This is a genomic window from Roseivirga seohaensis (assembly GCF_001592945.1).
GTDB classification, from domain to species: domain Bacteria; phylum Bacteroidota; class Bacteroidia; order Cytophagales; family Cyclobacteriaceae; genus Roseivirga; species Roseivirga seohaensis.
Genome location: NZ_LRPB01000047.1, coordinates 1 through 57,671, shown reverse-complemented (window position 1 = coordinate 57,671; position 57,671 = coordinate 1). Strand labels below are relative to the sequence as shown.

The 57,671-nt window shown below is 39.4% G+C and carries 39 protein-coding genes (1 of these 39 running past the window's edge); 20 read left to right on the top strand and 19 right to left on the bottom strand.

The window, feature by feature from the left end:
- Positions 1 to 2,026 carry the 5' portion of a PAS domain S-box protein gene (locus AWW67_RS13690; RefSeq protein ID WP_141655461.1) on the bottom strand. It extends 1,196 nt beyond the left edge of the window, so 2,026 of the gene's 3,222 nt are visible here — the first part of the coding sequence; its start codon is at positions 2,024 to 2,026; its stop codon lies beyond the left edge, outside the window.
- A 195-nt stretch (positions 2,027 to 2,221) separates the two neighbouring features.
- Between AWW67_RS13690 and AWW67_RS13685 the strand changes: the two genes are divergently transcribed.
- On the top strand, positions 2,222 to 4,135 hold the full coding sequence (locus AWW67_RS13685; protein ID WP_062302438.1) for a M14 family metallopeptidase: 1,914 nt from the start codon (positions 2,222 to 2,224) through the stop codon (positions 4,133 to 4,135).
- Positions 4,136 to 4,321: 186 nt separating this feature from the next.
- Here AWW67_RS13685 and AWW67_RS13680 read toward each other — a convergent pair whose 3' ends face one another.
- Positions 4,322 to 4,798 (bottom strand): DUF456 domain-containing protein, encoded by a 477-nt coding sequence (locus tag AWW67_RS13680; protein ID WP_062302437.1) that lies wholly within the window; start codon positions 4,796 to 4,798, stop codon positions 4,322 to 4,324.
- Positions 4,799 to 4,849: 51 nt separating this feature from the next.
- Between AWW67_RS13680 and AWW67_RS13675 the strand changes: the two genes are divergently transcribed.
- Positions 4,850 to 5,374, top strand: coding sequence for a HEAT-like fold family protein (locus AWW67_RS13675; RefSeq protein ID WP_260311459.1), 525 nt, complete (start codon positions 4,850 to 4,852; stop codon positions 5,372 to 5,374).
- A gap of 1,073 nt (positions 5,375 to 6,447) precedes the next feature.
- Here the strand turns inward: AWW67_RS13675 and AWW67_RS13670 are convergent.
- Positions 6,448 to 9,534, bottom strand: a complete 3,087-nt coding sequence (locus AWW67_RS13670; protein WP_062302435.1) for a hypothetical protein — start codon at positions 9,532 to 9,534, stop codon at positions 6,448 to 6,450.
- 195 nt (positions 9,535 to 9,729) lie between these two features.
- Here AWW67_RS13670 and AWW67_RS13665 point away from each other — a divergent pair, with 195 nt between their 5' ends.
- Complete coding sequence (locus tag AWW67_RS13665) at positions 9,730 to 10,113, top strand: hypothetical protein (protein WP_062302434.1); 384 nt, start codon at positions 9,730 to 9,732, stop codon at positions 10,111 to 10,113.
- A gap of 749 nt (positions 10,114 to 10,862) precedes the next feature.
- Here the strand turns inward: AWW67_RS13665 and AWW67_RS13660 are convergent.
- Entirely contained in the window at positions 10,863 to 12,743 is a 1,881-nt protein-coding gene (locus AWW67_RS13660) for a YfbK domain-containing protein (protein WP_062302433.1), read from the bottom strand.
- Between the two features lie 33 nt (positions 12,744 to 12,776).
- Between AWW67_RS13660 and AWW67_RS13655 the strand changes: the two genes are divergently transcribed.
- Together AWW67_RS13655 and AWW67_RS13650 are read left to right on the top strand one after the other, a co-directional pair.
- Entirely contained in the window at positions 12,777 to 13,427 is a 651-nt protein-coding gene (locus tag AWW67_RS13655; RefSeq protein WP_260311458.1) for an RNA polymerase sigma factor, read from the top strand.
- The gene (locus tag AWW67_RS13650; protein ID WP_062302432.1) at positions 13,411 to 14,700 is read left to right on the top strand and encodes a TonB family protein; all 1,290 of its coding nucleotides are present in this window, start codon (positions 13,411 to 13,413) and stop codon (positions 14,698 to 14,700) included. Before AWW67_RS13655 ends, AWW67_RS13650 begins: the two co-directional genes overlap by 17 nt.
- Positions 14,701 to 14,825: 125 nt before the next feature.
- On the opposite strand, the gene AWW67_RS13645 is transcribed toward AWW67_RS13650, so the two are convergent.
- Positions 14,826 to 15,770, bottom strand: a complete 945-nt coding sequence (locus AWW67_RS13645; protein WP_062302430.1) for a hypothetical protein — start codon at positions 15,768 to 15,770, stop codon at positions 14,826 to 14,828.
- A gap of 180 nt (positions 15,771 to 15,950) precedes the next feature.
- On the opposite strand from AWW67_RS13645, the gene AWW67_RS13640 reads away from it, so the two are divergent.
- Positions 15,951 to 19,046 carry a WD40/YVTN/BNR-like repeat-containing protein gene (locus AWW67_RS13640; RefSeq protein ID WP_082794054.1) on the top strand — a complete coding sequence of 1,032 codons (3,096 nt, stop codon included), beginning with the start codon at positions 15,951 to 15,953 and terminating at the stop codon, positions 19,044 to 19,046.
- Between the two features lie 11 nt (positions 19,047 to 19,057).
- On the top strand, positions 19,058 to 20,530 hold the full coding sequence (locus AWW67_RS13635; protein ID WP_062302427.1) for a S10 family peptidase: 1,473 nt from the start codon (positions 19,058 to 19,060) through the stop codon (positions 20,528 to 20,530).
- A gap of 451 nt (positions 20,531 to 20,981) precedes the next feature.
- Here AWW67_RS13635 and AWW67_RS19105 read toward each other — a convergent pair whose 3' ends face one another.
- On the bottom strand, positions 20,982 to 21,341 hold the full coding sequence (locus AWW67_RS19105; RefSeq protein ID WP_062302426.1) for a hypothetical protein: 360 nt from the start codon (positions 21,339 to 21,341) through the stop codon (positions 20,982 to 20,984).
- A gap of 283 nt (positions 21,342 to 21,624) precedes the next feature.
- Between AWW67_RS19105 and AWW67_RS19100 the strand changes: the two genes are divergently transcribed.
- From AWW67_RS19100 to AWW67_RS13615, 3 genes are read left to right on the top strand one after another with little or no spacing between them, the layout of a single operon-like run.
- A complete protein-coding gene (locus AWW67_RS19100; RefSeq protein ID WP_062302425.1) occupies positions 21,625 to 22,746 on the top strand; it encodes a sensor histidine kinase in 1,122 nt (373 codons plus the stop codon).
- Entirely contained in the window at positions 22,743 to 23,153 is a 411-nt protein-coding gene (locus tag AWW67_RS13620) for a response regulator (protein WP_062302423.1), read from the top strand. Before AWW67_RS19100 ends, AWW67_RS13620 begins: the two co-directional genes overlap by 4 nt.
- A 30-nt stretch (positions 23,154 to 23,183) precedes the next feature.
- On the top strand, positions 23,184 to 23,864 hold the full coding sequence (locus AWW67_RS13615; RefSeq protein ID WP_176700059.1) for a hypothetical protein: 681 nt from the start codon (positions 23,184 to 23,186) through the stop codon (positions 23,862 to 23,864).
- A 7-nt stretch (positions 23,865 to 23,871) separates the two neighbouring features.
- Here AWW67_RS13615 and AWW67_RS13610 read toward each other — a convergent pair whose 3' ends face one another.
- A complete protein-coding gene (locus tag AWW67_RS13610) occupies positions 23,872 to 24,471 on the bottom strand; it encodes a DinB family protein (protein ID WP_062302420.1) in 600 nt (199 codons plus the stop codon).
- 110 nt (positions 24,472 to 24,581) lie between these two features.
- Here AWW67_RS13610 and AWW67_RS13605 point away from each other — a divergent pair, with 110 nt between their 5' ends.
- Positions 24,582 to 25,052, top strand: coding sequence for a GNAT family N-acetyltransferase (locus AWW67_RS13605; RefSeq protein ID WP_062302418.1), 471 nt, complete (start codon positions 24,582 to 24,584; stop codon positions 25,050 to 25,052).
- A 52-nt stretch (positions 25,053 to 25,104) separates the two neighbouring features.
- On the opposite strand, the gene AWW67_RS13600 is transcribed toward AWW67_RS13605, so the two are convergent.
- From AWW67_RS13600 to AWW67_RS13565, 7 genes are all read right to left on the bottom strand, one after another.
- Entirely contained in the window at positions 25,105 to 26,199 is a 1,095-nt protein-coding gene (locus AWW67_RS13600) for a phytase (RefSeq protein WP_062302611.1), read from the bottom strand.
- A 115-nt stretch (positions 26,200 to 26,314) separates the two neighbouring features.
- The gene (locus AWW67_RS13595; RefSeq protein ID WP_062302417.1) at positions 26,315 to 29,086 is read right to left on the bottom strand and encodes a TonB-dependent receptor; all 2,772 of its coding nucleotides are present in this window, start codon (positions 29,084 to 29,086) and stop codon (positions 26,315 to 26,317) included.
- A 267-nt stretch (positions 29,087 to 29,353) separates the two neighbouring features.
- Positions 29,354 to 30,736 (bottom strand): DUF5106 domain-containing protein, encoded by a 1,383-nt coding sequence (locus AWW67_RS13590; protein WP_062302415.1) that lies wholly within the window; start codon positions 30,734 to 30,736, stop codon positions 29,354 to 29,356.
- A gap of 658 nt (positions 30,737 to 31,394) precedes the next feature.
- Entirely contained in the window at positions 31,395 to 32,360 is a 966-nt protein-coding gene (locus AWW67_RS13580; RefSeq protein ID WP_062302412.1) for a hypothetical protein, read from the bottom strand.
- Positions 32,361 to 32,435: 75 nt separating this feature from the next.
- On the bottom strand, positions 32,436 to 35,273 hold the full coding sequence (locus AWW67_RS13575; protein WP_062302411.1) for a PD-(D/E)XK nuclease family protein: 2,838 nt from the start codon (positions 35,271 to 35,273) through the stop codon (positions 32,436 to 32,438).
- On the bottom strand, positions 35,270 to 38,413 hold the full coding sequence (locus tag AWW67_RS13570; protein ID WP_062302410.1) for a UvrD-helicase domain-containing protein: 3,144 nt from the start codon (positions 38,411 to 38,413) through the stop codon (positions 35,270 to 35,272). Before AWW67_RS13570 ends, AWW67_RS13575 begins: the two co-directional genes overlap by 4 nt.
- 60 nt (positions 38,414 to 38,473) lie before the next feature.
- Positions 38,474 to 41,578, bottom strand: coding sequence for a T9SS type B sorting domain-containing protein (locus tag AWW67_RS13565; RefSeq protein ID WP_141655460.1), 3,105 nt, complete (start codon positions 41,576 to 41,578; stop codon positions 38,474 to 38,476).
- 202 nt (positions 41,579 to 41,780) lie between these two features.
- Here AWW67_RS13565 and AWW67_RS13560 point away from each other — a divergent pair, with 202 nt between their 5' ends.
- The 4 genes from AWW67_RS13560 to AWW67_RS13545 all read left to right on the top strand — a co-directional run bounded on the left by AWW67_RS13560 (position 41,781) and on the right by AWW67_RS13545 (position 45,111).
- Positions 41,781 to 42,170, top strand: coding sequence for a DUF3127 domain-containing protein (locus tag AWW67_RS13560; protein ID WP_053221924.1), 390 nt, complete (start codon positions 41,781 to 41,783; stop codon positions 42,168 to 42,170).
- A gap of 1 nt (position 42,171) precedes the next feature.
- Positions 42,172 to 43,371 (top strand): L-2-hydroxyglutarate dehydrogenase, encoded by a 1,200-nt coding sequence (gene lhgD / locus AWW67_RS13555; protein WP_062302407.1) that lies wholly within the window; start codon positions 42,172 to 42,174, stop codon positions 43,369 to 43,371.
- A gap of 111 nt (positions 43,372 to 43,482) precedes the next feature.
- Positions 43,483 to 44,595 carry a fatty acid desaturase family protein gene (locus AWW67_RS13550; RefSeq protein ID WP_062302406.1) on the top strand — a complete coding sequence of 371 codons (1,113 nt, stop codon included), beginning with the start codon at positions 43,483 to 43,485 and terminating at the stop codon, positions 44,593 to 44,595.
- 39 nt (positions 44,596 to 44,634) lie between these two features.
- Positions 44,635 to 45,111, top strand: a complete 477-nt coding sequence (locus AWW67_RS13545) for an SRPBCC family protein (protein ID WP_053221921.1) — start codon at positions 44,635 to 44,637, stop codon at positions 45,109 to 45,111.
- On the opposite strand, the gene AWW67_RS13540 is transcribed toward AWW67_RS13545, so the two are convergent.
- Complete coding sequence (locus tag AWW67_RS13540) at positions 45,108 to 46,073, bottom strand: YheT family hydrolase (protein WP_062302404.1); 966 nt, start codon at positions 46,071 to 46,073, stop codon at positions 45,108 to 45,110. The genes AWW67_RS13545 and AWW67_RS13540 overlap by 4 nt on opposite strands.
- 312 nt (positions 46,074 to 46,385) lie before the next feature.
- Between AWW67_RS13540 and AWW67_RS13535 the strand changes: the two genes are divergently transcribed.
- Positions 46,386 to 47,003 (top strand): deoxynucleoside kinase, encoded by a 618-nt coding sequence (locus tag AWW67_RS13535; protein WP_053221918.1) that lies wholly within the window; start codon positions 46,386 to 46,388, stop codon positions 47,001 to 47,003.
- A gap of 142 nt (positions 47,004 to 47,145) precedes the next feature.
- Here AWW67_RS13535 and AWW67_RS13530 read toward each other — a convergent pair whose 3' ends face one another.
- Positions 47,146 to 48,633, bottom strand: a complete 1,488-nt coding sequence (locus tag AWW67_RS13530; protein ID WP_062302403.1) for a YfcC family protein — start codon at positions 48,631 to 48,633, stop codon at positions 47,146 to 47,148.
- Between the two features lie 131 nt (positions 48,634 to 48,764).
- On the opposite strand from AWW67_RS13530, the gene AWW67_RS13525 reads away from it, so the two are divergent.
- The 4 genes from AWW67_RS13525 (at position 48,765) to AWW67_RS13510 (ending at position 51,942) form a co-directional block, all read left to right on the top strand.
- Positions 48,765 to 48,959, top strand: coding sequence for a YwbE family protein (locus tag AWW67_RS13525; protein ID WP_053221916.1), 195 nt, complete (start codon positions 48,765 to 48,767; stop codon positions 48,957 to 48,959).
- Positions 48,956 to 49,489: a GNAT family N-acetyltransferase gene (locus tag AWW67_RS13520; RefSeq protein ID WP_062302401.1), complete on the top strand. Its 534-nt coding sequence runs from the start codon at positions 48,956 to 48,958 to the stop codon at positions 49,487 to 49,489. The genes AWW67_RS13525 and AWW67_RS13520 overlap by 4 nt, the downstream gene beginning before the upstream one ends.
- 43 nt (positions 49,490 to 49,532) lie before the next feature.
- A complete protein-coding gene (locus tag AWW67_RS13515; RefSeq protein WP_311316224.1) occupies positions 49,533 to 50,513 on the top strand; it encodes an NADPH:quinone oxidoreductase family protein in 981 nt (326 codons plus the stop codon).
- Between the two features lie 76 nt (positions 50,514 to 50,589).
- A complete protein-coding gene (locus AWW67_RS13510) occupies positions 50,590 to 51,942 on the top strand; it encodes a DEAD/DEAH box helicase (RefSeq protein WP_062302398.1) in 1,353 nt (450 codons plus the stop codon).
- Positions 51,943 to 52,222: 280 nt separating this feature from the next.
- On the opposite strand, the gene AWW67_RS13505 is transcribed toward AWW67_RS13510, so the two are convergent.
- The 3 genes from AWW67_RS13505 to AWW67_RS13495 form a co-directional block, all read right to left on the bottom strand.
- Positions 52,223 to 53,962: a M14 family metallopeptidase gene (locus AWW67_RS13505; protein ID WP_053221912.1), complete on the bottom strand. Its 1,740-nt coding sequence runs from the start codon at positions 53,960 to 53,962 to the stop codon at positions 52,223 to 52,225.
- Between the two features lie 8 nt (positions 53,963 to 53,970).
- On the bottom strand, positions 53,971 to 55,590 hold the full coding sequence (locus AWW67_RS13500; protein ID WP_053221911.1) for a M14 family metallopeptidase: 1,620 nt from the start codon (positions 55,588 to 55,590) through the stop codon (positions 53,971 to 53,973).
- A 247-nt stretch (positions 55,591 to 55,837) separates the two neighbouring features.
- Positions 55,838 to 57,671 (bottom strand): T9SS type A sorting domain-containing protein (locus AWW67_RS13495; protein WP_141655459.1); only part of this gene is annotated, 1,834 nt, incomplete at its 5' end.

The window sequence follows — 57,671 nt, the reverse complement described above, 5'->3', positions numbered from 1 at the left end:
CTAAGTGCTCATCCTTAAAGAAATTTTTCTGCTTGTGTTCTGAATCAATAATACCAATTACCTTATCGTCAGCAATTATAGGCACCGTAATTTCAGAGAGCCTTAGTCCATCAATATCTTTATATCTGCTATCTTTAGAAGTATCGCTTATAATTTCGGATACCCCAGTTTCAGCAACATGTCCAACTATTCCCTCTCCAAGTTTCACCTGAATTGGGTCTATTATTGTTCTATCTTTCGACATATTTGGCCCATAAAGTGCCAACTGTTCTAAACAGTTATGGTCTTCATTAAAAACGTAGACAACGCAGTCTTCAAAACCAAACTCGTCAATAACATTTTCAGCAATCTCCCAGGCTATTTCTACAATATCTTCTTTTACCAACAGCTTGGTAACGAAACCGTTGATCGCTTTTAGATAGCTTTCATTTTCAGACAGTTTAGCATTTCTTAATCTTAAAGTTTCGCGCTCCTTAGCTAGCTCCTTTTGGTTTTCGTCTTGGCTAATAATAAAGCCAATGTATTTTGCCAGAAGATCGATAAACTCAAGATCGTAAGCATCAAAGGGCTGTTCACGTGCTTCTACACAAGTGAAATTAACTGTACCTCTCCTTTTTCCATTTACCGAATAAGGGGAGGCTATGTATGTTTCAATACCAAACTTACTAAATGCGATATGGTCTGAATAATCAGATTTACTAAAATTATGAATTGCAATTTTTGAATCAAGATTAAAGGTAATGTCACAGTAAGTTTCTTGCAGCTTAAAGTGCTGTTCAGCCGAATCTACCGGCTCTTCATCATTTAAATAGCTATGCTGAACATAATAATCATCGCCTTCAATCCTACTTACAATCCCAAAAGGTAAATTAAGATAGTTAGCAGCAATCTTCATCCCTTCATTGATTTGACAGTTAAGATCTAAACCAATGTTGGAGGTCATTTCGTTTAAAAGCTCTAAACCTACCCTGTATTTATCTAAGCGACTGCGGGTATATATGAGTTCTTCCTCATCTTTCTTTCTACCCGTAATATCCATGTGAATCCCTAAAGACCCTATTCTTTCACCATCAAAATTGTAGTTGGGAGCACCACTAATCAAACACCAAATTGGTCGGCCATCTTTATGTTTCAGCATTACTTCATAAACACTAGCTACACCTTGCGCCCGCTTGTCATGCTCTCTATCAATAATCTCCTTTGTCTGTTTTGGAACTAAAATATCGGAAGCAACATTGCCAATAAGCTCTTCTGGTGTATAGCCAGTAATGCTACACATGGCCTCGTTTACGTAGAGAATTTTTTCATCTAAGTCTACTTCTAAAAGACCAAACTGAAGGTTTTGAATAATACCTCGGTATTTTTCTTCGGATTTCAGTAATAGTTGATCAGATACATGTCGGTCAGTTATATCTCTGGCTACCGACATCATTCCTAAAATACCATGTTCATCTTCAAGAATCTGCACGTTCTGACCAATCCAAATTACTTCACCATTTGCACAAACAATTGGAAACTCCAAGTAAGTGGTTGTTTCACCCTTGGCCATTTGATTTTGGTAAAAATGAATTACTCTTTCCTTGTGGTCATCTCGAATCAAATCGACATATCGCATCCCAATTACTTCGTCCTTGCTGTAACCCACAGCCTTTAATGCTTTGGGGTTTGCATAGGTGAAACAGCCTTGGGTATCTGTTTCATAAATAATGTCATTTGCCGCTTCCACCAACATTTTGTAGCGGTTAATCGACTTTGATCTAGAAGAGTATGATTTTTTATGCTGCAAATCGAAAGAAATATGATATAAACTATCTGAGTACCGAATACTAAGATAATACATTGCATGGTTCATTTCGAATTGTATGTTCTCTTTCTTAGATAAATCTGAAGAAATACAATGCCATAGATTTTCTCCAATCTTTTCTCCTTCTACGAGTCCTAATTGGGAATTCCAGATTGAGGGTACAAACTGTTTACTGACTAAAAGTCCGTTACTGGTAATGGTTATTTGAGGCTGTGTGTTCACTTGGGCTGAGTTGTGCAATACAAATGAATAGAATTAATAGTTGGTACAATGATTCTTTCGATAACTGACAGTATTATTCGATAACTGACCGAAATCATCGATAAATGAATTAAGGTCTTCCCAGCCACTCCAATAATAGCACGCCTACCAATCTGATTTTCTTCCTATCTTCCAATTCAAACAACCATATAGAAAATGAATAGAAAACACATTCTACTATTTTTGTTGCTCTACTCCCCTATGCTTTTTGCTCAAGAAGTAAGAGTACTGAACCCTATAACTTGGCCCGAATCTGATAAAGACACCGCCACATACACCGTAAAAGGCGAAAGGCACGGTGTTAGTTTTTTTAAACAGTATAGACACCCTGAAGTACAATACGAGCCAATGAAGCAGCTCACCTTCGACACTTACCACACCGTAAACGTAATGTATTACTGGTATAAAGTATGGGCCGAAAAGTATCCAGACATTGTAGACTTGTATCAGGTAGGCACCAGCTTTGAAGGTCGACCAATTTTACAGATGACCTTGACCAATAAAAAAACTGGCAAAGACACCGATAAACCAGCCGCTTACTTTGAAGGTGGCCGCCATAGCGGAGAAATTACCAGTAGCGAATCCATTCTCTGGCTCACTCAACACCTATTAGAAAACTATGGTAGCGACCCCGCCATTACCAAACTGATCGACACTAAGGCGATTTACCTGAGACCACAAAACAATCCTGATGGTTCGAACCTGTATTTAAACACTGCCCAAAGAAACCGTTCTACGGTAAGGCCACACGATAATGATAGAGATGGTTTACTAGATGAAGACGATGAAGAAGATTTAGACGGAGACGGAATTATATACCAGATTCGAGTAAAAGCCAAAAAAGGGGAAAAAGGCACACATATTATTGACCCAAGAGACCCGAAAGGACGTTTAATGAAGCGTTCAGAAAATGGTGATTACTTTGTTTATAGCGAAGGAATCGACAATGATGGTGACGGCCGTTTTAATGAAGATGGCATTGGCGGATTAGACCTTCATAGAAACTACCCTGAAAACTGGCGACCTGATACGGGTGAAGATGAAACAGGCAGGGGCTATACACAAAATGGAGCCGGAGCTTTCCCCATGTCCGAACCAGAATCGCGCTCTATTGTAATGTGGATGCTTACTCACCCTAATATTTCAGTAGCCAACTCTATGGACACCCGAGTGCCAATGCACCTAAGAGCTCCTTCTACTTCGAAAAGTGAAGAAAGAATGTATCCTGAAGATTTGGACATCTACAAAAAATACGATCAAATTGGAATGGACATTACCGGCTACCCTTGGGCTGGCGATGTATATGAAACTTATGCAACACGCTACAAAGTGAACCCTTCTACTGGCGACCCATTAAAACCTAGTCCGCTGTTCGGCCATGGTCCTGATTTTGGGTACTTCTATTACGGAGCAATCTGGTATGGCGATGAGCTATGGAACAATGGTGCCATGAAAGATTACGATAACGATGGCATTTATGACGATTATGATGGGCTGCGTTGGGACGATGAAGAAAACGGAGGTCGTGGTTTTAAAGAATGGGAACCTTTCGATCATCCAACATTAGGCAAAGCAGAAATTGGGGGTTTTCACCCTAAATTCTTTGGTCAAAACGGACCGCCTTGGCAATTAGAAAACTGGGCGAAAAAGCAAGCACTCTTCAATTTAGCCATGGCCATGGATTTACCACAAATTACTTTAAACGATGTAAGTGTAGAAAGCAAAGGCAAAGACACCTATATAGTGAAGGTAAAATTCACAAATACAGGCCAATTACCAACAGCACTGAAACAAGCGCAATTGGTTAAAATTGTACGCGAAGACCGTGTTCAGTTACAATTCGATTCGAAACTAACCCGAGGCGGAGATGAGGCTCAAGTGCAAATCATTAATCCTACTCTATCTGACAAAACTCAGTATATGGACAGAACGCTGCCAGGCCAAAGCCAAGAAGCTACTTTTGAAATTAAACTGAACAAAATCAAGGGCGCTAAAGCAAAAGTGAAAATCCTTTCCACACGAGGTGGTTATATAGAAACTGAAGTAACCATCGGTACACCAGAAAAATAATAGCACCAACAACACCCTAACCAACAGCCTGAAAATCAATGTGTTTTCAGGCTGTTTTGTTTCCTACCCTCTTCAACTAAAAGATAAAAACCAAACATGCTGAAAGATAATTATATCTTAATATTAACATATTAAATTTTATTAATATATATAATACTCTAGCTTAACGACCTGAACAAAAACAGCTTAGAATAAATAGATAATGAAGTAATAGGCCATTACAAAACAAGCGATAAGCTTAAGCAGTGTGCCTGCCAAAAAACCAAGAAACGAGCCCAGTGCAGAGCGCATGGCCTTATTAGTATCTTGCCCAGCGCTCATTTCGCCAACAAAAGCACCCAACAGCGGACCGATAATAATTCCAAAAGGAGGAAAAAAGAACATGCCTATAATTAAACCTATAGTACTCCCCCACACCCCTTTTTTGGTTCCGCCAAAACGCTTGGTTCCATAAATGGGAACAATGTAATCTAGCACCGTAACGGCAACAGTAATTAAAGCCAGTGCCCATAAAGTATCTTCTGGAATATCAGTTCTAGCTGTAAAATGGAGGAAAAGCAATCCAAGAAAACTAACAGGTGGCCCAGGTAGAATGGGTAAAAAACAGCCTGCAACACCCACAAGCATAAAAACGACACCTAAAACAATAAGTAGTATATCCATGGCTAAAAAAATGATTGATATTTAAAGATGATTAATTTTGGTGTATAAGTCATGATGGACATTCGAAAACAACTTTTAAAGGAACATTCCAAAGAGAATACGAACCTCATCGTTTCTTATGTTGCCGAACAACAGGAACGGTTTGATGCGCTGATGAACTTATTCCTAAGCGATGAATATCGCGTAACGCAAAGGGCTGCTTGGGTAGTTGGTGAAATTGGTAGAAAGAAAGTAGAAATGCTTAAACCACATTTGAAAGCAATGGTGTTCAACCTTAAGCAACCCAATTTACATGACTCCATTAAACGCAACACCGTCCGTGTGCTTCAGGAACTCGAAATTCCAGAAAGCCTTTGGGGTGAAGTAGCCGACATTTGCTTTGGCTATTTGGCTTCTAAAAGTGAAGCCATAGCTATTAAATGCTTTTCCATGACAGTGCTTTTGAATATTACTTACAAAGTACCTGAGTTGAAAGACGAGCTTCAAATCCTGATTGAAGACCAAATGCCTTATGGTTCCTCTGGCTTTAAATCCAGAGGAAAACGAACGCTAAAGGCGCTTGAGAAAATCCAATAAGAGTGCCCCATTGCTCACCCAAAAGTCAACTTAACAGTCATTGCGAACCTGCCAAAGTTCTTCGTAGTGATAGAGCATACGTGAAGCAATCTCACTGATTATTAACCGCAAAGGGCGCGGAGTTTCACAAAGAGTATATACAATGTATGCAATGCGTATTCAGCTCTGCCGAGCCAACTTTAAATAAAGATTGCTTCGTGCCTCGCAATGACCGTGACCGATGGCTCACCGCAAAACCCAAACATTCGCGCCACAAACGCCAACTTAACTGTCATTGCGAACCTGCCAATGCTTAACGAAGTGAAGAAGCATAAGTGAAGCAATCTCACTGATTACTTAAACCTCTGCCCTATTTCGAGCCGTCATTTCGCAGCTTGCGGAGAAATCTTTTCACTTTCCTTAGATCAAGGTTAACTGTACCAAAAGGTTATTGCGCCCCTTCAGGGCTTGATTAATTTTAATACCATAGGAATGGGCTGTGCCCATTCCTATGGTATTACGCCCCGCTGGGGTCTACAAAGGTGTCGCCCCAGCGGGGCGTAATGTAGAATGGGTATTTCTTTATGCTACAAAGGGGCCACCCCGCTGGGGTTTTGCTTTTACTCAAGCATTCTACTTCTCTTAGCCCTGTAAGGGCGTAATATCAAAATGAAGGGTGCAGCCCTTCGGTAGTCAAGACTACGACTCACATAAGTCCTGTAGGGACGAGATAATAAAACATGTAAGTGCCATTACCCACTGTCGCAGGTTCTCCGAACCTGTGACTACTTTAACCTAGGACTCTGTTCTTGAGTTACCTTATTTACTAAGTCTCATAGCAAGCGGATCCTGAAACAAGTTCAGGATGACGGTCAATTTCAGCCTATTCAGAGCAGCATGCTCGACTGGTTTCAGGTTTAAATGGTTAATAACATCACTAGGTACCTTTTACACAAATAGCCCACGGTTGAAACCGTGGGCAATAAATGAACAAGCTGACACCAACTGTTTTAACGGTTTCATTCTTATGCTGTAAAGCAAAAAACCCAAAGCATTGCTGCCTTGGGTTTTTAATTCTTAAAATACATGTAGGCTTAAAAGCCTGGTAGTAACTCTAGTTTAAGTCCGTCTACATAAGCTTTATAAGCTGGCCAATCAGTTTTGAAGAAAGCATTGATTTCTCCAATTACCTCATTGGCTTTCTTTTCGGCATTGGCCAAAGCAAAGCGCATGCCCTGCGTTACTGGATCATAACTCCCACCCATTTTACCTCTTATAGTTCCTAAATAACTTGAGAGAACGCTCTTGTCATTTCGTGAACCCTGCGTGCTTTCAGCGTAAATCAATCGGTTCAAAGCCGTTAGCTTTTTCTTGATTTCAGCATTCTTTGCTTTCAAGGCTGCATTATCATCGGCAAAACCATCTATCAAACCAACGCTTTTCGTAGCGGCTTGCAAACGATCAATGGCTTCGGTAACAGGCGCCAAGAAGTCATAGTATTCTTGAATAAACTGCTGCTTTGCCTCAATCTCGTTCATGTCCCATTCAGGAGTACGCGGGTCTTTCAATACTTTAATTGTTTGACTACTTGAAGTATTCCCCTTTGTCATTTTAACGGTATATGTACCCGGCAATACATCGTAACCCCGTGGTGGTGCAGCGCCTTCCCTGCTTGGGCCTGAACCTGGCTGACGAACACCATCGCCTTCAAAACCCCAATACATACGGTTCAAACCTTTGTCCGCAGACTCGTAAAGGGTTCTTACCACTTTACCTTGTGCATCAGAGATTTCAACTTTTACACGACCTGCCTCTTTAGCATAGTAGCTTATGGCTGCACTAAAAGGCTTATTATCACCCATGAAAAGTCCGTCACCCGTACTTCTATACCCCATGTACTGACCAATGATAGCATTGGTAGCATCTGGAATTGGGAAAACATGAAGGTTTTCTGCCATCAGCTTTTTCATGCCCATTTTAGTCGCTTCGCGAAGCGGACGGATATCGTCCAAAATCCAAAGTGCTCTACCAAAAGTACCGATGATCAAATCATGCTCTCTTGGGTGAATTTGAAGATCCATGGTTGGCACGGTTGGGTAACCGTGCGTCCATTTGGCCCAAGTAGCAGAACCATCCATACTCACGTAAAGACCTCCTTCAGTACCTAAAAACATCAAGTTCGGCTCAATCGGGTCTTGTACAAACGAAAGTGCAAAACCGAATACAGCATCCTTCTTCACAATACGCTTCCATGATTTTCCGTAGTTGGTTGTTTGGTAAACATAAGGCTCCCAGTTGTTTCTTCTGTGGTCATCAAAAACCACTACGGCTGTAGCTGGGTCATAAGTACTTGGCTTGATTTGCTGTACCCAAGTGGCATCTGGCAAACCCTCAAACTTTCCTGCGCTGTTCTCCCATTTTCCACCGCCATCTTGCGTCAATTGAACGTTACCGTCATCGGTACCTACCCAAATCACACCTTGCTTTAATGGGCTCGGCTCAATCACGGTAATTGTAGTATGCATTTCTGCACCCGTATTGTCATAATTCAAGCCTCCTGTATCAATTTGCTTTTGCTTTTCAGGATTGTTGGTGGTCAAATCTGGAGAAATGATTTCCCAATTTCTACCATTATCGGTAGACTTGAAAAGGAATTGCGCTCCGATATATACTGTCTTTTTATCGATCGGATTCACATTTACCCCTGCATTCCAATTCCAGCGTAATTCAACGCCATTAGGATGTTCCGGTCTAATGCCCACCATTTCACCCGTTACCCTATCGTACCGCTGAATGTTAGCGCCCTGACTCAATGAATAACCATAGCGAAAATCAGTAGGGTCTGGCACCACATCAAAGCCATCGCCACCTACAATTCTTTCCCAATAACCGTTTCTAATGCCTCCGTTTTTCAACAACTGGCTTGGCCCTAACCATGCGCCATTATCTTGCATTCCGCCCATTACATTGTATGGGTATTCCATATCGTAATTCACATGGTAGAACTGCCCAATTGGTAAGTTTTCAGAATATTGCCATCTGCCACCACGGTCGGTGCTCAAAACTAAACCACCGTCATTCCCCAAAATCAAGAAGTCGGGATCGTCTGGGTGCACATACCAAGCATGGTGATCGACATGGATAATGCCTGAATTCACAAAGTTTTGGAAGCTTTTACCACCATCTTCACTGGAAGTAACTTGCGTATGCAGAGAGTAAACTCTGTTTTCGTTCTGCGGATCTACATAAATATCAGCATAGTAAAACGGACGGCTACCGATGCCTCTATCGTTCTTGTTAGAAATTCTATACCATCTTTCTCCCCCATCGTCTGATCGGTAAATAGCATTTTCTTTTGATTCCACCCAAGCATAAATTCTATCGGGCATAGAAGGCGCAATAGCCAAACCTATTCGACCTAAATCGCCCTTCGGCAAACCATGCTCCGCAGTCTTTCTTTTCCAGGTTTCACCACCATCGTAGGTAATGTATATACCCGAAGCTGGACCGCCAGAATTGAAGAACCAAGGCCACCTGCGATGTTCCCACATGGCTGCTACTATTTTATTAGGATTAGTAGGGTCGATAACCATATCGGCAATACCCGCACCCGGACCTCCATAAAGTACTTTCTTCCAGTTTTTTCCGCCATCGGTAGATTTAAAAACACCGCGTTCTTCGTGTTCGCCCCAAGGAGAACCGATTGCGCCTACCCAAATGGTATTCGGGTCGTTAGGGTGAACAATAAGGCGATGGATATTACTGGTTTTTTCTAAGCCCATATGCTCCCATGTGCGGCCAGCATCTAAACTACGGTACACTCCATAACCAGAGTTGATGGAGTTACGAGGGTTTCCTTCGCCCGTACCTACCCAAATTACACTCGGGTTAGATGGATCGATGGTCACCACTCCGATGGAGGCAACATCCTGATCATCGAAAATCGGTTCCCATAAGGTGCCTTGGCTGGTAGATTTCCATAAACCACCAGAGGCAGTTCCTGCATAAATAATGTTTTTGTTCGACCGAACTACATCGATTGAAGTGACCCTACCCGACATTCCTGCCGGACCGATAGAACGTGGTTCCATGGATTTGAATAAGGAAAGGTCGGTTTGCGCTGTGGCCGAAGCGACACACAGACATAAGAATAAAAGTGTAAATAGATTTCCGAGCTTCATTGAGAAAGGATTTTGTTTATTTATCAATGGCTCAAGGTAAAACTATCTCAAGGTTTTTGCGGGGTGGAATTTTATTAGTGGCGTGTGAAGCGGTATTTCATTTATCCAAAACCTCGAAAAGAAATTCTAATTAGTTTATATTAATATCGAAGTAAGCGGAAAAAATTATTTTGAAAGAGTTAAGTTGAATTGACTATGGCATTAAAATTATCTCAGGACGAACTACCTCCTAATTTCGAAAATTGGTTTTCATTTTATGTTTGTTTAGCTTCCTTAGATGACGAGGTGAGTTTCAATCTATACTTTCAGAAAGACGGAAAACATTATATGGGAGAATATCACATGTCTTCTGTTGCTAAATTAGCATTGGAAGAAATTATACAAAACAAACTTACGGCTCAACAACTAGATGAGATTATTGGCAGGCTAAAGTTCACTGATACTGGGTTATCTAATAGCCTCGGAAACACGCTAAAATACTTATACGATACTGAGCGATCTATTGAAAGAAACTTAGCACAGTTTGAGTTCTCTAGAAGCGATATGTTCAAAGTAATGAATAACATAAATGAACAATGAATTAGATAATATTCTTATGACACGTTAACCCTCTCGGTTAGGTCATTGCGAGAAATAAGCGTTGCATCAGCAACAGCTTATGACGAAGCAATCTCTAGCAATCGTTACCTAAAAAAAGAGATTGCTTCACGTAAGCACCCAAACTTAAAAGAACTATGGCAGGTTCGCAATGGCGGCTAGATGAAGCCCTTTCGGAGCGTCATTCCATAGGAATCTTTTCACGTTCCACAAGTCAAGCCTTTCTGTGTTTCTGAAAAATTCCGAAGTCTCGGAGCCTACGGGATGACTTAACGCAGGCTATTGGTACTTTGATATATTTCAAATACCACAAACCTTAAGATATTACGCCCCTTCAGGGCTGGATTTACTTTATAATGATCATGGAATGGGCTGCGCCCATTCCTATGATATTCCGCCCCGTTGGGGCTACAAAGGTGTCGTCCCACTGGGGCTTAATGTACCGTATATGTTTCTCCATGCTACAAATATGCCGCCCCGATGGGGCTCTACATTTACAAAAACATTCTGCTGCGTTTAGCCCTGAAAGGGCGAAATACCAAAATGAAGGGTGTAACCCTTTGGAAAACTCGACTCTATATTCAAGAAAGTCCTGTAAGGACGAGATAAACTAATGCAGCTGTCTGTTCATGGCTCTAAATAGAAAATTCGGGAAGAATCAAAAAGACCTGTCAGATTTTGGAAACCTGGCAGGTCTTTTACTTAGCGAAACCTTTTAGCTACGTTTTTACTTAGAATAAGCCTGCCATTTCAACCAACCTGATAAACTCAGCACGATAGCCTTCTTGGTCTAGGCCCTTAGCTCCTTTGGCTAATTCAATGACCGCATTAAAAGTAAGGTTGTTTTTGTATTCTGAATTGCGAAGCATCATTCCGAAACCTGCTACTGTAGCCGACCAACGGAAGTTTTCGGAGCTATCGACCAATTTCACGGATTCATTCTTAATTACTTGTTGCAGCAAAATACTGGTATCTCCATCAGGCTTTTTATATCGAAGTTTCACCGTCATTAAATCTGTGGTGTTCCCTGTGGTTTTCTTCACTTCGGTATTCTGATATTTCAAGTCGTCCAATGGCTTGAACTGACTGTTTACCCCTACTGGAATAATTTCATATAAAGCCGTAACCGTATGGCCAGCGCCTAATTCGCCAGCATCCTTCTTGTCATTATTGAAGTCCTCATCATTCAGTTTTCTGTTTTCATAACCAATCAAACGATAAGCTTGTACCGTGGCAGGGTTAAATTCTACCTGAATTTTGACATCTTTAGCAATGGTGAAAAGCGTTCCACCAAACTCGTTCACCAATACTTTCTTGGCTTCTAAAATATTATCTATGTAGGCATGGTTACCATTTCCTTTGTCGGCCAAAAGCTCCATTTTAGAATCTTTGTAATTACCCATTCCGTAGCCTAAAACCGTTAAGAAAACACCTTCATTACGCTTTTCTTCAATCAAGTCTTCCATGGCTTTATTGCTCGATGCACCTACATTAAAGTCTCCATCAGTGGCCAATATCACTCGGTTATTTCCTTCTTTCAAAAAATTCTGTTTTGCGATTTTGTAAGCCAGTTCAATACCTGCACCACCAGCCGTTGAGCCACCTGCATTCAGTTTATCCAAAGCTTCAATAATCTTGCTTTTCTCTTTACCCGAAGTAGAAGGTAGCACCTCTCCTGCTGCGCCAGCATAAACCACAATGGCCACATGGTCTTCATCGCGCATTTGATTCACCAAAAGCTTTAATGATTTTTTGAGCAAAGGCAATTTATTATCCGCGCCCATCGAGCCTGACACATCAACCAAGAAAACAAGGTTGGCAGGTGGTAATTTATCCACTTCAATCTTTTCACCCTGAATTCCAATATGAACGAGTTTGTGTTGGGTATTCCATGGCGCATCGGATACTTCATGCTGTACCGCAAACGGATGTTTACCTTTAGGCCCTTCATAGTCATAATTGAAGTAGTTAATCATTTCTTCAATTTTCACAGCATCCTTTGGAGGCATTTTTCCACTATTAATAAACCTGCGCACATTGCTATATGAAGCCGCATCTACATCAATTGAGAAAGTGGAAAAAGGGTTCTTCCATGGCGTATTGAAGCCGTTTTCTTTTATTTCAGCATAATCTTCTTGACTTAATTCTTGCGGATACTGGTAAGCTGTAGAGAAATTATTCTCGGGCTGCATAAACATTTGGGAAGAGATATCGATTTCTTGCTCATCCGCCACTATTTCAAATGCTAAACTTTTCTGGCTTTGGTTTCGCTTATTCATTGCGGTTACAATAATTTCCCCCATTTCCTGAGCATCTACTTGAAGGCTAACATTGATTACCGATTGCTTTCCTACTTTCACTTCTTGGGTAATGTAGCCTAGGTATCTGAAAATCAATACCGTTTCATTGTTCGGTACGGTGATGCTGTACTTGCCATTGGCATCCGTAGAAACACCTTTGGAAGTCCCCTTAATCAATACTGATACTTGAGATAGCGGAAGATTATTGTCGGCACTTTTCACAATGCCCGTAACTTGATTTTGAAAATCTTTGGCTTGGCTGTTATGGAAAATACCAGTGAACAGCATCATTAATATTATTAATTTCTTCATCGCTAAAAGGTTTATGTAAAAAATTCTTTAACCTTGAGATGCACGGCTTTTGAAGATTCCATAAAAGCAGAGAAAAAAAAATTCATTTATAATCCGTTGTTCTCGAAAAAACGAACTGATATCGCCCAAAAAACTGACCTAGAGCTGATTTTCGCTTATCAAGAAAATCAGGACAATAGGTGGCTTGGGGAGCTGTATAAACGATACATGAGTTTTGTGTATGGAGTTTGTTTGAAGTATTTGAAAGACCGCGATGCCGCCCAAGACATGGTGATGCAGGTTTTTGAAAAATTGCTGTCGCAATTACAAAATCAAAAAGTAGAAAATTTTAAAAGCTGGCTCTATGTGCTCACTAAAAATGAATGCTTAATGCTGCTCAGAAAACAGAAGTCGCAAGGGCATTCTGTAGAAAATGGAGAAGCCGTTATGGAAATTGCATTGGCTGTGCATCATGATACCGAAGCGAATGCATTGGAAAGTGATTTGACCAAATTGGAAGACTGTATTGGCAAACTGAATGAGGAACAAAAAGTCTGTGTGCAGTTCTTCTACATTGAAAAGAAGAGTTACCTAGAGGTGGTAGAACTAACAGGTTTTGACTTGAAGAAAGTAAAAAGCTACATTCAGAACGGACGTAGAAATTTAAAAATATGTGTAGAAAATCTTCGTGAACAAGAAGCATAACCATATTGAACAATTGACCCCAGCAATATTGGAAGCCTATAAAAAAGGACTTTTGAATGCTGAGCAACAACATCAAGTAGAAAAACTGATGTTGGAAGATCCATTCTATGTCGATGCACTAGAAGGCTGGGAACAAATTAGCGACACGGAGCTAAGTGCAGACTTAGCCAAGCTTGAAAGCCGACTAGACGAAAGACTGGAAGAAAAGAACAGCATTGGCTTTTGGACAATCACCAGAAGATTAGCCGCTACTTTATTGATTTTAATTACGGCTTCTTTTGTCTTTTTCTGGCTACAGAATAAAGATGAAGCACCTGAAGAATTCACAGCAAAAAAGGAAGTCGAAACTGAGGCCAGACCAAGCACGGACAGCCTTGAATTGATCAATCCAGACCAACTGGAGAAGCCAAAACTCACTGCTTCAAATACCGATACCAAACCCAAAACAATGATGCTCGCCCCGATTGCCGATGATGAAGAATTGGCTGAAATGATCATTGAAATTGAGGAAGAAAAGGAAAGCATTGATTTAAAAGCCCTTTCAGAAGCGACAGAAAACAAAGCTGCAAAAGCAAAAATGGAAGAGGCTGTTAGAATGGAAACGGCTAAAACGCTGGTCGAAGAAAAAAATGAAGCTCAAATGGCCAGAACAATGGATGTTCAAAGCATGCTGCAAAGCCGAGCAGCAGGGGTTAAGATTGATGGACCGAAAATCTCATTAACAATTGTTGACGCTAGTGACCTCTCGCCCCTGCCTCAAGTCTCTGTTTTTATCAAAAACACGACACAGGGAACAGCCACAAATATTCAAGGCAAAGCAGAAATTTCAGTCGACACTTCTGCAACTTACTTGGTTCGCTATTTAGGTTATGTTAGTCAGGAGTTTAAGATAAGTGACCTTTCTAAAATGAATGATACTATTAGAATGCAAGCTGATGCCACGGACCTGGCTGAAATGATTGTCACTAGTCAAGCTCGTGCTAACCAAAAAGCAGTGCCTGTAATGGGAATGTCTGAATACAAGGATTACTTAGAAAAGAGTATCATTTACCCTGAAAATGAGTCGAAAACCAGAGGTACGGTTCGGGTGGAGTTCACTATTAATGCAGACGGCTCCTTAAGTAATTTCGAAATCAAGAAAAGCTTAGGTACGGCTTTCGATACAGAAGCTATCCGATTAATCAAAGAAGGACCAGCTTGGCAAGCAGCTACGGATGAAAACGGAGCTTCAAAAGCTTCGACTGAGATTATTCGTGTCGTTTTTAAGCCATAAACACTGAGGCATACTGTAATAGAAGCGGAACCCTCCAAAAGTTCTTATTCATGGTTCATCTAAAGCCTTTGGCTTCTGCTGAAATAATGGCATCAACTTTTGGAGGGTTAAATTCGAGCTAAACCTTAGAGCCCATCCCATAACTTTTGGGGTGGTACCATAAAAATTGAAAAGCGCAAATAGCTTGAATCCTTAATATCATACTCACCAATGGCCTTCTTTATTCTATCACCGGGGTTTACAGTAAAATAAGTGAGGTTATGAACATAGCCTACATCTACTCCCACCCAAAGCCAGTCATGAATTTCTTGCTCTACCTTGAGTTTAAAATAAACATCAGCCCGCTGTAAAGTGATTAAATGCGCTTCATTTTGGAGGGCATCAGTAAGGTTGAATCTCCAATTCACCAACTCGGTTTGGTATATAAAGTGCGTACCCTCTTTCCAATGATACCTCAAATTAATTGAGCTTGGTAAAATGGCTTCAAACAACATTTTTTCTGAAAGCTGCTTTTTATAACTGAAGGTTGGGTAAATATTTAAAAGCCCCAAAGCGTAGTTTACTACACCTCCATAGCCAATAATTGTACTTTCGTTTAATTGCTTGCTGTATTCCCCCATTGCTAAATATCGACTGGAAAAGCGGTTAATGCTCCAAGTATCACTGGCCAGTTCTGTTAATATAATGAGCGAGAATTTCTTCTCTTTAGAAATGTTTCTTTGATACAGAAAGTTTAGTCCGGCATTGTTGAGGTGATTGTTATTTAAAAAATCGAATAATTCACCTTGTTGGCCTGTCCCAACACCATAGGATTGTTTATAATACTTAAACTGAAAGCCGAAAAGTGTTTTTTCCTTTAGAATAAGGGGCACCCCTAACCTCACTCTAAGCAAGTTATCTTTAGCTATGCTAGATATGGAGTTATTTTCACCAACAGGCTTCTCATAAGCTTCATAATTAGAAAGATATTCGGTAGTAAACTCAACTACTTTAGGCCGATAAGTGATAATGTCTTGAGCATTTACACCAATAGTTAAGAATAGAAAAAGGAAAGAAAGTAATAGTCGCATTAAAGGCTTAAGTCTAATCCAGAACTGACCAGGTTTCCAGATTCATTCAACTCGCAAGTAAGAGAAAAGTTCTGAATAATCATTAACCGACAATCCCTGCTCACCGCTCTTAAAAAATCAATCTTACCGTTTAATTCCTTTGCTTATCTTGATTTCCAAAATCAATCCAAATACTTAACTATGAAACGACTCCTATCTTTATCAGGACTGTTAATCATCTTATTCTCTACCCAAGTTATGGGGCAAATCAAGTCAGAAACCTACGCTGACTTAGACCTCAGACATATCGGCCCGGCCAATATGAGCGGAAGAGTAGTAGATTTAGCCGTACAAGAAAGTGACCCTTATATTTTCTACGTGGCCACCGCTACAGGCGGAATGTGGAAAACCACAAACAATGGCGTCACCTTTACTCCAGTTTTTGAAAATGAAACTACCCACTCAATTGGAGCCATTGCACTGAACCAAAGCAATCCAAACATCATATGGGTCGGAACTGGTGAACGTGCCAACCGTCAAAGTTCTTCATGGGGAGATGGTGTTTATAAATCTACTGATGCCGGTAAAACCTGGACCAACGTAGGCTTAAAGGATTCTCATCATATTGGCAGAATTGCATTGCACCCTACCAACCCAGACATTGCCTATGTAGCAGCAATGGGACATTTATGGGGCCCAAATAACGAAAGAGGCCTTTACAAAACCACTGATGGTGGTAAAAGCTGGGAGCGTATTATTTATGTAAATGATGATACAGGAGTTGTTGATGTGGCCTTAGATCCAAGTAACCCTAATATTTTAATTGCAGCCACTTATCAAAGAAGAAGAAGACCTTATGGTTTTGATGGTGGTGGACCAGGAAGTGGATTACACAAATCTACCGATGGTGGTAAAACATGGAAAAAATTAACCAATGGTTTACCTGAAGGTGAGTATGGCCGTATCGGCATCACCATGTATCCAAAAAACACAAACATTATTTATGCTTCCGTAGAACAAGGTTTCCAATACAATGCTTCTACGGCTTACAACGAGCGTAGAGCTGGTTTATACCGTTCTGACGACAAAGGTGAAACCTGGAAATTCATGAGTGATTGGAATCCAAGACCAATGTACGCCAGTCAGCCTTATGTAGACCCAAATGATGACAAGCGTGTATACATGCAAAATCAATTCAGTTATTCTACTGATAGCGGAAAAACGTTTACTGCTCCTCGTCAGTCATTGCACGGTGATGACAGAATTGTTTGGGTAAACCCTAACGATTCCCGTCATGTAATCAAAGGTGATGATGGTGGAATTGGTATTTCTTACGACCAAACCAAAACTTGGCTATTTGTTACCAATTTACCAGTAAGTCAGTTTTACAGAATTGCAGTTGATAATGCTGAACCATATAATATTTATGGCGGATTGCAAGACAATGGTAGCTGGGTAGGACCTAACGCTACTTACAACAGTGATGGAATTCTTAATTCAGATTGGAGAAGAACTGGTGGTGGAGACGGTTTCTTAAGTTTACCTCACCACACCCAAGAAGGCGTGATGTATGGTGAATCTCAGTATTTAGGCCTTTTCAAACTAGATTTAAACACTGGTCAAAGAAAATCAATCAGACCGGGCGACCCGAAAGGCGCTATTGGCGCCAGAAGAAACTGGGATTTCTGGGGGCCGGGTTTGCCTGAGCCAGATTTGGAAAATGCCATGGCTCCAGCCAACTGGGACGGACCTTTCTTTCTTTCTTACCATAACCCTAATACAATTTATGCAGGTACTAACGTGCTTTGGAAAAGTACAGATGGCGGAAACTCATGGGAATCTTTAGGTGATTTAACCACCAAAGTAAATCGTAGAGATTTGAAAATCATGGGAAGAAGAGCTACAGAAGACACACCTTCTTTAGATGATGGAATTCCATACTACCCTACCCTTACTGCAGTAGCCGAAGATCGCTTTACGCAAGGTTTGCTTTATGCAGGAACAGATGACGGCTTGCTTCAAGTATCGAGTGATGATGGTCAAACATGGACGGATGTTACTTCAAAGTTGAGCGGTTTACCAAAAGAAACGTGGATTAACACTATTGAGGTTTCAAGCCACAATGCAGGAACAGCTTATGTCGCTATTAACAATTACAGAAATAACGATTTCAAAAACTACGTATACAAAACTGTTGACGGTGGCAAAAACTGGACTTCAATTACGGGTAACCTACCAGCAGATCGCGTAGCGAGAACTTTAAGAGAAGACCCTAAAAACCCAAGCTTACTTTATTTAGGAACTGAATTAGGCCTTTTTATCAGTAACAATGGTGGTAAAAACTGGATTGAGCTGAAGAACAATATGCCAACTTTGCCTTTCAATGATTTAGTAATTCATCCAAGAGACAATGATTTGGTTTTAGCTACGCACGGGCGTGGTGTTTGGATTTTAGATAACCTTAACTCAATTCAAGAACTCACTACTTCTGTAGCCAACCAAGATGCTGCCCTTTTCAGCATTGATAAAGGTGTAATGATTAATTATACAAGTGAAGGCGCCCATGTGGGTGATATGTTCTTTAGAGGCGAAAACCCTGTGCGCGGAGCAATCATTGATTACTACTTGAAAGCGCCAGTAAAAGAGAGCGAGATTTCATTGACTATTCACGACACGCACGGTAACCTTATCAGAACTTTAGCACCCGACACCGTAGCTGGTATTCAGCGCGAAGTATGGGATATGAATTACGAAAGCTTTGCTCCAGCTTCATCAGGAAATGGCGGACGCAGAGGTTTTGGATTAAGCGGCCCTAAGGTAGTTCCTGGAAATTATGTAGCTAAGTTAACCGTAAAAGGAAAATCCTATACTCAAACTTTTGTAGTAGAAGACGACCCAAGATTGAATATTGATATTGCTGATAGAAAAGCATGGACAGCCAAATTGATGGAAATTGGTGAATTTTCTTTGAAAGCCACAGAAGCCATGAGCGATCTTGCTGAATTGCAAAGACACCTAAGTCAGTTAGATAGAAAAAAAGTAAAGTATGATGAAGCAGCTGCTAAAGAAATCAGAAATTTAGCCGGCTTATATACTGAACTGATGAGCCGTGTAAGAGGTGTTTACTTTGGCGCTTCGGGTTGGATAGGCCAGATCACTGGCGATCAGCAGGCGCAGTTCGACTATTTGCAAGAGATGCTAATCAAGTTAGAACCGAAGAAAAAAGCAGTATTGAATGATACAGTTAAAAAACTCAATAAGAGTTTAAGTAAGGAAAATAGATATACAGGTCAATAATTTTATAGCATATGAAAATCAAAGCTTTAATAGTGCTCTTGGCCATTACCACATCGGTAATGGCCCAGGATCGAAAAATTGATGTAGAATCAAAAGTGGTAACAACACATGAGGTAACCATAAAAGGAAAACGTGTACCCTACTCGGCCACTGTGGGTACTCAACCCGTTTGGGATAATAATGGAGACCCAATTGCCACTCTGTTTTACACCTATTACGAAAGAACAGATGTAAAAGACAAAGACAGTCGCCCGTTGGTAATTTCATTTAATGGTGGCCCTGGTTCTGCTTCGGTTTGGATGCACTTGGCTTATACGGGGCCTCGCATTCTTAAAATTGATGATGAAGGCTACCCAATTCAGCCTTATGGAGTTAAGGACAACCCAAATTCCATTTTAGATGTAGCCGATATTGTTTTTGTAAACCCTGTGAACACAGGCTATTCCAGAATCACAGACCCGAAAGCGAGTAGATCGACTTTCTTTGGTGTAAGGCAAGATATCGCCTATTTATCTGAATGGGTAAACACTTTTGTAACACGTGCCAACCGCTGGAGTTCACCAAAGTATTTGATTGGAGAAAGTTACGGAACTACTCGTGTTGGCGGAATGGCCTATGAGCTACAAAACAATCAATGGATGTACTTAAATGGTGTTATTTTGGTTTCTCCAACCGACATGGGAATCGATCGAAGCGGCCCGGTAGAAGCCGCCAATCGTTTGCCATATTTTGCCGCTACCGCTTGGTACCATAAGCAACTTCCTTCTGATTTACAGAGCAAAGATTTGCTAGAAGTATTAGATGAAGTTGAAAGCTACGCTATAAACAAGTTTATTCCTGTGTTAGCCAAAGGTGCTTGGGCTACGGAATCTGAAAAGAATGAAGCCATTAAAATGTTTGCTCGTTATTCTGGTTTAGATGAAGAAATCATCAGACAGCATAACCTTGATGTACCTTACAACTTCTTTTGGAAGGACTTACTCCGTCATGAAGGACATACCGTTGGTCGTTTAGATTCGCGCTACAAAGGTATTGATAGAATGGACGCTGGTATGGGGCCCGATTTCAATGCTGAACTCACATCTTGGTTGCATTCATTTACTCCTGCCATTAACCAATATTTCATGAATGAGTTAGGCTACAAAACAGACATCAAATACAACATGTTTGGGCCTGTTAACCCTTGGGATCGATCAGGCGATAATTCTGCAGAAAGCTTACGCAAGGCAATGGCCATGAATCCTTACTTAAAGGTTATGACACAAAGTGGTTACTACGATGGCGCTACTACTTACTTTAATGCTAAATACAACATGTGGCAGACCGACCCAAGTGGTAAATTAAAAGACAGAATGAGCTTTAAAGGTTACCGCAGTGGTCATATGATGTATTTGAGAGCTGAGGATTTAGCTCAATCGAACGAAGATATCAGAGAGTTTATCAAGAATTCAATACCACCAGCAGGTACTCCTGCGAAGTATTAGTGAATTTTATCTTCAAACCCAAAAGCAGGTTGCTGAGTAAGCAACCTGCTTTTTTTATATTAAAAAACAATATTCAAACTCTCATCTCTTTTATTCAAATTTTCAGCCTGTCATAAATTGGCCTCCAATGAAAAACCCTCTATAGTTCCATTATATTAGCCTCCTTTTTAAACCCAAAAACAGAACATTACTATATTCTAATTATTATCCCTATCTTAATAAAAACAAACGGGATATCCGTTTTTCATTAAGTATAGTGTATGCCGCATCGATTAGCTAGATTTTCTGCAATTAAAACAATCAGAAGCCTCGCCCTATTAATTATTTCATTCTCATTAATCGCGATAACGGGCTGGATTTCTCAAACTCCAATGCTTTTGAGAATTGTAGAATTTGGTCCTACAATGAAATTTAACACTGCTGTTTGTTTTTTATTTTCTGGTTTAGTTCTCTATACATTCACCTTAAAACCTTCGAATAGAAAAATCCCTTTATTGCTTACACTTCCTATTATTATCATTTGCGGAGTTACTCTAATAGAATACCTTTTTAATATAGATATAATAGCTACACTATTAATCGAAGACAATATTTCATCAAAGTCAATCGGTAGAATGTCTGCTGCTACTATGATGTGTTTTTTGATGTTTAGCCTATCTTTTTGGCTCGTATCATCTAAGAAACAAGTAAACAAGCAGTATGGTGAATCAGTCGCAATAATCATTTTTATAACTGCTCTACTTTCGTTGATATTGTTTGTTCTTAGAATACCAATAGAGGGAAGGTTAAAAGTAATGGATACAATGGCCATTCACACTTCCTTATCTTTCATTTTTCTCAGTATAAGCTGTTCTTTAGTTAATCCAACAATCGGTTTTACGTCATTCCTCAATAGCAACCTTTATGGCGACAAAATAATTAAGTCTGTTCTACCCGTCATTCTAATATTGCCAATACTCATTAGCTCCATACTTTCAAGACTAATCGACACAGCTGTACTGAATATTGATTTGGGTCTTGCGGTGTATTCGATAGTTCTAATTTTAATTAGTAGTGTTTTAATCACTCTATATGGGAAAAGAATCAATAGGATTTTGAAACAGAAAGTTGAGTTAGAACAGTCTTATAATGCGGTAAACCAAGAACTTTTAGACTACAGATATGCCATTGACCAAGTAATGTCTGTGACAATTGCATCACCCACACAAAAAATACTTTATGTAAACGACATGTTTTGTGAAACCTCTGGTTATTCTAGAGCTGAAATTCTTGAGGAGGGCTACCGATTGGTTCAAACAGATCATCATCCGCCTGAATTTTATGAAGGCATGGGAAAAACAGTATCTATGGGGCAGGTTTGGCGAGGCGAAATATTGAACAAATCCAAATCGGGTAAAACACGTTGGTCACACTTAACCATTATTCCTTTTAGAAATTCCGAAGGTGAAATTTACCAACACCTTACTTTTGAGAAAGACATTAGTTTAGAAAAGAAAGCTGAAGAACTGAATCGGCAGTATGTACATGAACTGAAAAACAAAAACAAAGAGCTACAGGAATTTTCTTACATCGCATCGCACGATTTGCAAGAACCGTTAAGAACAATTACGAACTACTCAGGCCTATTTTCTAAAATGTATAAAAGCACGTTAGATAAGCAGGGAGTTGAGATTCTTCAGTTTATAGAATCTGCTGCTACTCGAATGCAGACTCTTATTCATGATATTCTTGACTATAGTAGAATTGGGAAAGAAAAGGAAAAAACCGAAATCGATACTAAAAGCATAGTAACACAAGTTATTGAGGATTTGTCGGCATTAATCAACGAAACCAATGCTAAAATAAAAGTTGGAAATCTACCAACAGTACATGGTGCTGAAACCGAGATAAGAATTGTCTTTCAAAACTTAATCAACAATGCTATTAAGTTTAGAAAAATAGATAAAACTCCTTCTATCGAAATTGGATATCAGGAAGAAAAAACCAATCATAAATTTTCCATTATTGATAATGGAATAGGCATTGCCCCTCAATACAAAGACAAAATTTTTCAAATTTTTCAAAGGTTACATAAGCAGTCAGAATATACAGGCACAGGTATTGGATTAGCCCATTGCAAAAAAATAATTGAAAGGCATAAAGGCGAAATATGGTTTGAGCCTAATGACCAGCAGGGTACTACATTTTATTTCACTATTAAGAAAAAGCAGGTATGAAAAAGAAATTAAGGGCTATACTACTAGTTGATGACAACCCTGCTGATAACTTGTATCATAGAATGGTAATTGAAGCAGAGAACGTTACAGAGTCAATAATCATTGTTGAAGACGGAATTGAGGCACTAGAGTACCTTACCAATTGCCCTGAAGAAAATCAACCTGATTTGATTTTTCTTGACATCAATATGCCCAGAATGAACGGTTGGGAGTTTTTAGATGAGTATGACAAGTTGGATTCAACTCAAAAAGACCACTGCATAATGATGATGCTGAGCACTTCAGATGCTGTAGAAGACAAACTAAAAGCTACTAAGTATAAATACATTAGAGGTTATAGTTCTAAACCATTAACAGCTAAAATGCTACGAGAAGTTATCGAGGATAACTTTGCGGATTATCTGTAATTGTTGACCTCTTTTTAATTCCAATGCACTATGATACCTGCCGGCACATCTACTAAAAACCTAAAACGGGCTCCGTTTTCAGGCATAACTTGCGCTAATTGCCAAAGTGAGAACAATATCATATCTGTATCTGCTTCATACCTTCACATAATTTGGATCCCCCTCTTTCCATACAGAAAAACAATGGGTATTGTGTGTTCTAACTGTAAACACGTAGTAAGAATTTATGAAACTTCAGAGGAAGTAAGAGAAATGGCAAAGCAGCTTAAAGCCACAGTTAAACCGCCTTGGTATCTGTTTTTAGGTTCAATTATACTCACTCTAATAATCGGACTCCTTGTTGTTCAGAGTATATCAAGGAAAAATAAATATAGTGCATACCTAGAAAACCCTCAGGTGAATGATATTTATGCCTTACGTAATGCTTACGAGACTCCTGAAAATAAATATGAATTATGGAAGGTGATAAATGTAAAAGAAGACTCAATAGACATGTCTGTTTCGATTTTCAAATACCGGTATATTCCTAATCAACTAAAACCAGAAGATCTATTTTTTGACAATTACATTATATATCATAAAAACACTATGCTTGAGTTTCTGAAAAATGGCACAATTGCAAAAGTATCGCGAGGAATGACCATAGCTAAAGGTAACAGTACAGAGCCCATCCCTGATTCTACCAATATAGATCCCGATTATTCTAAATAATCTTTAATTAATTATTGACCACCCCATTCATAAAATCGACTTTGGGATTGATTGGGTTGCCCGCCATTCGCCTGAGCGTAACCACCTGACCTATGTGCCAAAGGGCATCTTCCAATGGGCCGTTCAGTCCATTCCAAAAAGGCAACTTTTGCCCACTCCCATTGGCGGATTGAAATACCAAATTGTAACGTTCAAAATCTTCATCGTTACTCATTTTTAATAAGGCGCTACTGGTTTGAATAAAGGAAAGCACCTTAGCTCTCTTCTCTTCGAAACTAAGCTCATTACTTTCAACCGGAAAAGTAGTAGGCTGTTCCATTACCGCATTGGTAAACATTAATACCAAAGTGTAAACATGATCAATTGTTTCTCCTATAGTTCTCGACTCCTCTCCTGCTTTAAAGCTTAAGTTTTCATTAGTAAGCCCTTGTGTAGCCCAATAAAACCGAAAGCCAAGTCCGTCCGTCATTCGTCCCATTAATGTTCCTGAAGTGTAAACCTTTGCTGCAGGAGGTATTTCTCTAAAGGGAAGAATATTTTGTGCATTTGCCAAGCCTGCAAACGATATTAGAAAAAGGAGCAAGAAAATAATTTTACGATTGGCCATGTTTCAATATTATTCAATAATATGGCTAAGATAAGAAGAATGAATAACCATTACTTTTCAAGAGTAAATAAGTAAATAGTCCATCCAACTTTCTACCTTTCATTAGTCATATGCAAGTCATTCAAACCAAACGATTATCAGAAGAGCAAAAAGAAAGGATAATGACCTTGTGGAATGCTGAATATCCGGCCTCATTAGGCTATACTACCATAGCTGAATTTGATGAGTTCCTTAACAAAATAGAGCAACTGAAGCATTATATTCTTTGCAACCTTAATCAAACAATTATAGGCTGGCTTTGTGTTTTTATTCGGAATGAAGAGACATGGTTTTCAATAATTTTAGATAGTGATTTTCAAAAACAAGGGTTAGGAAAAAAACTGATAAACTTAGCCAAGCATGACTTTGAAGCCCTTAATGGCTGGGTAATAGATAATGACACCTGTAAAAAATCAGATGGGTCATTGTACGCCATCCCACTCCCCTTCTACCTAAAAAACGACTTTAACGTACTCAGTGAGGTTCGTTTAGAAACCGAAAAAATTTCAGCGGTAAAGATTCGATGGGAACGTATACCGTAGATTAGAAAAAATAAAGTCTAGGCTTACCTTTCGGGGCGCCTAGACTTTCAAACTAAAGTGTTGAGTTTTTTATTTTACTTTTTAAAAGCTCGCCTAAAATATCTTCGACCTTATAATATTGAAAGGTGCGATTATCTGACATCGCCACAAAGATTCCATGTTTAAAGGTATCGTTAAAGGCTACATTGCTAATTTCAGATCCATCACTTTCGTTTGTTAAAACCTTGATGGTTTTCAATAGCTCATGCTGATGAGGGTTGTCGACAGTTCCTTCTCTCGAAAAGATTTGAAACTGATTTGCCTGCTGATCTGACACCAGAATAAATCCTTTACCATTACCAGCGTCAAAAATGGAAATACCTTCGTTATCATCTAAAAAAGCTGATTTCCCGAATAAGGCCAATTCCTTGTTTCCCATTTCAGGATCTGCGTAATATTTCTTCACCCCAACGTTTTCATCTGAATAGTACACAAAACCTAATTCGTTATCTACAGCAATAGCTTCGATTTCCTTCACGCCACTAAAGTATCCGAATTTTCTCACTAAAGTCGCTTTTACGGTACCTTCAGCAGTTCCTTCTAATAAATATTGCCATAAATAAGTACCATCTACAGGACCCGTTTTTCTACCCATAATTGCGAAAATGGCACCATCGGTTGGTCTCTTATAAAGGGCTACCCCCATTAAATCACGGAATTCAGCGCCTTCTTCACCTTCAAAAACTGGAATTCCGCCATTGTCAATAGGTTTCATTTCTGGTAAAGCAAATACACGCATGTTATGGGTAAATCTTTCGCCAGTTACAGCTATATCAACAGTATCGTTACCTATAACCAAACCATATTCGATATCAACATTATTGGGTCTTTTTAAACCTCTTACAGTTCTTTCTTCAATCACCTTTCCGTTTAAATCGAAGGCATATAATGCACCATCAACATCCTTATCCGTACCAATAATCATACTTTGAGCAGGATCATTTGGGTTAACCCAAATGGCAGGATCATCGGTATCGTGAAGTGTTGCCTCTGTAATAATAACTGGTTTGATAATGTCTGTATCTATAACAGTTTTCTCTTTTGCAGCTCCGCAAGCCACCATAGTAAGGCTAACTGCAAGTGCAATATTTAGGGTTATTTTCTTCATAAATAAAATTTGAAAAGAAGTAGTCATTTTGTACTAGTCGAAAAATCAGCGAACCCTGACCTCGATACATCGAGATCAGGGTCACAGGTTTATCTCAAATACTTTTCCTTACTTATTAATTATTAAACAAATCGAATTTTATACCAGCGTTAAACCTAACATTGTAATATTCAGCTTGCATGGTTCTAGAGCTAATGCCTTGGTAATAGCGCAATGGCTGATTAGTTAAGTTCTTTACCTCAAAAAAGAATCTCCAATTATTACTGAAGGCATAAGAACCATTTACATCTACAAATGTCTGCTTGTCGTAGTATCTGTCATCGAAACTCTCGCCACCAAGTTCATCAATATAGTCGCTGGCATAGTTTAGCGAAGCTCTTAATACTAACTTTTCTGTTTCGTAAGAAAGAGACGCATTGAACATGTTATTGGCAGTACCCGGAAGTTCTAAATCATCGGCTTCTCTACCTTGAATACCAGTAGTATTAGAACCGGTGTAAGTATAGTTCAAATACAATCCTAAACCTTTCCAGATTTGTCTTTGGAAAGAAACTTCAAGCCCGTAAATCTCTGCTGTTCCACCATTTTTTGCGGTAGTAAATTGCAAATCATTACCATATACGGGGTCGTTATAACCTTCAACCCTTTGAGGGTAAATGAAGTTATCGAGGTTTTTGTAAAACACCCCGCCAGAAACGATACCAATATTATCGAAATAGTTTTCGTACATCAGGTCAAAGTTCATGGAAGTTGTAGCCTTCAATTCTGGATTACCTTTTTCTAGTTCCTCGTCTTCGGCACTGAACTGCACATAAGGAACAAGGTCATAATAGTTTGGTCTGGCAATGGTGTTGGTAAAGGCAAATCTTAGGATTGAAAAATCAGAAAAATTGTAGTTTAAGTGAACACCAGGCATAAAGTTAGTATAGCTCTGAGAATCCTCTACTTCACCAAGTCCTTCCTCTTCATCAATATCATACACATACCCTTTATAGTCGATGCTGGTAGATTCTAGCCTTAAGCCTAAAATGGCAGAAAACTCATCTGTAAACTGAATATCCGACATGGCATAAGCCGCATAAATATTTTCAGTAGCACTATAATTACCCGCTAAATACTCTTCTAAAATATCTTCAGAATCGAATTGACCAGAATTTAGATTTAGGCCACCCAAAAATTTTGGTGTTCCGAATATACCCGCTCTAAACTGGCTTCCTGGTAAGAAATCAGATTCAGAATAATCATTGTTTGGTATGTCACCAATTGTTGCTCCAAAAGCATTTTCATCTGTTGGTTCGTAAGCAAAGAAATTATTATCTCTTTCCTTTTTCTTAATTCTGGCTCTACCTCCAAACTTTAAAATACCATTTTCAGATATTGGAAGAGCAAAGTCTAACTTACCATTTATGTCTCTATCGAAAGTGTATCCGTTCTGTTCTGAAAGCTCATTAAAGCCAATCCCGGCATTATCGGCTGGGTTTGCTAATATGGCAAGCGGAAATTCTGGGTTGCTTAAGTCTACATTTACATTCTGATTTTTAGACCTGTAACTTAAGTATCTTTCGTTTGGTCTTTCTTCAGAAGCTTTTGCATAGGTAGCAGACCAAGTCATTTTCAATCTGTCCAATTGGTGTTCTCCTTTCAAAGATAGGTTTCTGTTTCTTTGGTCTTCAAGTCTACGGTTATCTACCCTATCGTTTCCAATTCCACCTTTGGTTTGAAATTCTACTCGGGCAGCAGAAACATTATACTTATTATTTCCAAGGCTCGTAAAATCACCATCGTTGAATGCGTCTTCTAGCTGGCTTACTCGCATTCTAAAACGGTTCTCCCAATCATCTCTCCAGTTGTAGGTTCCTGAAAGAAAGATTTTGTTATTCTTATTGATTTGGTAATCCAAAGCAAGGTTGGCGCTTCTTCTTATTCTTTGTACTCTGTATTCTCTAATGTCGAATTCGTCAATGTAAGTATTGCCGTCATCTCCTTTCACCCAAACTGCTTCAATATCGTCCGAGCCAAAGTTATGATTGTTGTAAGAAGCTGAAAAAACTGCTCCCAATTTTCCGTTGGCAAAACGATCGGCAGCAACCAGTGAACCTGTCCAAATGGCTTTATCTGAAAGAAAATTGTAGCCTGAAGCCAAAGTTCCTGAAAGTCTTTGTCCGGTAGGTTCAGAACGAGTAACTAAATTTACAGAGCCTCCAATGGCATCGGCATCCATATTTGGTAACACTGCTTTGTTTACCTGAATGGTTTGAATCATATCTGAAGGAATTAAATCCAGCTGAACGTTTCGGTTATCGCCTTCGGCAGAGGGGATTCTTTCACCATTAAGTGTTACCGAGTTCAACTGTGGTGCAAGGCCTCTAATAATAATATTCCTTGCTTCTCCTTGGTCGTTTTGAATAGTTATACCCGGGATTCTCTTTAGTGCATCACCAATATTGGCATCAGGAAAACGACCTACTTGATCGGCAGAGACTACATTAGTGATGTTGGCATTTGTACGCTGCTGATTCAATGCTTTGGCCTGACCTTTTAATCTATCGCCTACTACCATTACTTCTCCGGTTTGAGTGTAACCAGGCTCCATAGTAATATTACCCAAAGTAGTTTGGCCAGCCACCACGGTAATCAATTGTTCTACTTTTTTATAACCTACATAAGAAACCGTTATGTTATGATCTCCTGCAGGTATTTCAATTATAGTATAGTTACCGTTAACATCTGTAACGCTTCCTTTATTTATAGTTGGAATAAAAACTGTGGCTCCAGGTAACCCTAAGCCAATTTCGTCAGTCACTTTACCACTAATGATTCCGTTTTGCGCAATGGCAACACTAGAAAACAAAAGCGCTAATAGTAATGTGTGTAAAAGTTTTTTCATAGATAGATTAGGTTAAAAATTTGCTGTGCCAAATCTGACCAATGAAGAAAAACTAGTCGTTTCGTAAAGGTTAAGAAAAAGGCAAGATACCTTGTTTCTGTGTTAAGAATTTAAGAGTAGTGAATGGTTAGAAGAATCAAATAGACCACTTATTGAGGTAATATTAAGGATTTGTAAGAGGTGATTTACTTAAGAATTAAGCCAATATTACCCGTTTGTTAGCGAGTTAAAATCAATTGGTAAGCATACCAAGGCCAACGCTAACTATTAGTTATTAACGGTATTCATATAATCGACAATTTGGCTTGCGCTGATTCGCTTTAATACGATACGTTTATCCTTATCTAGCAAATAGAGTGTTGGGTAAGACTGCACGTTATAATCTCGTTCACTATTCAAGGCACCATCGACATTCATCAAGTTTACCCAGTTATCTTTGGTTTTATTCATAAGTACACCTTTCCAAGCGGTTTGATCACCTTCCCTAAAAACGGTGACTACTTTAAAAGAGGGTAATACGGCTTGATCCATGTTAGAAAGCTCTTCTAATACCTTTTCGCACGGAATACAATCGGTTTGCATAAAGGCAAGTATGGTATACTCAGCCGACTGAGCATAAAGTGATTGTTTTGTGCCGTTTACATCTGGCAGTTCAAAATTGACAGCCAGTTTTCCACAGAGATTATTCCTTAAGTTATCTGCACTAACTTTTAACTTGGTTAGCCCCTCTTCATCCATCCAAACTGCTTTTCCGGACAAATAGTAATTATCTACCAAATGCAAATAGACTTCATCTTGGCAAATCACTTTTGTCTTTGCAAATTTATTTAAAAGCGTAATTAAGGTGTATTTAAAATATTCATCATTAGCACTCGCCTTTCCCAACAAGTATTCAGTAGCTGCGATTAGTGAATCAGGTTGCTGTAAGGTAAGTTGGTCGGTATAAGCCATCAATTTGGGGTGATAGACAGGCGAATACAGTAAATCGCTTTGTGAAAAATCAATATTATCGAAGTAATGCTTTCTGTATTCGTAAAATCTAAAAGCATTGATTTCATCGTCCGATAGACCTTCAGGTGCATCTTTGGGCACATATTCCATAGATGCACTTATCAGTTTGGCCATAAAACTATTAGGGTATTTTTCTACAAATTCCTTTTGTCTTACTTGCCCTTTTTGGTTCATATCCATGCGCATAGTGGCCTTTTGCTCATCGTTTAATTGAGCATTGCCCTCTATTTTCTGCAAATCCATTTGCCTCTGATTGTTGTATTTTAGGTACTCATAAAGCTTTGCATTTTCCTCAGATGCAATCACTTCCATTGCTCCAATTACATCATCCTTATTGGTTTTCATTATTACCCTAGGTTCTTTGGCTACGAACTCAAAGTAATTGTTATCGGGGAAAACCAACATGCACAAACCCACATGAAGCGTATCTATTTTAAAATTCACTAAACCGCCTTCTTGAGAAAGCGACTCCTGCTTGATGTATTGTTTATCGCCTAAATAATACGCCAAACGCATATTTTCACCAGCAGCCAAACCCTCGATGGTAAAGCTATAGTCTGCATTGTAAATTTCTTGGGCAGAAGTTTTAGAAGTAATTCCGAGTACAAATACCAGAATAAGGAGTTTTAAAATACGCATGCCGAAAGATAATTGATTTTAGGTTTTGAAGGGAATTGAACTGGAGATAAAAGCATTCTGAATACTAAGCTGGAGAACCAACTTTTCCATCATTTCGAACTTGAATAAAGTCACTCTTCAAAGGAAGTCTCATGTAGAAACATTGCATACATAGAACTTGTTATTAATGCCAAAAAAACCAAAAAATGGAGAAGGAATGAACAGACAACAGATGTATATATTTTCGACAAGTAGTATTGAACCTCAGAATATTTGAACTCAAAGGGAATATTAAAATCTGACACCAAAAGAAAGATGATAATTAATGAAGCTATAACAATAGTATAGCTAATCTGCTTGATCAAGACATGATAGAATGAAGATAATCTCTTACTTAGTCTTTTCTCAGGATGATCAATACTCTCAATATATTTAGACCTAGCGTTATTAGCTTTATCTGAAACATAAACCATTAAAGTGAATAGAAAACCAGTAAAGATTGCGAGAGCATTCAGTAATTTCTCCGCTAAAATCCCTACTGAAACTATATTGAAAAACGACAATATTAGACCTAAAATAAAAGGCAATACAAAAAACAAGACAGTACGTCTTCTCTTATTTTCTATAGACCTGATTCCATCTATTAAAATCTCTCCTATATGAAACTGATCATTCATGTTTAAAACCCAGAATTATCTTCAGATAACATTTCATTAACAAGCCCCAAACAATAACCTTTCATTTTTTTAAAATCAGGTTGACTGTGATTATCGAGAAGCTCGGAGGGCAAATACAATGTAGGTATAACTTGAAAATCTTTAGACATTTTTGCTGTGGTGATTCTCCCATCAGCAGACTGGAAAGTCATTTGTACCTCATAATCTTCTGACTCAGCTTTAGTAGCATCCTTATTTAGTAAAGTAGAAATCACTCTTTTTAAATCACTCTTCTGAACCCTTCCAATGGATTTTTTAGCTTCTTCATCCAAGCCTTCTAAAACAAGTCTCAATCTATAATTAGCCTCAACTGGAATTACTTCATTAAATTTAGCTTTAGCACTCGTAGTTGGTTTACTGTTCAAAAAAGTAATTTTTTTTGTTACACTTCCTTTTAAATATTCTTCCCTTAATTTTTTCGGTACATGAGGAAACGGACTAAAGGAGATACCACGGTCTCTAAAAAACAACTGTAGTAAGTCATAAAAAGCGCTGGTAATTGTTAAGTCTGAATACGACTGAACTAAAAGAAAGCCATATTTCATATCAACAGGGGTATACATCATCACATAGAAAGGTGTACTCGTGATATGTTCCTTTTCAACTTTCCCTATAAGTACTCCGTCTTCATTAAAAATTTCCCTTTCAACACCAATGAGACCGCCATTAAGCATTAGATCTATCCTTTGTTCAGCTTCATTATAGCTGTAAACACTAGCTACTTTAACGGCCTTATTACCTTCTTCGTCCTTTTTAAATTGATCTAAATGCAATAATAAGTATTTGAGAAGTGATTCCTGAACTTTGTCTATATCGAAACTCTCACCAAAAAACAAAGGGTTTAACACTTCTAAATTTTTTGTATTACCTCTACTTTTCGCCTTTCTCAACGTAAACTTATAAACCTGTAATTTTAATCGCTGTGCCATAATCTATCTATTAAAACATAACTAAAGTAGTTATATTTTTTCATACTTTTTATTCTTAAAAAACACACCAATACATCACCCTCCCCTTTTACACAACTGCTGAAATTCGCAATATCCACAACGCTTTAAGTCATCGGTTTGGGCGAATGGAATGGCTGGGTCGTAAATTTCGCGCACCAAGTTTTGAAGTTTTTCTTCAAACATAGTAATGGTATCAGCAGGAATGGTTTGGCCATCTCGGAGCCACTGGGTGCCTTCGCTCAACTTACGCATACTCGTAATGCCCACTTTTACTGGAAGGTCAAAATGACCTTTGGTGAGCACCGCATAGAGATAACCCTGGAAGCCAGACTTGTATTTTGGGTCATCAAAATACTTATCGATATAAGCCTGCGGATCTTTATACATCAGCGTTTTGCTTACAAACTCTACCTTACCCGTTTTATAATCTGTAATGCGTAGCTCGCCAGACTTTTCATCCATTCGGTCGATCGTACCGCTGACCCTGACTTTGCCAATTCCATCAATGGCCACCAGTGTTTCAAATTCTTCTGCTTCCAGACCAATCACTTTAAAAGGAGCTTCTTGCGCATCTAAATCCAATACTTTTTGAATCATTTGCTCCATCACCTGTTTGGTCACCAAATCTCTACCCGACAGTTGCTGGTTTTCTTGAATGATTTTGTTTCGTTCTAAAGAGTCAATCAACTGCTTTTCCACCAAGCCCTTGAGCAAACGAATTTGCTCCGCACCAATTTCTCTGTTTAGCCAAGGTTTGTATAAAAACTCAAGCACCTCATGCACTACAATACCAAGGTTTCGTGCATCAATGTCTTCATCCAAATCATCCAATTCTCTAAAACTGGCTACGTTTTTTAGGTAGAACTTTAGCGGACAGGTAATGTAATTGGTAAGGGAAGTAGGTGACAAGAACTTACCCTCCTCTGTGCCCTGTAAAAAGCGACTCAGCAGCTTATTTACCTCAGGCCCTTTCGGTATCGAAATCTCATTCGAATTGATAGCTTTCGGAATAAGGCCTTCATACGATTTCTCTAGAATGGTATAATGCTCCAGCTTTTTGTAACGCTTTAGCTGCTGTAGAATAAAACGGCTCCTTTCCCCTGTCGAATCGCCTTGTGTAGTATTATCATAAACAAAATGCATCTCTTCCGCTCTTTGCAATAATCGCTTAAAGTGATAAGCATAAATGGCATCTTGCTCCTCGAAAGTGGGCAATTGAAACACCTTTCTTAAACCATAAGGAATGTAAGAATTTGAGTTTCTGGTGGTCGGAAGTTTTCCTTCGTTGGCCGAAACCACAATGAGGTGTTTAAAATCTAGGGTTCTGGTTTCTAGGAAACCCATTACCTGAACGCCTTGCACTGGTTCGCCCTCAAAAGGTATTTTCACTGCCCTGAAATGCTCTTGAATGATTTTTTTGATCAACCTTAAGGAAAAGGTCTCTTTCTGCCTTAGGTAGTCGTTCAGCTGATTGAGCGACTTGAGGAAGAAATAGATAAACTCACGATCCGTCAGTCCACTATCCTTCTCTTTAAAATCATAGAATGCGGCTGTAAGGTAAGCTTTTAAGGCATTCGCAATGTCTTCCCATTGCTTACCTGCTTTGAGCAAGGCTTGCAACTGACTCGACTTTACTTTATCCAGCAATTCGTTCAAGCCAATTTTGGTTTTCTTTTCCCGAACAAACCATTCGTTCAATTGCTGATAAATACCTTCGTGAAAAAGCGCGGTGTAGGCATTAGAAAGAAAAGGTCGAAGGTCATAAGTATGAAAAACCAAACCTTGGTCGGTGGTTTGTGCCTTTCGCATCAACTCTAAATAACACAACACAAAATCGAAAACGATGGTGGACTTCATTGGGTAGCCCATCGTTACATTGACCTTATGGTCGTGTAGTGGCATGGCGTAAAGGAAAGGCACCAGCAGCTTTTCATCGGCCAATACAATAGCAGTTTCTTCTGGCTTGGCGCCTTGGTGAATGAGTTCTCCTGCCAACTTTGCAGCCAAATGCGCTTGCGCCATATTTTGCGGCACAGCATGCACATGTACCGTTTTGGGATCACTTAAAGAATCAGCATCGAACCAAATGCTGTCGGGCCACTTGGTTCGGTATTCCCGCATAAAATCGCCAGCCTCTTCCTTCTTCTCCACCATGAAGTAGTTATCGGTATCCCAATAGAGTTGGGCACGCTTGGCTTTTACCAAGGCATCAAAAATTACTTCTTCGGACTTTGAAAGGGCATTGAAACCGCAAAAATGATAATACTCAAAAGGATGCTCAAAGTGGTCTTGACTGAGTACCGAAGCCAAATTTCGGTACAGCATACCGCCATAGGCCTTTTCTTCTTTCAGTAATTCACCTTGAAAATCTTCATACACCGCACCAACCTCTTTCCAGATTTTCAAAAACTCAGTGAGCAGTTTCGTCTTGTCTTGCTTTTCCGTCAGGGTTCTAAAACGGGCAATGATCTCTCTGAATTCGTCATTATAGCCGAAAACATGGTCAATTTCTTTAATATTCTGTAAGTCGGAATAGATTTGTTTGGCGTTGGCCAAGTAGCGGTCTATCTCATCATAATCTTTTAAAATCACTTTGCCCCATGCATAGAAAGCATCGAATTCTAAATCATTATCTCGCTTTTGGTAAATTTTGAAAAGGTGAAAAAGCAGTGTGAGTTCATCCGTAATGGACAAGCCCGTCATGCGTTGCACGAAATCTTCAATACTGAAAATTGTAGGCAGCATAAAGTCATGATGACCGTATTTTTGAAGTAAGGCGCGCTTAAAGAAAACGCCTCCACGTTTGGTAGGAAACACAAAGCAATGGCCTTTCAACTGTTGCAAGTCGCTTTCCTGAATTTGCTCTACTATAAGGTGGTGGAAGGTTTTCATGATAAAGTTACCTCCTTCACTATCACTGGTTCTACATAGATTAAATGACCGGAGACCTGCTCAAAACCAAGGGCTTTCATGGCGTTCATATAGCGTTTCACTTGTTCATGATGGGCTGGACTTTCCTTTTCCTTTTTATAGTCGATAATCACTGCCTCTTTTCCTTTAATCAGTAGCCTATCTGGTTTATGGGCTTTGCCTTCGAACCAAATTTCTCTTTCATTGAAAACCTCATAGTCATCAGAGAACCAGACACTGATTTTTGGATCCTCAAAAAGCCTAAGGATTCGATCTTTCACCAACGCTATTGCATTATAGTCCAACTCCCCAGCTTGTAAAAACTGCCTTAAAACCATTTCTAAATCTTCCTTTACCCGAATGGCAGAAAGTACTTCGTGCACCTGATTTCCTAAACTTATGTTCTGCGCTTCTTCGGTTTCTTGCAGCATAAAAAAACGTTCTGAATCATTGCGGATGGTCAGTTGATTGAGGAAGGAAACTTGAGGATAAATGCCAATCGCAACTGATGCATCTATTTCTTCTCCACTTCCTATTTTTTGACCATCAGTACCCAAACTGAACTGCGTGAAAGTAGATTCTTCTTGACAAAGCAATCCAATTTCAGGAAGTAAATCCAGTAGAAACTCATGGATTCTAGAACTGCCAGCCTTCTTTGGCATTGGCCCTGCTAAATAGAGTTTCTCTCTGGGGCGTGTAAAAGCCACATAAGTTTTATTGAGAATATCCAGCGCACTTTCTGTTGCTTCGGTATAATAGTCTTCTTGAAAATGAGATTTAAGCAATGTGCTTTTACTGAAATCTAGCGGAATGTACTGAAGCGATTGGTACTGCTCAGGTATATTCTTCGTCCAAAACTGATGTGTGTTAGCATTCGGCAAAATATCCCAATTGGTAAAGGGAATAAACACAATAGGCGATTCCAGCCCCTTAGATTTATGAATCGTCAGAATTCGTATGGCATTGGTTTTCTCACTTGTGGCTACGGTTTGATTATCTCCTTCCTTATCCCACCATTCTAAAAAAGTATTGATGGAATTGGCGCCACGCTGCGACTGCTCAAGAATAACATCCAAAAGCTGTTGCAAGTACACATCTGCCTTCTTTTCGATGTCGAACATGAGCAATAACTCGCTCACCAAGTCAAAAAGTGCATACTGCTTTATTTCGTATTGTCTGGTTAGGAACTCTTGGGGGAAACCCGCTTCTTCCAAAGTCATTCGTTCTCCTTTTCCGCGCAGCATTACAGCTTGCTCTGGAATATCGTTCAACCTAAAGAAAAGACTGATGAGGTTAAGCATGAGCACTTCATCCTTACCCGATTGTAAATAGCGGAGTAATTCCAGCACAAATAAAACCGATTCGCTCTGTTGAAGTTTGAGCGATTCACCATTGATAAATGGAATTTTCTCACTTAGAAAAGCAGTGGCTATATCTGAAATTTCCTTGTTACGATTCACCAAAATAAGCATATCGCTCAGTGAAAAACCCTTTTGTTGGTTTTCTCTAATTTGAATTAGAAGGTCCTTAACAGATTGTGCTTGCCAATTTTCGTCTTCCTCATCGGAAGAAGAATAATAGCGCATTTGCACATAACCGCCTTCTCCTCCTTGAATTTGTTGCTCGTGGTTTTCATAGGCTTGGGTAAACAAGGTTGTGTCATGCAAGGACTCGTTTTTACCGAAAGCTTCTGGCAATTTTCCGAACAAGTTATTATTGAAGTTGACGATACTGCTCAAACTTCGCCAGTTGTCATTCAGCACCTGATCGGCTTCTTTAGGATAAAAAGCACCTAGCTCCTCCTTCACTTGGGAAAGTAATAAACGCATATTCCCGCCCCTAAAACGGTAAATGGACTGCTTGACATCGCCAACAATCAGCACTTCATTGTCTTCTGAAAGGGCGTTGATGATCAAAGGTTTGAGATTATTCCACTGAAAATTGGAGGTATCCTGAAACTCATCAATCATAATATGCTTGTAAAAACTACCGAGCTTTTCGAAAATGAAAGGCGCATCGGCTTGCTCTAGAATATCTTTGAGAATGATGTTCGTATCCGAAATAAGCATCACATTATGCTCATCGCGGTATTCTTTTAAATACTTATTCAGTTCTTCCAGCAAACCAAAAGCATACACGTTTTTAAGGATTGCTTTTGCGGAATTGTAGTCAAATAATTTGTTTTCAATCAAGTCAAGTGCTTCCGTCCCCAATTGGTGAAGCAAGTTTTCTCCCAGTGCATTGGCCTCATCAAAGTTGGAACTCTTCTTTGCCCCCCAAGGCATATCGCCATTAAGCGTTTGTAAAAAGCGCTTTTTCTCATCAATATCCATTTGGAGTTTCAGCATGGCATTAAAAGCCGCCATAGCCCCACCAGTACCATAATGAAAATCAGTAATTACTAAACCGTTTTTCTCAAGGGCATCTAAGGCCTGATTCCCTATTGACTTGTAGGCCGACTCAAAAGACTTAATATCGGACCTGAGTGATTCAATGATCGTTTTAAGTTCATCGAAACTGAGGTTTAGTCCACTGAAACCGTCTTGAAAAGATTCAGTGAAGAGATTCTTGCCAAGCTTTTCAATCTGCTGATCTACGTTCCATGATTTATCGCTTTCAATTTGCTCTTTGGCATATTGAGTAAGCCATTGCCGCACTTCTTTATTGTCATCCAAGCTTTTGAAAAGCTCATTCATGGCTTCTTGCAAGGCCATGGAGGTATTCATTTCTACTTCATAACTGAGGGGCAAATCCAATTCTCTGGCAAAAGACTTGAGCACCCTAGAAAAGAAACTGTCGATGGTGGACACTTCAAACCGACCATAATTATGAATGATGAGGTCATAAGCTTCCTCGGCCCTTTGTTGAATGTTGAGTGGAGTGAGTTCTGCGGCCAGTTCGGTGGCTAATATTTTGAACAGCTGTGTTTCCTTGCCCGCTCCCATTTCTTCCAAAGCCTTGAGAATACGGGTTTTCATTTCTTCCGTAGCCTTATTGGTAAAGGTAATGGCCAAGATATGTTTGAAGTCTTGTGGCCTTTTAATCAGCAACTTGACATATTCCTTTACGAGTGTAAAGGTTTTACCCGAACCTGCAGAAGATTTATAAACCGTTAATGCCAAAATAATAAGTTTTCAGTCCAATGCTGAAATTAAAGAAAGGCATTGATTTGTGAACGAAGTCTAGCGAAAAACTTTCAGTGTGCCTCGTCTGGTTTCTTCAAAGCTTACACCGTTTAAGGCACCCGCATAGAAAATAATGTAGCTGTACTGCCCGTCTTGAACCTTGGTTCCTTTATACCTTCCATCCCAGCCTTTGGTGATGTCTTCTGTAGAGAAAATGATTTCTCCCCACTTATTGAAGATTTGCATGCTGTATTGAAGTTCGCAGTCGGTTACGGGTTTAAACTCATCGTTTACACCGTCATTATTAGGGCTAAAGGCATTGGGAATAAATATTTTAGGAAAACGCTCTTCCACATCAAAGTCCATTACTGTTTCGCAACCACTGGCATCTCTAATCGTCAGCGAATAAGCCCCTTGAGAGAAATCACTTCCTTCTTGAGAATCAATATTTGGTTTATTACTCCAGTAAAATTGGTAGTCTGGCGTTCCTCCTTTGGCTTCTATGTAAGTCGTTCCATTTGCAGCTTGCGGACAAATGGGAAGATTTAAGAAAGACTCCAAGAAAGGTTCTAAAGCGGGAGGTTCGGTAATCGTATAAGTTCTTGAAACCTGACAGCCATTGGCATCGGTAACCGTAACGGCATAACCACCTGCTGGTAAATTCGTGATCACAGGATCACTGTAGGTTTTATCAAAATTCACTCCCACTACTTTAATCGAGTATTTTCCTTGTGCATTCGGTGTTCCACCTGTGATGTTTAAACTAATACTTCCATTGGTTTCCGAAAAACACCTTACTGGTAAAATTGAGCCGTCAGTAACTGTTAAAGGAGTCGGTTCTGTAATGGTATATGTTTGAGTAATTTCACAGCCCGCAGCATCTGTAATGGTGGCTTCATAATTACCTGAGGCAAGTCCAGAAACCGAAAGGCCTGTCATTCCATTATCCCAAGTAGCTGTATAGTTACCTGGTTTTCCGCCAGTTACCGTGAGGTCAATCGCTCCATTTTTTAATCCAAAGCAGGAGATGTTAGTAATATTGGCAACTGGCTTAATTTCTGAATAAATAATAACTGGCAAATACTCAGAATATCCATCGCAATCGGCAACCAAGGGGTTGGATTCTAAAAACCTGACCTTGCCATTTCCAACTCCATTCCATTTCACTTTTATCTCGTTGCCCGTGTTAATACCGTCAACAAAGGTTCCTCCGATTACTTCCCAAGTGTAAACAGAACCGTTGGTTTGCGGTGTAGAGTAAATAACTTCTTGAAATTCTGTAAAACAAACCTCTGATTTGCCTGTAGGTAAAGGGGGAGCAAGTTCTTTATTGATTTTCACTGGAATTTCCAGTGTATCGCCTATACAGCCCAAGGCATTTTTCGGTACTACTTTCAAGAAGGCATTGTCATTGGGCGCCCCCCATGACACTTGAATTTGATCTGTACCTTGACCGCTGGTGATTTGACCATCGGCCGAAATAATCCATTCGTAGGTATTTTCATCTGCACCTACCACAGAATAATCAATCAAATTAACATCTGGGCAAACCGACTGTGGCCCTACGATTTCAGTGGCCTCCACTTCCAATATAGTGACCTGTTTTGTGAAAACTTCTGAATTACCACAGCTGCCTTCACCGTTGGAAGCAATTACTCTGATTACATAATCACCGGGTGTAGTGTACGCATGGTTCACCTCTTCACCTGTGGCCATTGCACCATCATCAAAATGCCAATCGAAAACTGTATAAAGCGGGTCTTCGCCCGGTATAGTTTCAAACTGAATTTTAAAATCAATATTTGAATTTAAACAGCCTTCATTGGATATAATGTTAAGGTTGGCATCGGCCAGTAAAAGTTGAGCATTAAGGTTTTCGAGGCTGGCGCCCGCTGAATAGCCGAATGACTCTTTGTCGCCATAGCCGTAAACATAGGCGATTACTCCTTCAGGAGCGGTTAATCGATGGTTTCCTTGGGCAATATTAAACGATGCATAGGCCGCATCACCTTCTATTTTAAATTTGTCCGTAACATCTACCCCATCCAAAAAAACATCTTTAACGGCATCTTTGGTCGTTATTAGGGTCAAATAATAATTAGAAATGACTTGTACGGCAAAGGCATTAAAAGTCACAGATTTGATTCTTTGTTCAAGGGGGCTCACAATAATCATAAATGGGTCAGCAAATACTCCATCACATTCCTGACTTCTGCTAAACTGAGCTACAGTAATAGGCTTATCTGCTGAAATAGTTCTTACTCCCTCTAATTTCTCAAATACTCTTACTTCACCAGCCTGAAGAATAACTGTTTGCGACATCTTTGAAATCACCACTCTGGTGTCATTTTCAGAGGCGATGATCTTTACGTAATCTCCTCCTTTTCTTGTTTCGTAAGGGACAAAAAGGAAGTTTTCTCCCCAAGTAGAAACAGGAAACATTTGTTCATAGAGGTGATCATGATAAGGGCCACAGCCTCCAACATTGGTAAATTTATTCCCTCCGAAAACGGCAATACTCTTACAGTCGGAACTATTCTGACTCACAGTGCGCACATAAGAGCCACTTAAATCTTCATCTGACTTGACCTGATAGGTTTCACCAGCATTAAGAGTAATGGTTTGAGGAATACCTTTTAACCAGCCATTATAAGTAGTACCAGTTGGGGTAATTTCAATTTGCGTATCATCTTCAGAAGCAACCACTAAAAACTCAGACTCCAAATCACTCCCTGTTCCATCACCTGGCGGCTCTCTATGCGCCACCACATAATATTCATTTCCTAAAGCAGGCGTAGGTAATATTACCGCAGCATCGGCACTGGCCTGACGTTTATTTAATGCATATAATGAAATAGGGTTATCAGAAGTAACATGAATACCGAAACCGTGTTTACCCTCATCTGTTGGCATAAGGTTTATTGGAAGAATTACTTTTTTAGAAACCCCTGGATCAACGGTTACTGTAACATTGAAAACATCGCGTGGTGTCTGTATTGTTACTGAAGTAGATTTTTCGGCACTGATATAAATCTCAATGGATTCTGCCTGATTATTATCCATAAACCCAAACCAGAAATCTCTACCCTCGGTAGTAACTTGGGCATTTACCGATAGGGCAATGCATAGCAGTCCAAAAAAAGATAGAATTAGCCTCCTCAACGTAGTCTTGTCAATAATAGTAGTTAGTCAAACTTGGGTCAATATGAGTATTTTCATTAATTAAAAGAAGTATTCACCACACCTATTCTCGCCTCTTATGACATAAGTTTTAAAAAAAGGTTTTAAGCCTAATCAAATTATAGTTGCGATTTGAATTTGCATCTTGACTATTTAATCAATTGTTTTGAGCAAAATTTAGAAAATGGAACTCAAAGCTAAACTCCTCGAAATATTCCCAACCCAACAAGTATCTGCCTCTTTCAGAAAAAGAGAGTTTGTTGTAGAATATGCTGAAAACCCACAATACCCTGAATATGTGAAGTTTGAAGCCATTCAAGATAAATGTGATCTTTTAGACAGTTTCAAACCCAACCAAACAGTGAACGTAAGTTTCAACCTAAAAGGAAGAAAATGGACAGATGCTCAAGGTCAGGTAAAATATTTCAATTCTTTACAAGCTTGGAGAATTACTCCTGAATCGGCTGGGCAAAGTGCAGCGCCTCAAGCCAACGGAAATACGCCTCCTCCTCCATCTGCAAGCGATGAGCCAGATTGGTTAAATAGTGATAGTTCAGACGACTTACCGTTCTAAGATGAAATACGATGTGATTGTTATTGGTGGTGGCATTGTAGGTTTAGCAACGGCCTTTCAAACCTTAAAGAAAAAACCTAACCTTAAGCTCCTTCTTCTTGAAAAAGAAGGTGCCTTGGCAGCACATCAAACTGGAAATAACAGCGGTGTAATTCACTCTGGTTTGTACTACAAGCCCGGAAGTTTAAAAGCCACAAACTGCATTAATGGCTACCATATGCTGATTGATTTTTGCGATCAAGAAGGTATTCCTTACGAACTATGTGGGAAAATTGTGGTAGCCACTGATGACTTTCAAAAACCACTATTAGAAAACCTATATCAGCGAGGTTTACAAAACGGCTTAGACAAAATTTCGAGAATTTCTATCGAAGAAATGAATGAAATTGAACCGCATGTAAAAGGAATCGCAGCCCTCAATGTTCCCTATACGGGCATTGTAGATTACAAACTGGTAGCCGAAAAATACGGTGAGAAAATCAAGGAATTGGGTGGTGAAATTAGATTAAACACCAAGGTAACTGCCATTTCTGATCGAGGTCAATATTCGAATGTTTCTACCGATGACAGCTCATTTGAGGCCAAGCTTGTAATCAACTGTTGTGGTTTGTATTCGGATAAAATTGCTAGAAAAACTTCCGAAGATGTAGACTTAAAAATCATTCCTTTTAGGGGTGAGTATTTTAAGTTGAAACCAGAAAAGGAATATTTAGTAAAGCATTTGATTTACCCCGTTCCCGATCCCAACTTCCCCTTCTTAGGCGTTCATTTCACAAGAATGATGAAAGGCGGAATTGAAGCGGGACCTAATGCTGTTTTGGCTTTCAGACGTGAAGGCTACAAAAAATCGCAAATTCATTTGGGCGAATTGGCCGAATCATTAATGTGGCCGGGCTTCCAAAAAGTAGCCATGAAGTACTGGAAAACGGGTTTTGGCGAAATGTACCGTTCTTTCAGCAAAGCTGCATTTACCAAGGCCCTGCAGAAGTTAATTCCAGAAATTCAATCTGATGATTTGATTGATGGCGGTGCGGGTGTTCGTGCACAGGCTTGCGACAGAACTGGCGGTTTGTTAGATGACTTTTCCATTATAGAAACCAAACAGGCCATTAACGTATGTAATGCGCCTTCGCCAGCAGCTACTTCGTCTTTATCTATTGGTAATTCCATTTCAGACTTAGCTTTAAAGCGTTTTGACTGAGTGGATTGAAACCCAAAAATGAATTGGTTCACCGATAATCAAAACTTTGGCTGAACTTCACCAACTAAACTCAATTCGCATTACTTTTGTATCAAAGTAAAAAAATCCGTTATGAGTACTCCTGCTGTTAAATTCAATACCCAAGACAGACCCGAATTTGTTACTGAACTTAGAAAAAACGTAAACGGATATTTTAAAGAAAACAACATTTCTAAGCAGGCCAACACTACCATGAAAGTGAAAACTGCTTTCATGATTTGCTTATACTTCATTCCGCTAGCTATACTATTATCAGGCACAGTAAACACTTTTTGGCCAATGATGGGCATTTGGTTCTTGATGAGCATGGGCATGTCTGGCATTGGCTTATCTGTAATGCACGATGCCAATCACGGAGCTTATTCTAACAAGAAAACTGTAAATCAATTTTTCGGTTTCTTGGTCAACTTTTTAGGTGCTTACCATATCAACTGGAAAATTCAACACAATGTACTCCACCATTCCTTTACCAATGTAGAAGGTTATGATGAAGACTTTGAGAATCCGGTAATGCGCTTATCACCAAGCCAGCCGCGCAAAAAAGGCTATAAATTCCAGGCCTTTTATGCCCCTTTTGTTTACGGATTGCTGACATTGAATTGGCTTTTCAGCAAGGATTTCAAACAACTGATTGACTATAACAAAAAGAACTTATTAGTAGGTCAAGGCCTTACGCTGAAAAAAGCAATTTGGCGCTTGAGCTTCTACAAAGTGGGATACATTGTACTTACGGTAGTTTTGCCCATTCTCATTGTAGATTTACCTTGGTGGCAAGTGTTGCTCGGCTTCTTAATGATGCAGTTTATCTCTGGTCTTATTCTAGCACTTATTTTCCAACCTGCCCATGTGATTGAAGAAACCGATTTCTTTACTCCAAATGCAGAAGGTAGCATGGAAAACAACTGGGCGATTCACCAGTTGAGAACTACCGCTAATTTTGCCAATGGCAGCCGTTGGTTTTCTTGGTATGTAGGTGGGTTGAATTATCAAATCGAACATCATCTTTTCCCAAATATCTGTCACGTTCATTACAGAAACATTTCCAAAATAGTAAAGCAAACGGCCGAGAAATACGGCATTCCTTACTATCAACACAAAACTTTTTATCATGCCTTAAAAAGCCACTTTAGCTTGTTGCATGATTTAGGTACAGGGAAATATGATCAGAAATTAGGGAAAGCATAGTTTAACTTATGCTAATCGATTTAATTAATAACTTAAGATATGCCCTGCATAAAAATCGAAACCACCATTCACGCTCCGGTGCAACGGTGTTTTGATTTATCGAGAAGTATTGATCTTCATCAAATTTCTACGATTGAAACTAAGGAAAGAGCAATAGCAGGCAAAACTTCAGGCTTGATTGGCTTGAATGAAACGGTAACTTGGCAAGCCAAACACTTTGGCATCACTCAAAAACTCACTTCCAAAATTACGGTTTTTAACAGCCCACATTACTTTGTAGATGAAATGGTGAAAGGAGCTTTCAAATCATTCAAGCATGAACATCATTTTGAAGAAATTAACGGGCAAACCCAAATGAAAGATCGGTTCGATTACACCTCTCCCCTAGGTATTCTTGGCAAACTCTTCGACAGCATTGTTTTAGAAAAATACATGTTCAAGCTTCTTGAGAAAAGAAACCAAGTCATTAAAGAATATGCCGAATCGGAAAAATGGAAGCAGGTACTGCTCAATTAACCTTTCTCTTCATTCAAAAATTCAAGAGCCCTAAGTTCTGAATAAGTAAACTCACTTTTAGCCAGGATAAAGCCTACATGTCCTCCTCTTTTTGGGGTTTCTAGATACAGGTTTGGCATTTCTTCTGCCAACTGGTATGGGTAGCAATTCCCTTCTAGCAATGGGTCGTTGAGTGCATTAATGAGTAAAATGGGAACTTCAATATTTTTAATGAAAGGATAAGGATCGCAAAATTCATAAAACTCTTTCGCATCCTTAAAACCATGAATAGGGCCAGAATAAAGGTTATCAAATTCCTTAAGCGTTTTTACCGTATCCATTCGGCTTACATCAATTTCAGGAAATTGTATGGCCTTCTTCTTTATCTTCTCTCTAAGCTTTACAAGGAATTTCTGTTCATACACCTTATTCACCCTAAGGTTTAAAGTAGCCGCACTTTCAGTCAGAGAACAAGGTGCACTAATGGCCACCGCGCCTTTCACATTTTTCGGCAATGGAAAATCTGACTCCCCCAAATAACGGAGTGTTTGTCCCCCTCCCATGCTAATACCAACAAGGCCAATTTGATCGTAGTCGTACTTTTGATTGGCATGCTCAATCACACTGCGTAAATCATAGCTGGCAGCATGGTGATAAAGGATTTTCTGACGATTCATTTCACCACTACAGGTTCTGTTGTTCCAAGCCAGAATATCCCAACCGTTCTGACCAAAAAGCTTTGCTAACCCAGTTACATAATGTCTTCCAGAATCTCCTTCCAGTCCGTGACTCACTACCAATAAGCGGTTATTCCCCTTTCTTACCCAATCAATATCCAAAAAATCATCATCAGGCGTTTCAATACGCTCTCTTTCATAACTAACACCCACCACCTTCCTTCTTATGCTTGGAATAATGGTTTCAAAATGGCCATTAAAGTAAAAGAATGGAGGACCTTGGTATTTCGAAGGAAGAATGGGCATGTGGTTTTTCTGAATATTTATAATCGATCGTGCAGATAACTCAGGAGGCAAATATCTACATTCCTAAACAAAAACCCTTAACACACTGATTCTAATTACATATAAAACCTAATCAGTTAAGAAGTAACATATTGTTAATCTTGAATTTACCACCAGGATACAGTCAAACTTTACCTTTAGCTCAATAAATAATCTCATCATATTTATTGGGTGTTTGTAAAAAAGGTCTGGTTTTCCACAGACTTTTTTTATGCAAAAAAGCCTGTTCAAAAGATGGCTAAGTTCTAACTTGCAGCCATTACTTTAGAACATATGCACGTAGCGATAGCAGGAAATATAGGGTCGGGTAAAACCACTTTAGCCCAGAAATTAGGAAAGGATTACAATTGGAATGTTGAACTGGAGTCGGTTGAGGATAACCCCTATCTCAAGGATTTTTATGAGGACATGAGCCGTTGGTCTTTCCACCTTCAGGTTTACTTTTTAAACAGTCGTTTTAAGCAAATTGCTGCCATTCAAGAATCTGTAAAAGGCACGATTCAAGACAGAACCATTTACGAAGACGCACATATTTTCGCTGCTAACCTAAAACAGTCGGGCTTTATAAGCGACAGAGACTATCAAAATTATTTAGAGCTGTTTAAATCTATGATCAAGTATGTGCAACCGCCAGATTTATTGATTTATCTTAAAGCAGACATCCCAAAACTTGTGGGCAATATTCAGAAGCGAGGAAGAGATTACGAGGAGTTGATTAGAATTGAGTACTTAAAAAACCTCAATTCGCACTATGAAAACTGGATTGGCAACTACGATATGGGTAAACTGCTCATTGTAGATGTAAACAACCTAGACTTTGTTAGCAAAGTAGAAGATTACTCGCTCATTGTTGAAAAAGTGAATCTAGAAATTAATGGGCTTTTTAGTTAATATTATAGTAACACTATGTATTGAAAAAATTACTATCTTGGTGGTGTATTCGCTATTGAAACTCTACTTTTTAATTGAAACTTATACAGTCCTGGTATTCTACCAGGACATTTTTTTTTGCCCTAACCCCAATACAATACGTTTAAACCAAATAGCCTACTGCTAAAATAGCCATACCAATAACGGCCATCATCAACATTGGGCGCCACACAAATTTGAGCCAAATATTATAAGGTACATTCACCATACTCAATGAAGGAAGAATAATTCCGGCTGGTGTTATAAACATCATAAGCCCAAAACCAAACACATAAGCATTCACGATTTCTTCCGTAGGAACGCCCACCACATTGGCCAAAGCACCCATAATGGGCATACTCACCAAGGCCAAGCCTGAAGATGAAGAAATGAAAAAGGCCAATACAAAGAACACCAACATCAGCACAGGCAAAAACACCAAGCCATCTACCCCACTCACCATGTTGGAAGCATAATTCAGGATGGTTCCTGAAATCTGTCCATCATTCATTACAATGGTAATACCACGTGCTACTCCAATAATTAGCGCTACTCCCAACAAATCTTTCGCGCCAGCAATAAAGGCATTCACAAAAGCATTTTCGCCCAAACGGATGATGAGACCTAAGAACAAGGCACTGACCAAAAACAGAGCTGTCATTTCTTCGAACCACCAACCCAAGCTAGAAACACCATACACCATTATCACGAAGGTTAGGCCAAAAAGCACTAAGAGCAATTGAGTTTTCAAATTCAGTTTTTCTGCCTGTTCAGATTTCTTCAATGCCGAAAATGGCTGCTTGATATCCATATTATATAAAAGCGACTGCTTGGGATCTTTCTTCACCCTTTCTGCATATCGCAACACATAAGTAATCACAACAATGCCTCCTAAAATAAACATCGCCAATCTACTGTAAATGCCCAATGTCCAACTTACGCCAGCTGCATCGGAAGCTATTATGGTTTCAAAAGGATTGATCATTGCGCCCATTAGGCCAATACAAGAACCTCCGTATAATGCTCCAACAGGCACTATTAGGTCATAACCAGCAGCTAGAAAAATGGGAACTAGAATAGGATAAAAGGCGATGGTTTCTTCCTGCATTCCAAAGGTTGTTCCTCCTATGGCAACCAAAACCATAACCGCTACAATCAGCCACTTTTCTCGCCCTTTCATTTTTTCTGAAAGTGAGGACAAACCTCGATCGAAAGCACCAGAAGCGGTAAAAACACCAATAAACCCTCCGATAATCAATACAAAAAGAATAATATCAATCGACTCGTAAATACCTTTGATTGGGGCATATACAATGGCCATTAAGCCTTGTGGGCTCGATTCCATTTCAGCGTAAGTATTTGGAATAGAAACAGGTTTTCTGATTTTCCCTTCCTCAAATTTAGAAAGCTCCATTTTCAGGTTTAGGCTATCTAAAACCGATTGACTTGCCTTTAAAGAAACGGTGTTCTCTTTGCCTTCAATAAGAAAATTACCTGCATCATAACTTAAGGTTGAAAAGCTTCCAGCCGGCATTAAAAAAGTGGCTATAGCACTTAGTATGATAATGATATACAGTACCGTAAACGGATTGGGGAACTTGAATTTCTTCATAAGGCAAGATTAAAAGCTTTAAGTTAAGGAATTTGAAGGATTGATCTCAACCTAAAGAAATGAGTTCTATTCAAGTTAAAATCTAGGCTAAGGCAAGCGTTTCATTATTTCGCTTTCGTTACATTTGCAAAATGGACGGAACCAACAGAGCGAACATAAAGCCGGGTATTGAGGTAAACATTGTGCTCAAACAAGACCAAAGAAGTGGAAAACTAACTCGAGGTGTTGTGAAAGATATTTTAACAAAATCTCCGAAACATACCCACGGTATTAAAGTGCGTTTAGAAGACGGCCAAGTAGGGCGCGTTAAAGAAATACTCGAATGAAAACTGGGTCTGCAATTATTAGAAAGTGCGAAGCAAAAGACTTAACACAACTGACCCAGTTTGCGCTCAAAACCTTTAAAGACACTTTTGAAAAAGACAACGACCCTAAAGATTTCAGTGCCTATATTGAAAAGGCCATAACAGAAGAAAAACTAGGTCAAGAAATGGCTAATGAAGGCTCTGACTTCTATTTTTTGGAGCTTGAAGACCAAGTGATAGGCTATATAAAACTGAACTTCACTCCTTTTCAATCAGATATTAACGACCCAAAAAGTATAGAGCTTGAGCGCGCCTATGTAGATATAGATTTTCATGGCCAAGGTTATGGTAAAATGCTTTTCGATTTCATTGTTCAGCAGGCCAAATCACATCAAGTTGAATACATTTGGTTAGGCGTTTGGGAGCGAAACGCAAAAGCCATTGCCTTCTATAAACAGCTGGGCTTCTATAAATTTGCAGAACACCCTTTTAAGCTGGGTACCGATAAACAAAAAGATCATTTAATGCGCTGCGACTTGCCTTTGTCTTAAATCTTGGTTAATCTGAACGAGCAAGTCTAAACTGATAATTTGAATGATGAAAGCTCTACTTTGCCATGAATTTGGTTCTACAGAAAACCTAAAGCTCACCACCACTGAAAGCCCAAAACCACAAAAAGGTCAGTTGGTCATTTCTGTAAAGGCATGTGGTGTTAACTTCCCCGATAGTCTTATTATTCAAAATAAATATCAGTTTAAACCTGAATTACCTTTTGCTCCTGGAGGCGAAGTAGCGGGCATTGTAAAAGAGATTGGTGAAGGAATTGACCATTTGAAAGTGGGCGACCGTGTTTTCTCGCTCACAGGCTGGGGAGGTTTTGCAGAAGAAGTTTTGGCAGATAGCTATAAAACCCTACCCATTCCCGAAGGAATGAACTTTATTACAGCGGCTACCACCATGTACACCTGTGGCACTTCACTTCACGCCTTAAAACAAAGGGCTCAATTAAAAGAAGGCGAAACACTTTTGGTTTTGGGCGCAGCAGGTGGTGTAGGTTTAGCCGCTGTTCAAATCGGGAAGTTGATGGGCGCCAGAGTGATTGCCGCAGCTTCAACAGACGAAAAGCTGGCCTTATGTAAGGAAAAAGGAGCAGATGAAGTCATTAATTACAGCACCGAAGACCTTAGGGAAAGAATAAAAGCACTGACCGACAACCGAGGTGTAGATGTAGTTTACGATCCCGTAGGCGATCGTTTTTCAGAACCTGCAGTACGTTCATTGGCTTGGCAAGGACGTTATTTAGTAGTGGGTTTTGCGGGAGGTTCACCAGCTTCTATTCCTTTGAATTTACCACTTCTGAAAGGCGCTTCTATTGTAGGCGTATTTTGGGGAGCCTTTGCGCAGAAACAGCCAAAAGACAGCATGGCCAATTTTCATCAGATACTCAGTTGGATCAAAACTGGCCAACTGCAGCAGCATATCCATAAACAATACCCGCTTAATCAAGGTGCTGAAGCCATTCAAGACTTGATGGAAAGAAAAGTGATGGGTAAGAATGTGGTTGTGATTGATTAAAATACTTTACTAGAAGATTTTCGGCCTTACTAATTGCTAATTAAGATATCCCTATTTTTGCAAAAATATTTTCTTCATGGATAACTTTGAATCGCTTAACCTTTCTACTCCGCTTCGGAACGCCATTGATGATCTAAATTTTGAAAAGCCTACTCCTATTCAGGCAGAAGCCTTTCCTATGGTCTTATCTGGAAAAGACTTGGTGGGAATTGCGCAAACAGGCACGGGAAAAACCTTCGCTTACATGCTTCCTTCCCTGCGCGACCTGAAGTTTTCTAAACAAACTACACCACGTATTTTGGTGGTTGTTCCAACTCGTGAATTGGTACTACAGGTAGTGGAACAAACCAAGCTATTGGCCAAATACATGAATGTTCGTGTTTTGGGAGTTTATGGTGGAGTGAATATCAAAACGCATATGGCTGAAGCGCTCGAAGGATGCGATATTCTAGTAGCCACGCCTGGCCGACTGTATGATTTAGTACTGAGCAAAGCACTTTCCTTAAAAAGCATTAACAAATTAATTATAGATGAGGTGGATGTAATGCTCGATTTGGGCTTTAGATTTCAGCTTCAGAATATTTTCGATTTACTTCCAGAAAGAAGGCAGAACATTATGTTTTCGGCCACTATGACGGACGAAGTAGATGCGTTAATTAATGATTATTTCATTACCCCCGCTAAAATTTCAATAGCTGTAAGCGGAACTCCACTCGATAATATAGCCCAACAATGTTACCCAGTACTTAACTTTTATACCAAAGCCAACCTTCTGAAATATCTGTTAGAAGATACAGCTGAGTTTAAAAAAGTATTGGTTTTTGTGGCGAATAAAAAGGCAGCCGATAGGCTTTATGAGTTATTAGAAGAAACGTTCATGTCGAAAGTTGGGGTAATTCACTCTAACAAATCGCAGAACTACCGAATCAGATCTATCGAAGATTTTGATCAGGGTAACACACGGATTTTAGTAGCTACCGATGTGATTGCCCGTGGCTTGGATTTAGAGCAGATCACCCATGTCATCAACTTCGATACCCCTAATTTTCCTGAAAACTACATGCACAGAATTGGTAGAACCGGCCGAGCTGAGCATCAAGGGAAAAGCATTTTATTCTACACAGAAAAAGAAGAAGCCGACAAAGAGGCTATTGAATTGTTAATGGGTTATGAAATACCTACGCTTCCTTTTCCAGAAGAGGTGCCAGTAACCAGAAAGTTAACTCCTGAAGAACAGCCAGTGGTAATTGAAGTCCATAAAAACCACAAGCAATCTAAGCATGTACCAGGCCCTGCTTTCCACGAAAAAAAAGAAAAGAACCAAAAGGAAAATCAAGGCGGATCTTATAAAAGAAAAATTGAAGCGAAATATAAAAAGCCTAGAACTCGAGGAGATAAAAATCAAATCAAAAAGAATAAGAGAAGGTAGGCTCTTCTGGCTGTATTTATAATTGTTATCAATTCCTGACATTAAAACAGTACATTGAAGAAAATTCAGAAACTATGGCCAAATCTCAGGACGCAAAAAAGTCTACCAAAAAAGAAGCATTAAAAACACCCAAAGAAAAGAAAGAAGCAAAAAGAGAAAAGAAGGGGAAAAAGAGCTATAGCTAGTGAGAATTTAAAAATACTTTCTAACCAAGCAATAGAGTATAAAAAAACCGGAGTCTCCTCCGGTTTTTTATTTATGTAATTTCAATAGAAATAGCTTAGTTGGTTACAATACCACCTTTAGCGCTATCTACAGTGATTTTCGGAGTACCTTTTCCTGATACAATCCAACGCAAGGTAACAGTGCTGTTGCCAGGGATGTTTTCCAACACCATTTTAGCTGGATCGACTTTTTGTTCTGTACTAAGCCCTAAATCTAAATCTTGAACAATCATACCGACTTGAACATCCACACCAGAAATGGTTACATAATCAGGTCTTTCGATTTTATACTTCAAATCCTGTGAAGCATGGGTCGGCATCATTCTATCGTTTTTGATAACAGCGGTAATCTCTCTTAACCCTCCACCTAAATCTTTTTCAGTCACTTTATCTATGCTCAATAGCGGCATATGATGCGCATGATATAAAGCAAAAGACATGTTTCTGTGAAGTTCTTCTTCTAACAAGAATCCAGGGGTAGCTCTTCCAAAGTTTTTCTTGAAACCTCCAATTTCTACCTCACCATAAGTTGGGTGGTTATAAGGAGCCCAAGGAGTAAAAGCATCACCTGCTAATAATTCTTTATCAAAGTCATAACCCTCATCTCTTCCGCCACGCTCATTTTTATAGTAAGCGAAGCTAGTGAAGATCTCATTAGTGAAAGTATAAATACCTCTGCTTCCGTAGAACCAATCTAACTCTCCACCAAATACAGAGTATAAATCTTTGTATACGGTTAAGTAACGGTAGCCTGGTAGCATTTTCTGTCCTTTCATACCAATGGCATCGTAAATTCTAAGGTCAGCACGGTTGTACGTAGCTAAATCTTCTTCAGCCCCAGGGCCTCTTAAAATCATACCTCCAGAATTGTGGAAACTTTGGGCTCCAGCAATATTAGGATGAGCCATAACAAAATCAGCTACAGCACGGTTTTCAGGTGCACTGAAAGGGTACATTAAGGCACCACGCTGAATATAATCAGGTTGCCATTTCCATGCCCAGTCTCTGTTCGGATCATAAACGCCCGGTCGGTCTTCATTCACTCTACCGTCACCATCGTTATCAATTCCTTCAGAACCCAACATTTCGTAACGTTGTGCAGTAGTAACATCATCTGGTCCAATTTGGAGCATTTTTCGTGGATCAAGCGGGTCTACGATAAAATCGCCATACTCACTTTTTCTACGCATACTGGTAACAGAGCCATCACCATCCAGATCATCAAGACCATCTTCGTCTACTAAACCATCACGATCATCATCCAAAGGCATCATACCTGAACGAGGAGAACTGCCCGTGTTCGCTTGTTGCATATAATGATTCCTTGCATCTGGGTTGATGGTTGGAACAATATAGAAGATACGATTATCGAGCATATCAGTAATGTAGTCTACATCACCATAGTTTTCTGTTAAGTACCAAGCGGTATAAATAGAAATTTCAGCTCCTTGAATTTCATTAGAGTGAATATTACCATCAATATAATATCCAGGCTTTCTGTCTGCGATTCCTTTTTTGAAGTTCGTAATCTGAAGCATCCAAAGATCACGTCCTTCATAAGATTTACCTATAGAAATACGCTTTACCAAATCTGGGTGAGCAGCAGCTATTTTTTTTGATAACTCGGCCAATCCTTCAGAAGTATAATAGCGATTAAAGGCAATGTTTACCTTAGGGTTGTGAGGCGAGCCTGCTGCCCTAAAAACTTCATCGGCATTCTGAGCAAAACTGGTTACTGGCAGTGTTAAACCTACCATGATTAAACCAGCGAATAAGTTTGATATATATCTTTTCATCGGTTTTATTATTTAAGGTTTACAGTAACATTGTCAATACCTGCATGTGGAGCACCAGCTTCGATTTGAACCGATCCTTTTCCTTTAACAAGCCAAGTAAATTGTTGCGATCCATCGCCCTCAAGGTTATTAATTGTCATAATTCTTCGTCCAGAAATCACTTCTTGATCCTTACCAAGCTTCACTTCAACTACTATTGGTCTTAACCAACGCGAACGGGTTCCCATTTGCGTATGGGTAGGCAATGTACCTGCATTGTAAACGTCTACTGTTATTCTTGTCATTCCTTTACCTACGGCTTCAGACTTAAGATTTATCAATTTAACGTCTGCCTGCATCCCTACTAATTCAACAATAAAATCATTGTTCTTTTTAGAAGCATCTGCCACCATTGACATTGGAGGGTTGTTCATTTTAAATGGTGCAATACCACCTACTTCTACTTTTTGGTTTGGAAAATCAGGGTGACTGATTTCTTTCCAATCAACAAAATAGTTGCTTAGATTTTCTTGCGCTGCCCATCTTAAGAAGTTTACTTCTTGGTTTTTGTCTTTATTGGCTACTGCTCCTTCTTCATCTTTTACAGTAGGTGCCCACCAACCTGGTGTACCTAAACTCAATCTTCCGAAGTGGAAATATGCCCATTGTAAGAAATCACCACCTTGTTCGCCAGAAGCAGGTGCGTTTTTCATTCCTGTAGTTTTGTTATAAGCATCTGAAATGAATTTGTTCAAATCAGCATCATCGCTCAAAACACTGGTCACCACTCTTTTTGAGGCTCCAGCACGGTTAAATCTCCAAGGGCTTGAAAGGTTATTGCCTGGGCCAAATGTGAAAACACCATAAAGGTTCCACTTAGTGTAGAGTAAGTCTAACAAGGCTCTGTTTTCTTTTTCAGATACAGAGTGTTCTCCTGCACCCGCTACAAAATATGGATACTCATAAGTTAAATTTTTTCTGAAATGAATTCCGCCTTCGCCATCTTCATTGAAGTTACCATCTTTGTCATTATCCATTCCTTCGGTAAATATTTTGTATTTACCTTTTTCACCTTCTGCTTTGTTAGCTTTAATCATTACACGGCTATCTGCAGGGTGAGTAATCCAGTCACCAGTAGCATCTTCAACACGCATCCAAGTAATAATACCGTCACCGTTTAAATCTTCAAATGGATCTTCATTCAATTTTCCATCACGATCGTCATCGGTTTGTTTTGCGTTGCCACTTCTTTCGTATTTCAAGCTTGCGAAATACTGTTCGGTAGCATCAGGGCTCATGTTTGGGAAAACATAAAAAGTAGTATTCTCTAAAACACTCGCATTATCCTTCACAATACCTTCAGCAAAGCGCACGGCCATTTCTACTCCAAGAATATGAGCACCTTCTACCCCACCAACAACGGCCATAGCTGGTTTGCTATCTACATCGCCTTTGCCAAGGGTCAGCATCCAAATGTCTTTGCCTCCATCGGTTTTTGTGATTGATTCTAATTTTACATCGGGTGAAGACCCGGCCAACTGCTTCAGTCTTTGTGCAAGCTGATTAGCGTTGTTGTAGTCTTGGGCTTGAAGTGAAACACTAAATAAAAATAGTGCCCCTAATACCCATTTTTTGACTTTCTGGTTCATAGGCTAATTAATAGTTTGTTCAATTAAACCATGAGTTTACGTAAAAAATAGGGTTCAAAAAATCGTGGATTACTAAAGACATTCAATTCCTCTGTTGAATGGTATTAGATCGGGTTAGGTGGGAAAGGCTAAGGCGGGAGAGTTAAAGTGAATTATAAAGCCCAATTCGTCAACACCACATTAATTAAAAACAGAAAACCGAAGTCTCCCCCGGTTTTCTGTCTCAAACAATAAGGTTCAAAACTTTCTATCTGAAAATCATCAGTTTCTTTCTTACCACACCAATCTCAGACTTTACCAATACAATGTAAATGCCCTGAACATAATTACTAACCTCAACATCGTGAGTCAAATGTCTAATATTCGACCTCTTATAGAGACCATGTCCAGATTCATTAAATATTGAAACCTCTACAGGTCTTCCATTGTACTGACTCAAATCTATTGTGATACGATCATTAGCAGGATTTGGATAGATACTTACTGCTACCTCGTCAATAAATCCATTATCAATTGAGGTTACAACTTCGGCTACGGCAACTACTGATTTAATACCAGAACCTCCATTATAGCTAATTACAATATCACCAGAATAAGTCTTGGCTTCTGTAGGAGCAAAACTTACGGTGATCGATTTACTTGCAGATGGAGCTATTGCGTCAATCGTTGCCGGGCCTGTAAAACCATCTGGATAGGTAATTGAACTCACTTCCATTACACCATCACCATCGTTGAGTATTGAAATTTCTAGTGTAGAGGTTTCCCCTACATTGGTGGTTTCAGCACTTTGACCGCCTTCAATCCTTAAAATTGCCTCTGCTTGATTTGTGATTGTGATGATAAAGTTATCTTCGAACGACAAGCCTCCAACATCAGTAGCTTTGATTCTAACTGAATAAGATGCTTTAGCTTCAAAATCAAATGATGATTTGGCAGCCAACTTATTACCAACGATTTCAAATGATGCATTATCTGTGTCTCCAGAACCTGAAACCAAAGTATAGCTATGTGTATCTCCAGCATCTTGGTCCGCAGTAGTCAATTGACCTATTTCACCACCTACCTCATTATTTTCCTCTATGGAGGTATTATTGATGAATAATTCAGTCGGTGCTTCATTAACATTCGTAACTGAGATCGTCACGTTTTGGGTAGCCTCGTTCAGTCCATCATTTGCTTTTACTTGAATAGTATAACTGCTCTTCGTCTCAAAGTCTGGTGATGTCTTGAAGGTTACTACACCTGAAGCGATATCGAAGAAATCTTCATCATTTCCCGTACCTAAGCTGTAAGTAATATCATTAGCATCGGTGGCAACAATAGTGTAAGCTGTACCTGTGCCGTTTTCAGCATAATTTACCGCAGTTGCTGAAGTAAATACTGGAGGAATTTCATCTACATCAATGATTGTAATTGTTACAGTTTGAGCAGACTCGTTTGAGCCATCATTCGCTTTTACTTGAATAGTATAACTACTCTTCGTCTCAAAATCTGGAGATGCCTTAAAGGTTACTACACCCTCTGTTAGGTTGAAAAATGATTCATCATTTCCCGTGCCTAAACTATAAGTAATATCATTCGCATCTGTGGCAACAATGGTGTAGGCTGTACCTGTTTCATTTTCTGTATAAGTTACAGTAGTTGGTGAAGTGAATACAGGCGGTGTTATATCGTTTACAGTGATGTTAAAAATTTGTGTGGCAGAACCTCCAAACCCATCATCCACCCGAAGTTCAACGCCCTTTATACCTGATTGATAAATAGCAGTGCCACTGAGTAGATAGTTCTCCTCTATTGTGATTTTTCTGACTCTGTAGTTTACTGTAGAAACATAAATGTTATCATTAGAATCTACAGTCAATCCAATTGGCCCTGAAATACCAGCTTCTAAAGCATTCCCATCTGAGTAACTACCTTGTCCATTGCCTGCAATAGTTGAAACATCTCCCGAACTGGTGATTTTCCTTACTCGGTTATTGCCCCAATCAGCTACAAAAAGATTATCATGTGAATCAAAATCCAATGCCTTTGGCTCGAAAAACATTGCATTTTGGCTATCTCCATCAAGAAAGCCTTCTACA

Coding starts and splice junctions, on each gene's coding strand:
- AWW67_RS13600 (WP_062302611.1), bottom strand. CDS start 26,199: ATGAAGAAAATAACCCTAAATATTGCACTTGCAGTTAGCCTTACTATG.
- AWW67_RS13645 (WP_062302430.1), bottom strand. CDS start 15,770: ATGCGACTATTACTTTCTTTCCTTTTTCTATTCTTAACTATTGGTGTA.
- AWW67_RS13635 (WP_062302427.1), top strand. CDS start 19,058: ATGAAAATCAAAGCTTTAATAGTGCTCTTGGCCATTACCACATCGGTA.
- AWW67_RS13610 (WP_062302420.1), bottom strand. CDS start 24,471: ATGGCCAATCGTAAAATTATTTTCTTGCTCCTTTTTCTAATATCGTTT.
- AWW67_RS13510 (WP_062302398.1), top strand. CDS start 50,590: ATGGATAACTTTGAATCGCTTAACCTTTCTACTCCGCTTCGGAACGCC.
- AWW67_RS13505 (WP_053221912.1), bottom strand. CDS start 53,962: ATGAAAAGATATATATCAAACTTATTCGCTGGTTTAATCATGGTAGGT.
- lhgD (WP_062302407.1), top strand. CDS start 42,172: ATGAAATACGATGTGATTGTTATTGGTGGTGGCATTGTAGGTTTAGCA.
- AWW67_RS13515 (WP_311316224.1), top strand. CDS start 49,533: ATGATGAAAGCTCTACTTTGCCATGAATTTGGTTCTACAGAAAACCTA.
- AWW67_RS13535 (WP_053221918.1), top strand. CDS start 46,386: ATGCACGTAGCGATAGCAGGAAATATAGGGTCGGGTAAAACCACTTTA.
- AWW67_RS13670 (WP_062302435.1), bottom strand. CDS start 9,534: ATGAAGCTCGGAAATCTATTTACACTTTTATTCTTATGTCTGTGTGTC.
- AWW67_RS13580 (WP_062302412.1), bottom strand. CDS start 32,360: ATGGCACAGCGATTAAAATTACAGGTTTATAAGTTTACGTTGAGAAAG.
- AWW67_RS19105 (WP_062302426.1), bottom strand. CDS start 21,341: ATGGCCATTGTATCCATTACTTTTAACCTTCCCTCTATTGGTATTCTA.
- AWW67_RS13540 (WP_062302404.1), bottom strand. CDS start 46,073: ATGCCCATTCTTCCTTCGAAATACCAAGGTCCTCCATTCTTTTACTTT.
- AWW67_RS13620 (WP_062302423.1), top strand. CDS start 22,743: ATGAAAAAGAAATTAAGGGCTATACTACTAGTTGATGACAACCCTGCT.
- AWW67_RS13590 (WP_062302415.1), bottom strand. CDS start 30,736: ATGCGTATTTTAAAACTCCTTATTCTGGTATTTGTACTCGGAATTACT.
- AWW67_RS13680 (WP_062302437.1), bottom strand. CDS start 4,798: ATGGATATACTACTTATTGTTTTAGGTGTCGTTTTTATGCTTGTGGGT.
- AWW67_RS13665 (WP_062302434.1), top strand. CDS start 9,730: ATGGCATTAAAATTATCTCAGGACGAACTACCTCCTAATTTCGAAAAT.
- AWW67_RS13605 (WP_062302418.1), top strand. CDS start 24,582: ATGCAAGTCATTCAAACCAAACGATTATCAGAAGAGCAAAAAGAAAGG.
- AWW67_RS13640 (WP_082794054.1), top strand. CDS start 15,951: ATGAAACGACTCCTATCTTTATCAGGACTGTTAATCATCTTATTCTCT.
- AWW67_RS13550 (WP_062302406.1), top strand. CDS start 43,483: ATGAGTACTCCTGCTGTTAAATTCAATACCCAAGACAGACCCGAATTT.
- AWW67_RS13525 (WP_053221916.1), top strand. CDS start 48,765: ATGGACGGAACCAACAGAGCGAACATAAAGCCGGGTATTGAGGTAAAC.
- AWW67_RS13520 (WP_062302401.1), top strand. CDS start 48,956: ATGAAAACTGGGTCTGCAATTATTAGAAAGTGCGAAGCAAAAGACTTA.
- AWW67_RS13675 (WP_260311459.1), top strand. CDS start 4,850: ATGATGGACATTCGAAAACAACTTTTAAAGGAACATTCCAAAGAGAAT.
- AWW67_RS13595 (WP_062302417.1), bottom strand. CDS start 29,086: ATGAAAAAACTTTTACACACATTACTATTAGCGCTTTTGTTTTCTAGT.
- AWW67_RS13575 (WP_062302411.1), bottom strand. CDS start 35,273: ATGAAAACCTTCCACCACCTTATAGTAGAGCAAATTCAGGAAAGCGAC.
- AWW67_RS13500 (WP_053221911.1), bottom strand. CDS start 55,590: ATGAACCAGAAAGTCAAAAAATGGGTATTAGGGGCACTATTTTTATTT.
- AWW67_RS13530 (WP_062302403.1), bottom strand. CDS start 48,633: ATGAAGAAATTCAAGTTCCCCAATCCGTTTACGGTACTGTATATCATT.
- AWW67_RS13545 (WP_053221921.1), top strand. CDS start 44,635: ATGCCCTGCATAAAAATCGAAACCACCATTCACGCTCCGGTGCAACGG.
- AWW67_RS13560 (WP_053221924.1), top strand. CDS start 41,781: ATGGAACTCAAAGCTAAACTCCTCGAAATATTCCCAACCCAACAAGTA.
- AWW67_RS13660 (WP_062302433.1), bottom strand. CDS start 12,743: ATGAAGAAATTAATAATATTAATGATGCTGTTCACTGGTATTTTCCAT.
- AWW67_RS13615 (WP_176700059.1), top strand. CDS start 23,184: ATGATACCTGCCGGCACATCTACTAAAAACCTAAAACGGGCTCCGTTT.
- AWW67_RS13685 (WP_062302438.1), top strand. CDS start 2,222: ATGAATAGAAAACACATTCTACTATTTTTGTTGCTCTACTCCCCTATG.